This window comes from Candidatus Arsenophonus nilaparvatae (genome assembly GCF_045346035.1).
GTDB classification, from domain to species: domain Bacteria; phylum Pseudomonadota; class Gammaproteobacteria; order Enterobacterales; family Enterobacteriaceae; genus Arsenophonus; species Arsenophonus nilaparvatae.
The window spans coordinates 2,189,662-2,247,332 of record NZ_CP158507.1 but is presented as its reverse complement, the minus strand read 5'-3'; the positions used below and the strand labels follow the sequence as shown (position 1 = coordinate 2,247,332).

At 39.5% G+C, this 57,671-nt stretch carries 51 protein-coding genes, 2 tRNA genes and 4 pseudogenes (2 of these 57 only partly in view); 28 read left to right on the top strand and 29 right to left on the bottom strand.

The window, feature by feature from the left end:
• From rlmE to WH390_RS10515, 17 genes are all read left to right on the top strand, one after another.
• Positions 1-285, top strand: the end of a protein-coding gene (gene rlmE / locus WH390_RS10595; protein WP_032114385.1) for a 23S rRNA (uridine(2552)-2'-O)-methyltransferase RlmE. The gene continues 345 nt to the left of window position 1, outside the view; the window shows 285 of its 630 coding nt (coding positions 346-630); the start codon falls outside the window, past its left edge; the stop codon is at positions 283-285.
• Positions 286-344: 59 nt separating this feature from the next.
• A complete protein-coding gene (ftsH, locus tag WH390_RS10590; protein WP_032114386.1) occupies positions 345-2,288 on the top strand; it encodes an ATP-dependent zinc metalloprotease FtsH in 1,944 nt (647 codons plus the stop codon).
• 84 nt (positions 2,289-2,372) lie between these two features.
• Positions 2,373-3,221, top strand: coding sequence for a dihydropteroate synthase (gene folP / locus WH390_RS10585; protein ID WP_032114387.1), 849 nt, complete (start codon positions 2,373-2,375; stop codon positions 3,219-3,221).
• The gene (glmM, locus tag WH390_RS10580; RefSeq protein WP_032114573.1) at positions 3,214-4,551 is read left to right on the top strand and encodes a phosphoglucosamine mutase; all 1,338 of its coding nucleotides are present in this window, start codon (positions 3,214-3,216) and stop codon (positions 4,549-4,551) included. The genes folP and glmM overlap by 8 nt, the downstream gene beginning before the upstream one ends.
• Before the next feature lie 241 nt (positions 4,552-4,792).
• Entirely contained in the window at positions 4,793-5,131 is a 339-nt protein-coding gene (secG, locus tag WH390_RS10575; protein WP_032114388.1) for a preprotein translocase subunit SecG, read from the top strand.
• Positions 5,132-5,187: 56 nt separating this feature from the next.
• Positions 5,188-5,277, top strand: a tRNA-Leu gene (locus tag WH390_RS10570).
• Between the two features lie 59 nt (positions 5,278-5,336).
• Positions 5,337-5,413: transfer RNA gene (locus tag WH390_RS10565), tRNA-Met, on the top strand.
• A 191-nt stretch (positions 5,414-5,604) separates the two neighbouring features.
• A complete protein-coding gene (gene rimP, locus WH390_RS10560; protein WP_032114389.1) occupies positions 5,605-6,057 on the top strand; it encodes a ribosome maturation factor RimP in 453 nt (150 codons plus the stop codon).
• 23 nt (positions 6,058-6,080) lie between these two features.
• The gene (nusA, locus tag WH390_RS10555; RefSeq protein ID WP_032114390.1) at positions 6,081-7,595 is read left to right on the top strand and encodes a transcription termination factor NusA; all 1,515 of its coding nucleotides are present in this window, start codon (positions 6,081-6,083) and stop codon (positions 7,593-7,595) included.
• A gap of 21 nt (positions 7,596-7,616) precedes the next feature.
• Positions 7,617-10,307 (top strand): translation initiation factor IF-2, encoded by a 2,691-nt coding sequence (infB, locus tag WH390_RS10550; protein ID WP_032114391.1) that lies wholly within the window; start codon positions 7,617-7,619, stop codon positions 10,305-10,307.
• A 264-nt stretch (positions 10,308-10,571) separates the two neighbouring features.
• The gene (gene rbfA / locus WH390_RS10545; RefSeq protein WP_032114392.1) at positions 10,572-10,988 is read left to right on the top strand and encodes a 30S ribosome-binding factor RbfA; all 417 of its coding nucleotides are present in this window, start codon (positions 10,572-10,574) and stop codon (positions 10,986-10,988) included.
• Entirely contained in the window at positions 10,988-11,929 is a 942-nt protein-coding gene (gene truB / locus WH390_RS10540; protein WP_032114393.1) for a tRNA pseudouridine(55) synthase TruB, read from the top strand. Before rbfA ends, truB begins: the two co-directional genes overlap by 1 nt.
• 122 nt (positions 11,930-12,051) lie before the next feature.
• Positions 12,052-12,321 (top strand): 30S ribosomal protein S15, encoded by a 270-nt coding sequence (gene rpsO / locus WH390_RS10535; RefSeq protein ID WP_032114394.1) that lies wholly within the window; start codon positions 12,052-12,054, stop codon positions 12,319-12,321.
• 292 nt (positions 12,322-12,613) lie between these two features.
• Positions 12,614-14,740 carry a polyribonucleotide nucleotidyltransferase gene (pnp, locus tag WH390_RS10530; protein ID WP_032114395.1) on the top strand — a complete coding sequence of 709 codons (2,127 nt, stop codon included), beginning with the start codon at positions 12,614-12,616 and terminating at the stop codon, positions 14,738-14,740.
• A 123-nt stretch (positions 14,741-14,863) separates the two neighbouring features.
• Entirely contained in the window at positions 14,864-15,742 is an 879-nt protein-coding gene (gene nlpI / locus WH390_RS10525) for a lipoprotein NlpI (RefSeq protein ID WP_032114396.1), read from the top strand.
• A 104-nt stretch (positions 15,743-15,846) separates the two neighbouring features.
• Positions 15,847-15,924 carry a protein YrbN gene (gene yrbN, locus WH390_RS10520; RefSeq protein WP_129109148.1) on the top strand — a complete coding sequence of 26 codons (78 nt, stop codon included), beginning with the start codon at positions 15,847-15,849 and terminating at the stop codon, positions 15,922-15,924.
• Entirely contained in the window at positions 15,917-17,746 is a 1,830-nt protein-coding gene (locus WH390_RS10515; RefSeq protein WP_032114397.1) for a DEAD/DEAH family ATP-dependent RNA helicase, read from the top strand. Before yrbN ends, WH390_RS10515 begins: the two co-directional genes overlap by 8 nt.
• 85 nt (positions 17,747-17,831) lie before the next feature.
• Here WH390_RS10515 and btsR read toward each other — a convergent pair whose 3' ends face one another.
• Positions 17,832-18,548, bottom strand: coding sequence for a two-component system response regulator BtsR (gene btsR, locus WH390_RS10510; RefSeq protein WP_032114398.1), 717 nt, complete (start codon positions 18,546-18,548; stop codon positions 17,832-17,834).
• A 2-nt stretch (positions 18,549-18,550) separates the two neighbouring features.
• Positions 18,551-19,024, bottom strand: a pseudogene (locus tag WH390_RS10505) (sensor histidine kinase); the annotation flags it as partial.
• 67 nt (positions 19,025-19,091) lie between these two features.
• Here WH390_RS10505 and WH390_RS10500 point away from each other — a divergent pair.
• A pseudogene (locus tag WH390_RS10500) lies at positions 19,092-20,249 on the top strand (IS3 family transposase).
• 42 nt (positions 20,250-20,291) lie between these two features.
• On the opposite strand, the pseudogene WH390_RS10495 reads toward WH390_RS10500, so the two are convergent.
• A pseudogene (locus tag WH390_RS10495) lies at positions 20,292-21,518 on the bottom strand (LytS/YhcK type 5TM receptor domain-containing protein); the annotation flags it as partial.
• Between the two features lie 253 nt (positions 21,519-21,771).
• On the opposite strand from WH390_RS10495, the gene WH390_RS10490 reads away from it, so the two are divergent.
• The 3 genes from WH390_RS10490 to WH390_RS10480 are packed head-to-tail and all read left to right on the top strand — an operon-like array spanning position 21,772 to position 25,055.
• On the top strand, positions 21,772-22,743 hold the full coding sequence (locus WH390_RS10490; protein WP_032114402.1) for an HlyD family secretion protein: 972 nt from the start codon (positions 21,772-21,774) through the stop codon (positions 22,741-22,743).
• A gap of 9 nt (positions 22,744-22,752) precedes the next feature.
• Positions 22,753-23,895, top strand: a complete 1,143-nt coding sequence (locus WH390_RS10485; RefSeq protein WP_032114575.1) for an ABC transporter permease — start codon at positions 22,753-22,755, stop codon at positions 23,893-23,895.
• On the top strand, positions 23,895-25,055 hold the full coding sequence (locus tag WH390_RS10480; RefSeq protein WP_032114576.1) for an ABC transporter permease: 1,161 nt from the start codon (positions 23,895-23,897) through the stop codon (positions 25,053-25,055). Before WH390_RS10485 ends, WH390_RS10480 begins: the two co-directional genes overlap by 1 nt.
• A 3-nt stretch (positions 25,056-25,058) precedes the next feature.
• On the opposite strand, the gene WH390_RS10475 is transcribed toward WH390_RS10480, so the two are convergent.
• Both WH390_RS10475 and WH390_RS10470 read right to left on the bottom strand, forming a co-directional pair.
• The gene (locus WH390_RS10475) at positions 25,059-25,937 is read right to left on the bottom strand and encodes a U32 family peptidase (RefSeq protein WP_406850576.1); all 879 of its coding nucleotides are present in this window, start codon (positions 25,935-25,937) and stop codon (positions 25,059-25,061) included.
• Positions 25,938-25,950: 13 nt separating this feature from the next.
• On the bottom strand, positions 25,951-26,946 hold the full coding sequence (locus tag WH390_RS10470) for a peptidase U32 family protein (RefSeq protein ID WP_032114404.1): 996 nt from the start codon (positions 26,944-26,946) through the stop codon (positions 25,951-25,953).
• A gap of 251 nt (positions 26,947-27,197) precedes the next feature.
• Between WH390_RS10470 and WH390_RS10465 the strand changes: the two genes are divergently transcribed.
• Positions 27,198-27,716, top strand: a complete 519-nt coding sequence (locus WH390_RS10465) for an SCP2 domain-containing protein (protein ID WP_032114405.1) — start codon at positions 27,198-27,200, stop codon at positions 27,714-27,716.
• Positions 27,710-28,216, top strand: a complete 507-nt coding sequence (locus WH390_RS10460; RefSeq protein WP_032114406.1) for a GNAT family N-acetyltransferase — start codon at positions 27,710-27,712, stop codon at positions 28,214-28,216. The genes WH390_RS10465 and WH390_RS10460 overlap by 7 nt, the downstream gene beginning before the upstream one ends.
• On the opposite strand, the gene WH390_RS10455 is transcribed toward WH390_RS10460, so the two are convergent.
• Positions 28,175-28,498: a GIY-YIG nuclease family protein gene (locus tag WH390_RS10455; protein ID WP_032114407.1), complete on the bottom strand. Its 324-nt coding sequence runs from the start codon at positions 28,496-28,498 to the stop codon at positions 28,175-28,177. The two genes, WH390_RS10460 and WH390_RS10455, sit on opposite strands and share 42 nt — an antisense overlap.
• A gap of 273 nt (positions 28,499-28,771) precedes the next feature.
• Between WH390_RS10455 and WH390_RS10450 the strand changes: the two genes are divergently transcribed.
• Together WH390_RS10450 and WH390_RS10445 are read left to right on the top strand one after the other, a co-directional pair.
• Positions 28,772-29,062 (top strand): YdgH/BhsA/McbA-like domain containing protein, encoded by a 291-nt coding sequence (locus WH390_RS10450; RefSeq protein ID WP_032114408.1) that lies wholly within the window; start codon positions 28,772-28,774, stop codon positions 29,060-29,062.
• Between the two features lie 105 nt (positions 29,063-29,167).
• Positions 29,168-29,608 (top strand): YhbP family protein, encoded by a 441-nt coding sequence (locus WH390_RS10445; protein ID WP_032114409.1) that lies wholly within the window; start codon positions 29,168-29,170, stop codon positions 29,606-29,608.
• On the opposite strand, the gene nrdG is transcribed toward WH390_RS10445, so the two are convergent.
• From nrdG to pyrB, 5 genes are all read right to left on the bottom strand, one after another.
• Positions 29,605-30,069, bottom strand: coding sequence for an anaerobic ribonucleoside-triphosphate reductase-activating protein (gene nrdG / locus WH390_RS10440; protein ID WP_032114410.1), 465 nt, complete (start codon positions 30,067-30,069; stop codon positions 29,605-29,607). The genes WH390_RS10445 and nrdG overlap by 4 nt on opposite strands.
• A gap of 5 nt (positions 30,070-30,074) precedes the next feature.
• Positions 30,075-32,213 carry an anaerobic ribonucleoside-triphosphate reductase gene (gene nrdD, locus WH390_RS10435; protein WP_032114411.1) on the bottom strand — a complete coding sequence of 713 codons (2,139 nt, stop codon included), beginning with the start codon at positions 32,211-32,213 and terminating at the stop codon, positions 30,075-30,077.
• 346 nt (positions 32,214-32,559) lie between these two features.
• Positions 32,560-32,943, bottom strand: a complete 384-nt coding sequence (locus WH390_RS10430) for a RidA family protein (RefSeq protein WP_032114412.1) — start codon at positions 32,941-32,943, stop codon at positions 32,560-32,562.
• A 98-nt stretch (positions 32,944-33,041) separates the two neighbouring features.
• A complete protein-coding gene (gene pyrI, locus WH390_RS10425; protein WP_032114413.1) occupies positions 33,042-33,506 on the bottom strand; it encodes an aspartate carbamoyltransferase regulatory subunit in 465 nt (154 codons plus the stop codon).
• Between the two features lie 11 nt (positions 33,507-33,517).
• A complete protein-coding gene (gene pyrB / locus WH390_RS10420) occupies positions 33,518-34,453 on the bottom strand; it encodes an aspartate carbamoyltransferase (RefSeq protein ID WP_032114414.1) in 936 nt (311 codons plus the stop codon).
• 818 nt (positions 34,454-35,271) lie between these two features.
• On the opposite strand from pyrB, the gene rraB reads away from it, so the two are divergent.
• Complete coding sequence (rraB, locus tag WH390_RS10415) at positions 35,272-35,679, top strand: ribonuclease E inhibitor RraB (RefSeq protein WP_032114577.1); 408 nt, start codon at positions 35,272-35,274, stop codon at positions 35,677-35,679.
• Positions 35,680-35,815: 136 nt separating this feature from the next.
• Here the strand turns inward: rraB and WH390_RS10410 are convergent, their stop codons facing one another.
• From WH390_RS10410 to pepA, 3 genes are all read right to left on the bottom strand, one after another.
• Positions 35,816-38,713 carry a valine--tRNA ligase gene (locus WH390_RS10410; RefSeq protein WP_032114415.1) on the bottom strand — a complete coding sequence of 966 codons (2,898 nt, stop codon included), beginning with the start codon at positions 38,711-38,713 and terminating at the stop codon, positions 35,816-35,818.
• 16 nt (positions 38,714-38,729) lie between these two features.
• Positions 38,730-39,179, bottom strand: coding sequence for a DNA polymerase III subunit chi (locus WH390_RS10405; RefSeq protein WP_032114416.1), 450 nt, complete (start codon positions 39,177-39,179; stop codon positions 38,730-38,732).
• A gap of 63 nt (positions 39,180-39,242) precedes the next feature.
• Positions 39,243-40,751 carry a leucyl aminopeptidase gene (gene pepA, locus WH390_RS10400; protein WP_032114417.1) on the bottom strand — a complete coding sequence of 503 codons (1,509 nt, stop codon included), beginning with the start codon at positions 40,749-40,751 and terminating at the stop codon, positions 39,243-39,245.
• A gap of 290 nt (positions 40,752-41,041) precedes the next feature.
• Here pepA and lptF point away from each other — a divergent pair, with 290 nt between their 5' ends.
• Entirely contained in the window at positions 41,042-42,139 is a 1,098-nt protein-coding gene (gene lptF / locus WH390_RS10395; protein ID WP_032114418.1) for an LPS export ABC transporter permease LptF, read from the top strand.
• Entirely contained in the window at positions 42,139-43,215 is a 1,077-nt protein-coding gene (lptG, locus tag WH390_RS10390; protein WP_032114419.1) for an LPS export ABC transporter permease LptG, read from the top strand. Before lptF ends, lptG begins: the two co-directional genes overlap by 1 nt.
• A gap of 77 nt (positions 43,216-43,292) precedes the next feature.
• Here lptG and ampH read toward each other — a convergent pair whose 3' ends face one another.
• The 15 genes and pseudogenes from ampH to WH390_RS10315 all read right to left on the bottom strand — a co-directional run.
• Positions 43,293-44,585 carry a D-alanyl-D-alanine-carboxypeptidase/endopeptidase AmpH gene (ampH, locus tag WH390_RS10385; RefSeq protein WP_081932851.1) on the bottom strand — a complete coding sequence of 431 codons (1,293 nt, stop codon included), beginning with the start codon at positions 44,583-44,585 and terminating at the stop codon, positions 43,293-43,295.
• 295 nt (positions 44,586-44,880) lie between these two features.
• Positions 44,881-46,071, bottom strand: a complete 1,191-nt coding sequence (locus WH390_RS10380; RefSeq protein ID WP_406850575.1) for an IpaD/SipD/SspD family type III secretion system needle tip protein — start codon at positions 46,069-46,071, stop codon at positions 44,881-44,883.
• Positions 46,072-46,187: 116 nt separating this feature from the next.
• The gene (locus WH390_RS10375) at positions 46,188-47,012 is read right to left on the bottom strand and encodes a hypothetical protein (RefSeq protein ID WP_032114421.1); all 825 of its coding nucleotides are present in this window, start codon (positions 47,010-47,012) and stop codon (positions 46,188-46,190) included.
• A 13-nt stretch (positions 47,013-47,025) separates the two neighbouring features.
• On the bottom strand, positions 47,026-49,152 hold the full coding sequence (gene sctE / locus WH390_RS10370; RefSeq protein ID WP_032114422.1) for a type III secretion system translocon subunit SctE: 2,127 nt from the start codon (positions 49,150-49,152) through the stop codon (positions 47,026-47,028).
• A gap of 7 nt (positions 49,153-49,159) precedes the next feature.
• Complete coding sequence (gene sicA / locus WH390_RS10365) at positions 49,160-49,675, bottom strand: type III secretion system translocator chaperone SicA (RefSeq protein ID WP_275451264.1); 516 nt, start codon at positions 49,673-49,675, stop codon at positions 49,160-49,162.
• A gap of 84 nt (positions 49,676-49,759) precedes the next feature.
• Complete coding sequence (locus WH390_RS10360; RefSeq protein WP_032114423.1) at positions 49,760-50,836, bottom strand: EscU/YscU/HrcU family type III secretion system export apparatus switch protein; 1,077 nt, start codon at positions 50,834-50,836, stop codon at positions 49,760-49,762.
• Entirely contained in the window at positions 50,836-51,603 is a 768-nt protein-coding gene (gene sctT, locus WH390_RS10355) for a type III secretion system export apparatus subunit SctT (RefSeq protein ID WP_052044774.1), read from the bottom strand. The genes WH390_RS10360 and sctT overlap by 1 nt, the downstream gene beginning before the upstream one ends.
• Before the next feature lie 5 nt (positions 51,604-51,608).
• A complete protein-coding gene (gene sctS / locus WH390_RS10350; RefSeq protein WP_032114424.1) occupies positions 51,609-51,869 on the bottom strand; it encodes a type III secretion system export apparatus subunit SctS in 261 nt (86 codons plus the stop codon).
• Position 51,870: 1 nt separating this feature from the next.
• Complete coding sequence (locus WH390_RS10345) at positions 51,871-52,551, bottom strand: EscR/YscR/HrcR family type III secretion system export apparatus protein (RefSeq protein WP_032114425.1); 681 nt, start codon at positions 52,549-52,551, stop codon at positions 51,871-51,873.
• Positions 52,552-52,556: 5 nt separating this feature from the next.
• Positions 52,557-53,453 (bottom strand): FliM/FliN family flagellar motor switch protein, encoded by an 897-nt coding sequence (locus WH390_RS10340; protein ID WP_032114426.1) that lies wholly within the window; start codon positions 53,451-53,453, stop codon positions 52,557-52,559.
• Positions 53,450-54,469, bottom strand: coding sequence for a hypothetical protein (locus WH390_RS10335; protein ID WP_032114427.1), 1,020 nt, complete (start codon positions 54,467-54,469; stop codon positions 53,450-53,452). Before WH390_RS10335 ends, WH390_RS10340 begins: the two co-directional genes overlap by 4 nt.
• A complete protein-coding gene (locus WH390_RS10330; RefSeq protein ID WP_032114428.1) occupies positions 54,462-54,911 on the bottom strand; it encodes a hypothetical protein in 450 nt (149 codons plus the stop codon). The genes WH390_RS10335 and WH390_RS10330 overlap by 8 nt, the downstream gene beginning before the upstream one ends.
• Positions 54,895-56,193, bottom strand: a pseudogene (gene sctN, locus WH390_RS10325) (type III secretion system ATPase SctN). The gene WH390_RS10330 and the pseudogene sctN overlap by 17 nt, the downstream one beginning before the upstream one ends.
• Before the next feature lie 6 nt (positions 56,194-56,199).
• Positions 56,200-56,616 (bottom strand): hypothetical protein, encoded by a 417-nt coding sequence (locus tag WH390_RS10320; RefSeq protein WP_032114429.1) that lies wholly within the window; start codon positions 56,614-56,616, stop codon positions 56,200-56,202.
• 19 nt (positions 56,617-56,635) lie between these two features.
• Positions 56,636-57,671 carry the 3' portion of an EscV/YscV/HrcV family type III secretion system export apparatus protein gene (locus WH390_RS10315; protein ID WP_032114430.1) on the bottom strand. It continues 1,013 nt past the right edge of the window, so only the last 1,036 of its 2,049 coding nucleotides appear in the window; its start codon lies beyond the right edge, outside the window; it ends in the stop codon at positions 56,636-56,638.

Here is a 57,671-nt window from a genome sequence, read left to right as displayed (position 1 = left end):
AAAAAAGTCCAGGTTGTTATGTCTGATATGGCTCCCAATATGAGTGGGACACCTGCGGTCGATATTCCTCGATCCATGTATCTGGTTGAGCTAGCGTTGGATATGTGTCGCGATGTACTGGCTACTGGGGGAAGTTTTATTGTTAAAGTATTTCAGGGAGAAGGCTTTGATGAATATCTGAGGGAAATTCGCTCTCTATTTTTGAAAGTTAAAATTCGTAAACCAGATGCTTCACGGTCACGTTCACGTGAAGTGTACATTGTAGCGACAGGACGCAAAATATAGTACCCTGTACGTTATTTATTTAACATAGTTGTAATGAAGAGGTTCATCCCTTGAGTGACATGGCGAAAAACCTGATTCTCTGGGTAGTCATTGCGGTAGTCCTGATGTCTCTATTCCAGAGTTTTGGTCCTAGCGATTCGAATAGTCGCAGGGTGGATTATTCTACCTTTATGAATGAGTTAACTCAGGATCAGATACGTGAAGTACGGATTTCTGATCGTGAAATTAGTGTTAAGAAAACGGATAACAGTCGTTATACGACTTATATTCCAGTGAGAGAGGATCCAAGATTGTTGGATACCTTGCTTGAAAGGCATGTCACCGTCATTGGTGAACCACCTCAAGAGCAAAGTTTCTTAGCGACTATTTTCATTTCCTGGTTCCCAATGCTATTACTAATTGGGGTTTGGATCTTTTTTATGCGTCAGATGCAAGGAGGAGGTGGCAAAGGTGCTATGTCCTTTGGTAAGAGTAAGGCGCGCATGCTGACAGAAGATCAAATTAAAACCACTTTTGCTGATGTTGCCGGTTGTGATGAAGCGAAAGAAGAAGTTGGTGAGCTAGTTGAATATTTTCGTGAACCGGGTCGTTTTCAAAAATTAGGTGGTAAGATTCCTAAGGGAATTCTGATGGTAGGGCCACCGGGAACAGGTAAAACTTTATTGGCAAAAGCCATTGCAGGTGAAGCAAAAGTTCCCTTTTTTACTATCTCCGGTTCAGATTTCGTAGAAATGTTCGTTGGTGTTGGTGCTTCTCGAGTTCGTGATATGTTTGAACAAGCAAAGAAAGCCGCGCCTTGTATCATATTTATTGACGAAATCGATGCGGTTGGCCGCCAACGTGGCGCAGGTTTGGGAGGAGGGCACGATGAACGTGAACAAACTCTTAACCAAATGTTGGTAGAGATGGATGGATTTGAAGGTAATGAAGGTATTATTGTTATTGCCGCTACCAACCGTCCCGATGTGTTAGATCCGGCATTATTGCGTCCTGGACGTTTTGATCGGCAGGTTGTTGTGGGTTTACCTGATGTACGTGGTCGTGAGCAGATTTTGAAGGTTCATATGCGCCGTGTACCTTTAGATCCTAGTGTTGATGCTTCAGTATTGGCACGAGGCACACCTGGTTTTTCTGGTGCTGATTTAGCTAATTTAGTTAATGAAGCCGCCCTTTTTGCAGCACGCGGAAATAAGCGTGTTGTCACGATGGTGGAATTCGAAAAGGCAAAAGACAAGATCATGATGGGTGCTGAACGTCGCTCTATGGTGATGACAGAGGAACAAAAAGAATCTACGGCTTATCATGAGGCTGGTCATGCGATTATAGGAGGTATTGTTCCAGAATATGATCCTGTTCATAAAGTGACAATTATCCCACGAGGTCGTGCGTTAGGTGTCACATTCTTCTTGCCAGAAGGTGATCAAATTAGTGCGAGTCGGCAAAAGCTAGAAAGTCAAATTTCTACGCTTTATGGCGGCAGATTAGCTGAAGAAATTATTTACGGTTCAGAAAAGGTATCTACTGGCGCGTCAAACGACATTAAAGTAGCAACTAATCTTGCTCGTAATATGGTGACGCAATGGGGTTTTTCTGAGAAATTAGGGCCATTGCTCTATGCCGAAGAAGAAGGTGAGGTTTTCCTGGGCCGCTCGGTTGCTAAAGCTAATCATATGTCAGACGAAACTGCGCGAGCAATTGATGAAGAGATCAAGGCAATTATTGATCGTAATTATAAACGAGCTCGTCAGATTTTGAATGAACACATGGATATTTTGCATGCGATGAAGGATGCATTGATGAAATATGAAACCATTGATGCACCTCAAATTGATGATTTGATGAATCGCCGTCCAGTTAGAGCTCCAGCTGGCTGGGATGATAATGATAGTAATCCTACTACAACATCCTCATCACAAGGAGAGCCAGAGAAGAATATTTCTGCCGCTCAGGGTGAAGATAATGTGCAAGAAAATGATAATGGAAGTAACACAGAGAATCGTTAATGATCATTGGTTCTCTATGTGAAATGAATAAATGATTGAAACCCCAGGACAACCTGGGGTTTTGTTTGGTTGAGTAAGGTGATTATGAAAATTACTGCCCGAAAAATAGAGCTTGATCTTAATTGTCCTGTTGTTATGGGAATATTAAATGTTACTCCAGACTCTTTTTCTGATGGTGGTATATACAATCGTTATGACTATGCGCTCAAGCATGTAGCTAGTATGGTTAACCATGGTGCGGCAATTATCGATATTGGTGGTGAATCAACCCGTCCGGGTGCTAGCGAAGTCAGTCTACAGCAAGAACTTGATCGAGTTATCCCAATAATCGAAGCAGTAACTGACCGTTTTGATGTTTGGGTTTCTGTTGATACATCTAAAGCTGTTGTCATGACAGAGGCAGCTAGAGCAGGTGCGAATATTATTAATGATGTTCGGTCGTTACATGAACCGGGTGCATTAGAAGCTGCGGCTGAAACAGGATTACCGATCTGTATTATGCATATGTTAGGTCAACCTAAGACAATGCAACAAACACCCGATTATAAAAATGTGGTTGTAGAAGTAAAACAGTATTTATTCGATGAAATTGAACGCTGTGAAGCGGCTGGCATTGCGAAAAATCGTTTGATTATTGATCCAGGTTTCGGTTTTGGTAAAAACTTGGTGCATAATTATCAATTATTAGCGAAATTGAATGAATTTCATGCTCTCGGAGTGCCACTACTAGTGGGTATGTCACGTAAATCTATGATTGGTGAACTATTAGATGTACCACTAGAGGAACGGCTTATTGGCGGTATCGCATGCGCAGTTATCGCAGCTATGCAGGGAGCACAGATTATTCGTGCTCATGATGTAAAAGCAACTGTACAGGCTATGAAGATTGTTCAAGCAACCCTTTCAGTAAAGGAAACAGATGATTATGAGTAAGCGCAAATATTTTGGCACCGATGGTATTCGTGGCAAAGTAGGAGAAAACCCAATTACCCCTGATTTTGTTTTGAAATTGGGTTGGGCAGCAGGTAAGGTTTTAGCGCGGCATGGTTCTCGTAAAATAATCATAGGTAAAGATACACGCATTTCAGGTTATATGTTGGAGTCATCTTTAGAAGCGGGTCTTGCAGCAGCGGGGTTATCAGCTGCATTTACAGGTCCTATGCCTACACCAGCGATTGCTTATTTAACACGCACATACCGTGCTGAAGCGGGCATTGTTATTTCTGCTTCCCATAATCCCTATTATGATAATGGTATTAAATTCTTTTCGATTGATGGCACTAAATTACCTGATGATGTAGAAGAAGCAATAGAAGCTGAGATGGAAAAACCACTTACTTGTGTTGAGTCTGCCGAATTAGGACGAGCGAGTCGCATTGTTGATGCTGCTGGGCGTTATATAGAGTATTGCAAAGGGACGTTTCCCAGTGACCAAAGTTTAAGTGGATTAAAAATAGTTTTAGATTGTGCTAATGGCGCAACCTATCATATTGCCCCGAATGTTTTAACTGAGCTTGGTGCGGAAGTCATCGCAATCGGCTGTGAACCAAATGGACTGAATATTAATGAGGGCTGTGGCGCGACTGATGTTACGCTATTGCAAAAACGTGTGGTAACAGAAAAAGCGGATATTGGTCTTGCTTTTGATGGTGATGGTGATCGGGTAATAATGGTTGATCATCGTGGTAATAGAATAGATGGTGATCAAATTCTTTATATTATTGCGCGTGATGCACTTCGACAAGGTCAATTGCACGGTGGAGTTGTTGGCACTTTAATGAGTAATATGGGATTAGAATTAGCCCTGCAACAGTTGGATATACCTTTTATCAGGGCAAAAGTTGGCGATCGTTATGTTCTCGAGAAATTACAAGAGCAAGGATGGCGGCTTGGTGCTGAAAATTCAGGCCATATTATTTTGTTAGATAAAACGACAACAGGTGATGGAATTATTGCTGGTTTACAAGTTCTAAGTGCGATGCTCCGTAATAATATGAGCCTTTATGATCTCTGTTGTGAGATTAAATTGATGCCTCAAGTATTAATAAATGTGCGTTTTTCCGGTAGCCATAATCCATTGGCCACAGAAGAAGTTTTAAATGTGGTAAACCAAGTGGAAAAAGAACTAGCAGGTAGAGGACGGGTTTTATTGCGTAAATCAGGTACCGAGCCTTTAATTCGTATCATGGTGGAAGGTGAGAATGAAAAGCAGGTTACCGCAATGGCTAATCGCATTGCTGAAGTTGTCAAGCAAGTGAAATAGGTCATAATATTTTTATAAAAGATCATATGGTTGTATAAGTATTGTGTCGTTTTTCGTCAACTGGCTTTGGAGAACAACTTTTGTTGTTTTTTTCTACAAATAGTACGATGAGATAAAAATAATCTTGCTTGTCAGCTAAGGTTTGGTTAGTATTCAAAACCGCTTCTTAAGGTAACGACTTAAGGAGCAAGTTGCAGTAGATAGGTTTTTCCGAACTTTATTGTCAAATAGGTAGTTAGCTATGTACATAACCCTTTTGGTTATCTTTTTATTAGTCTCAATTGCGCTGATTGGTATGGTCATGCTGCAACAAGGGAAAGGTGCTGATATGGGAGCTTCATTCGGTGCAGGTGCTTCTGCAACATTATTTGGTTCATCAGGATCAGGTAATTTTATGACGCGGATGACGGCTATCTTTGCAACATTATTCTTTGTTATCAGTTTAATTTTAGGGAATTTAACTGCTAATAAAAGTGTGACTGGAAGCAAATGGGAAAACATTGGTGAACCTGTTAAAGTTGAGAAACCAGTGGGAGTTCCTACAGCGCCTATAGCCCCAACAAGTGATATCCCTCATTAATTAAGCAACAGTTTGTGTAGTGAGGCGGTTTTATTAAAAAATTGTCTTACTGGTGTGCCGAGGTGGTGAAATTGGTATACACGCTACCTTGAGGTGGTAGTGCCTATAAAACGGGCGTACGGGTTCAAGTCCCGTTCTCGGCACCATTTTAAAAGATAGCTTGCGTTTCGCATATTATCAGCGTAAAATTTGCGGAATTTCCGAACGCGGGATGGAGCAGCTTGGTAGCTCGTCGGGCTCATAACCCGAAGGTCGTCGGTTCAAATCCGGCTCCCGCAACCACTTCTTAGCATATGATCTATTTCAGGCGTCTTATTGGATTATTTTCGTTTGGAAGAGTGCTGAGTCAGGGGTTAAACCTACTGGCAGTGTTATAGGGTCCAGTTGCATAAAGCCCCGGTTTTCGGGGTTTTTTGTTATTTAAAACAGAATTACTGGGCTTTTAGCCCTTTTTTTATGTCTGGGGGTGGAGTTTGTCCACGTTAGAGCAAAAATTAATATCGATGATTTCAGTGCCGGTAGAAGCTCTAGGTTTTGAATTTGTTGGTCTGGAGTTTATTCGAGCACGGGTTTCGACATTACGCGTTTATATTGATAACGAAAATGGTATTACCGTTGATGATTGTGCCGAAGTTAGCCACCAGGTCAGTGCAGTACTGGATGTTGAAGATCCGATCTCAGAGCTCTATAACCTGGAGATATCTTCACCAGGACTTGAGCGTCCACTCTTTACTGTTGCACACTATCAGCATTTTATTGGTAAAGAAGTGAATTTAATATTAAGAATAGCAATGCAGAACCGTCGTAAATGGCGAGGTATAATTAAAGCTGTTGATGACGAAATGATTACGGTTACTGTGGATGGCAAGGACGAAGTGTTTGCACTAAAAAACATCCAGAAAGCTAACCTGGTACCCCACTTTTAATAAAGTTCAATGAGGCAACTAGGATGAATAAAGAAATTCTGGCTGTTGTGGAAGCGGTTTCTAATGAAAAATCGCTTCCTCGCGAAAAAATCTTTGAAGCGCTTGAAACCGCATTAGCAACAGCTACTAAGAAAAAATATGAACAAGAGATTGATGTTCGCGTTAATATTGATCGTAAAACGGGAGATTTTGATACATTTCGTCGTTGGTTGGTGGTTGAAGAAGTTACACAGCCGACACGGGAAATTACTTTAGATGCGGCAAAATTTGAAGACTCAGAGATTAATTTAGGCGATTATGTAGAGGATCAAATAGAGTCTGTTACCTTTGACCGCATTACCACTCAAACTGCAAAACAGGTTATTGTTCAGAAGGTACGTGAAGCTGAGAGAGCGATGGTTGTCGAGCAATTTCGTGAGCAGCAAGGTGAAATCATTACCGGGGTGGTAAAAAAAGTCAATCGTGAAAATATTACCTTGGATTTAGGTAATAATGCTGAAGCGGTAATTTTACGGGAAGATATGTTACCACGTGAAAACTTTCGACCAGGTGACCGTGTGCGTGGTGTATTGTATGATGTACGCCCAGAAGCGCGTGGAGCGCAGCTGTTTGTTAGCCGTTCTCGTCCTGAAATGTTAGTAGAATTATTTCGCATAGAAGTACCGGAAATCGGTGAAGAAATTATTGAAATTAAAGCCGCTGCTCGTGATCCAGGATCGCGGGCAAAAATTGCCGTAAAAACGAATGATAAACGCATCGATCCAGTAGGCGCTTGTGTTGGGATGCGTGGTGCAAGGGTGCAAGCAGTATCAAGCGAACTTGGAGGAGAGCGTATTGATATTGTTTTGTGGGATGATAATCCTGCACAATTTGTGATTAATGCGATGGCGCCAGCTGACGTTGCCTCTATTGTCGTTGATGAAGATAAATGTACGATGGATGTTGCCGTTGAAAGTAGTAATTTGGCTCAGGCAATTGGCCGCAATGGACAAAATGTTCGCTTAGCTTCCCAGTTACTGAAAAAGCATCGTGGAGATGACAGATGGGAATTGAATGTAATGACCGCGGAAGAACTTGAAGCTAAACATCAAGCAGAGGCACATGCATCTATTGATTCTTTTGTTAAGCACCTTGATATTGATGAAGAATTCGCTACTGCTCTCGTTGAAGAAGGTTTTTCTACATTAGAAGAATTAGCTTATGTACCAATCAACGAACTATTAGAAATTGAAGGTCTTGATGAGACAACGATTGAAGTTTTGCGTGAAAGAGCGAAAGCAGCGCTGACGACATTAGAATTGGCTCAAAAAGAGAGTATGGGTGATAATCAGCCAACTGAGGATCTGTTAAATCTACCAGGTATGAATCATGCTTTAGCAATGAACCTAGCTGCTCATGGTATTTGTACATTGGAAGATCTTGCCGAGCAGGGGATCGACGATCTGAGAGATATTGAAGAAGGGCTGAATGATGAACAGGCTGGTGAAATTATTATGGCTGCGCGCAATATTTGCTGGTTTGGCAACGATCCAAAATAATTTGTAGCAGGAAGGAACAGAATGGCAGATGAAACTGTAAAATCATTGGCAGCAGAGATTCAAACTTCAGTTGAACGCCTGGTACAGCAGTTTGCTGATGCCGGGATAAAGAAAACTGAAAATGATGCTGTTACTCAAAATGAAAAAGAAACTTTACTTGCATACTTAAATCGTGAAGATGGGACGACAGGTAACCAGACTGGCAAATTAACACTACAGCGAAAAACTCGCAGCACACTAAGTGTGCCGAGTACTGGCGGAAAAAGTAAATCAGTCAACATTGAGGTCCGTAAAAAGCGCACATATGTTGACCGCGATGCCTTGGAAAAAGCGAAAGCTGAAGAACAAGTGAAGCATGAAGCGGAAGAGCAAGCAAAGCGCGAAGCAGAAAAAAAAGCAAAACGTGAAGCTGAAGAGAAAAAAGCGAAACGTGAAGCAGCTGAAAAAGCAAAGCGCGAAGCAGCGGAAAAAGAGAAAGTGAAACAAAGTAAAAATAATCCAAAAACAGCTAAATCCAGTAAAGATTCGGCTGCTTATACTGAAAAACAGCGTCGCGAAGCTGAGGCAGCAGAGCTTAAACGTAAAGCTGAAGAAGAAATGCGACGTAAGGTCGAAGCGGAAGCTAAACGCGTTGCCGAAGAAGCTCGTCGTATGGCAGAGGAAAACTCCAATCGTTGGAGTAGTAATGACGAAACGGAAGATAATGCAGATTATCATACTACGACTTCTCGTCATGCTCGTGAAGCAGAAGATGAAAATGATGCCCAAGAAGAAGGCCGTCGCGCCCGAAATCGAGCTGGAAAGGCTACTCGGCAGAAAAAAAATAATAAACATTCTGAAAAAGCTGATCGCGAAGAAGAGCGAGCGGTTGGTCGTACGAATAAAACCAAAGGTAAACAGAAAAAAACCAGTTCATTACAGCAAAGCTTCACAAAACCGGTTGCGGTTATTAACCGTGATGTTGTGATTGGCGAAACCATCTCGGTTGCTGAGTTAGCGAATAAGATGGCAGTCAAAGGCTCACAAGTTGTCAAGACCATGATGAAAATGGGCGCTATGGTGACCATCAATCAGGTTGTTGATCAAGAAACAGCGCAACTTGTGGCAGAGGAAATGGGGCATAAAGTTATTTTACGGCGTGAAAATGAGCTGGAAGAAGCGATTTTAAATGATCGTGATACCGGTGAAGCAGTTGCAGAACCTCGGGCGCCAGTCGTAACCATCATGGGACATGTTGACCATGGTAAAACTTCATTACTTGACTATATTCGTTCAACTAAAGTTGCATCGGGAGAAGCTGGCGGCATTACGCAGCACATAGGTGCCTATCATGTTGAAACAGATAAAGGCATGATTACCTTCTTAGATACACCAGGACATGCTGCATTTACTTCAATGCGTGCTCGCGGTGCTAAAGCAACGGATATTGTTGTTTTGGTCGTTGCGGCGGATGATGGTGTGATGCCTCAGACGATAGAAGCTATTCAGCATGCCAAGGCCGCTAATGTGCCGGTTGTCGTTGCAGTTAATAAAATTGATAAACACGAAGCTGATCCTGATCGTGTCAAAAATGAGCTGTCGCAATATGGTGTTGTGGCTGAAGAGTGGGGTGGCGAAAATCAATTTATCAATGTATCTGCCAAAAAAGGGACAGGGATTGATGAATTATTAGAAGCTATCTTATTACAAGCTGAAGTATTAGAACTCAAAGCGGTTCGTACTGGAATGGCAAGTGGTGTTGTTATCGAGTCTTATTTGGACAAAGGTCGCGGTTCGGTTGCGACGATTTTAGTTCAGGAAGGCACCCTTAATAAAGGTGACATTGTACTATGTGGTTTTGAGTATGGCCGTATTCGTGCAATGCGTAATGAATTAGGTGAAGATATTCAGTCTGCAGGGCCATCGATTCCGGTTGAAATTCTGGGGTTATCAAATGTACCTTCAGCAGGCGATGAAGCAACGGTTGTCCGTGATGAAAAGAAAGCGCGTGAGGTTGCACTTTATCGTCAAGGTAAATTCCGAGAAGTAAAATTGGCACGCCAGCAGAAGTCAAAACTAGAAAACATGTTTGCTAATATGGAAGATGGTAAGATTTCTGAGTTAAATATTGTATTAAAAACCGATGTACAAGGTAGCTGTGAAGCCATTACTGATTCGTTGCAAAAATTATCAACTGATGAAGTGAAAGTGAAAATTATTGGTTCAGGTGTAGGTGGTATTACAGAAACCGATGTTACATTGGCTGCTGCTTCTAATGCAATTATCATTGGTTTCAATGTCCGCGCCGATGCTGCAGCAAGACGCATTGTTGAAAGTGAAAATTTGGATCTACGCTATTATTCGGTTATTTATAGTCTTATCGATGAGATCAAACAGGCGATGAGTGGTATGTTGGCGCCTGAATATAAACAGCAAATTATCGGATTAGCCGAAGTCCGTGATGTGTTTAAATCACCTAAGTTTGGGGCCATTGCTGGTTGTATGGTTGTTGAAGGCATAATCAAGCGTAATAACCCTATCCGTGTATTGCGGGATAATGTGGTTATTTATGAAGGTGAATTGGAATCATTACGTCGCTTTAAAGATGATGTCAACGAAGTACGCAATGGCATGGAGTGTGGTATTGGTGTGAAGAATTATAATGATGTACGTGTAGGTGATATGATAGAAGTATTTGAAATCATTGAAGTGAAACGTTCTATTGATAATTAATGCCTGCTTTATTGATGTTTATTAAAAGGCCATAACTGATGTTATGGCCTTTTAGTTAAAGAGTTATAGATAACCATTTAGATCGGGTATATTGGTTATCGATTGTTGAGATGGGATTAATTCTATTATGATAAATAATAGTTAATATTTATTTTATATAAAAATCAAATAGATATAAGTATTGAATTTTATTTTTCTAATATATATATCATAATAATTAATGGTCATTATATTTTAGTTTTACCCTTGTGAGGAGATATCATAATGGCAAGAGAGTTTGGTCGTGCTCAGCGTGTTGCCCAGGAAATACAAAAAGAGATCGCCATTATTCTTCATCGAGAAATTAAAGACCCACGTGTTAAAATGGCTACTGTCTCAGGGGTGGAAGTTTCTCGTGATTTGGCTTATGCCAAAGTGTTCGTGACTTTTTTAAACATATCAGCAAAAGAACATGAAACAGATATGGTTAAAAATGGTATTAAAGTATTGAATGGTGATATGGCGAAACATATTCGTTCTTTGTTGGGTAAAGCGATGCGTTTACGTATTGTTCCTGAATTAACTTTTTTTTATGATAGCTCTTTAGTGGAAGGTATGCGTATGTCTAATTTAGTTAGCAACGTGATCCGTGATGATGAAAAGCGCCGTCATACTACAAAAGATGATAAAGAGAGGAAGTAATGAAGCGCCGTCGTGGTCGTGAGATTCATGGAGTATTGTTATTAGATAAACCGGCAGAACTTTCATCTAATGACGCTTTGCAGAAAGTACGTCGTTTATTTAATGCAAAAAAAGCCGGTCATACAGGAGCACTCGATCCTTTAGCAACCGGCATGTTACCGATTTGTTTGGGTGAAGCAACCAAATTTTCACAATTTTTGCTTGATTCTGATAAACGCTATCGGGTTATTGCTCGTTTAGGACAGCGTACTGATACTTCAGATGCGCATGGTAAAATAATTTGTCAACGCCCTATCGAAATAACACAACTGCAACTTGATAAGGCATTAGATAAATTTCGTGGTAATTTAATCCAAATACCGTCTATGTATTCTGCGCTTAAATATCAGGGTAAGCCACTTTATGAATATGCCCGTCAGGGGATTACTATTGAACGTGAAGGCCGACCGATTACTGTTTATGATTTACAATTTGAGCGCTGGCAAGAGAATGAACTGGAATTAACAATTCATTGTTCTAAAGGAACTTATATACGAACTATTATTGATGATTTAGGTGAATTGTTGGGTTGTGGTGCTCATGTGATTTATCTAAGGCGCTTACAGGTAGCTAGTTATCCCAGTGAACGTATGGTAACAATAGAACAATTATATACGCTTAAGCAGCAAGTGGAATTAGGGACAACTTCTCTGGAGGCACAATTAGATCCTTTATTATTACCAATGGATACAGCAGTTAATCATTTTCCTGAAATCAATATTTCATCGATTGTTGCAAGCTATTTTAAACAAGGGCAAGCGGTTGTTGTTGCTAACCATCGGCTTTCCGAAGGTAATAAAGTTCGCGTAACAGAAGGTGATATGCATAAATTTATTGGTATTGCTGAGATCGATGAACAAAATAGGATAGCACCTCGTCGTTTAGTGGTGGAAAGTGTTTGATAGGATTTAGATGTAATCTTGCGTTATGATTAATTGAAGCGTAAAATAGGTGAGCATTTGTTCGGGAAGGCTGAATTAGAGATTGGCTTTCCTTATGTTTAATGGAAAATTTGGAGTTATTTATGTCTCTAAGTACTGAAGCGAAAGCGCAAATTATCTCAGACTATGGCCGTGATAAAAATGACACGGGTTCTAGTGAAGTTCAAGTTGCTCTATTGACTGCGGAGATCAATCATTTGCAAGGTCACTTTGCAGAGCACAAGAAAGATCACCACAGCCGTCGAGGGCTGTTGCGTATGGTTGCTCAGCGTCGTAAGCTATTGAACTATCTTAAGGGTAAAAATGTTGCTCGTTATACCACACTTATTGAGCGCTTAGGATTACGTCGCTGATTAGTTGGTTTCAAAAGAAAAGGGGCCAGTAGGCCCCTTTTCTTTTGAAAGCGGAAAAAATTTTTAGAATTGGTTTACACTTACAAAATGATTTTAGGAAATAGATTTTTGTCAATTTATTTCTAAATAATGTGAGCTTCTTTAGCTACAACCGGTTCGCGCGGCTAATGAGAATACTGATATTCACAAAATAAGTAAAAATATTCAGTATTGTCATTAGTCGCGAGGATGTAGCAAGAAAGGAAATATTGGTGTTGTTATATAAATAAACAGCTATTAAAAGGGTATTATTTTGCTTAATCCTATTGTTCGTAAATTTCAATATGGCCAGCATACCGTCACTATCGAAACGGGTATGATGGCGCGTCAGGCGACTGCTGCAGTTATGGTTAATATGGATGATACAGCCGTATTTGTCACTGTTGTTGGGCAGAAAAAAGTGAAAGAAGGGCAGGATTTCTTTCCACTGACAGTTAACTATCAGGAGCGATCTTATGCTGCCGGCCGAATCCCCGGTAGTTTTTTTCGTCGTGAGGGTCGTCCTGGTGAAGGTGAAACACTGATAGCCCGGCTGATTGATCGTCCACTTCGTCCCTTGTTTCCAGAGGGATTTGTCAATGAAATACAAATTATTGCTACGGTTGTATCCATTAATCCGCAAGTGAATCCAGATATTGTTGCTATGATCGGCGCCTCTGCTGCATTATCTATATCGGGTATTCCATTTAATGGTCCAATTGGTGCAGCTCGTGTTGGTTATATTGATGACCAGTATGTTTTAAATCCCACCGTTGATGAATTGAATAGCAGTCGCTTAGATTTAGTTGTCGCAGGTACGTCGAGTGCGGTACTAATGGTAGAGTCTGAAGCTGATTTATTGACAGAAGAGCAAATGCTTGGTGCGGTTGTTTTTGGTCACGAGCAACAGCAAATCGTGATTGATAATATTAATGCCTTGGCAGCCGAAACAGGTAAAGAAAAATGGGATTGGCAGCCTGAAGCGATTAATGAAGAATTACATAATCGCATTGCTCAATTAGCTGAAGAGCGGTTAGGTGATGCTTATCGTATTACTGAAAAACAAGAACGTTACACTAACGTTGATGCAATTAAAGAAGATGTCGCTAATGCGCTTTTGGCAGAAAATGAATCTTTAGATGTTGCTGAGATAAACGACATTCTTTCCGGTTTAGAGAAAAAAGTTGTCCGTACTCGGGTATTAAAAGGTGAACCGCGGATTGATGGGCGAGAAAAAGACATGGTACGTGCACTTGATGTCCGTACGGGTGTATTACCTCGTACCCATGGTTCAGCATTATTTACGCGCGGAGAAACGCAGGCGTTGGTCACGGCAACTCTTGGTACTGAACGTGATGCGCAAGTTATTGACGAGCTGATGGGTGAATATACCGATCGTTTTCTATTCCATTATAATTTCCCTCCTTATTCAGTAGGTGAGACAGGCATGGTCGGTTCACCAAAAAGGCGTGAAATTGGCCATGGTCGTTTGGCTAAGCGTGGAGTATTGGCGGTGATGCCGAATCAGTCAGAGTTTCCCTATACTGTACGTGTAGTGTCTGAAATCACTGAATCTAATGGCTCTTCTTCTATGGCTTCCGTCTGTGGGGCATCACTAGCATTAATGGATGCCGGTGTTCCAATTAAGGCAGCGGTAGCAGGTATTGCAATGGGATTAGTGAAAGAAAACGATGATTTTGTTGTGCTTTCCGATATTTTGGGTGATGAAGATCATTTAGGCGATATGGATTTTAAAGTCGCAGGTAGTCGTGAAGGTATTAGTGCTCTGCAAATGGATATCAAGATTGAGGGCATTACGCGTGAAATTATGCAAGTTGCGTTAAACCAGGCAAAAGGGGCTCGTTTACACATTTTAAGTGTTATGGAAGAGGCTATTAATGGCCCTCGTGAAGAGATTTCTGAGTTTGCGCCACGTATTCATACTATCCACATCAATCCTGATAAGATCAAAGATGTAATAGGTAAAGGTGGTTCTGTCATTAGAGCATTGACTGAAGAAACCGGTACTACGATTGAAATTGATGATGATGGTACCGTAAAAATTGCTGCAACCGATAGTTCTAAAGCAGAAGCGGCTATCCGTCGTATTGAAGATATTACCGCAGAAGTTGAAGTTGGTCGTATCTATCAGGGCAAAGTCACACGTATCGTTGACTTTGGTGCTTTTGTTGCCATTGGAGGTGGTAAAGAAGGACTGGTGCATATCTCTCAGATAGCAGAAAAACGCGTTGAAAAAGTTACTGATTACTTACAGTTAGGTCAGGAAGTGCCAGTCAAAGTATTGGAAATTGATCGGCAGGGTCGTATTCGCCTTAGTATTAAAGAGGCGGTTTCTGCTGAAAAGCCGGCTGAAACAGAAACACAGATTTCTGCAGAATAATTTGACGTAAGGCTCGGTGTCCTGTAAAAAGAGCACCTACTCAGTTTTTTTAATAGCTGAGTCTCCTGTAATTGTGGGGATTGACGGGATATATTGATTAGTTTCTGTCTTTGGGAGAAGGAAATGAATTCTTTTCTGCGCTGGCTTTATACTGCTGCTATTGTTTTTATTGTCGGTTGCAGCAGTGAAAACTGGCGTAAAAATGAAGTCTTTGCTGTCCCATTGCAACCCACATTGCAACAAGAAGTAATATTGGCTCGTATGGAACAGATCCTTGCGAGCCGGTCGTTGTCCGATGATGAATATGCACAGCTTTTATATGAACGCGGTGTGTTGTATGATAGTCTCGGATTGAGGGCGTTAGCGCGCAATGATTTTACCATGGCGCTAGCTATACGTCCTGATATTCCTGAAGTTTTTAATTTTCTGGGAATATATTTTACACAGGCAGGCAATTTTGATGCTGCCTATGAAGCGTTTGATTCTGTTTTAGAGCTTGATCCAACTTACAATTTCGCGCGCATGAATCGGGGTATTGCACTGTATTATGGTGGGAGATATCGATTGGCGCAGGGTGATCTGCTGGCGTATTATCGACAAGATCCAAATGATCCTTTCCGCAGCTTATGGCTTTATTTAGTGGAAAAAGAGATAAAACCAAAAATGGCGCAAGCCAATTTGTTATCTCGTTATAACCAAGCGGAAAAAGGGCAATGGGGCTGGAATATAGTTGAATTCTATTTAGGTAAAATCAGTGAAAAAACATTGATGGTTCGTCTGAAAGAGAATTCAACAGATAACACTTCGCTCGCTGAGCATCTTAGTGAAACTAACTTCTATTTAGGTAAATATTACCTAAGTCTGGGGGATAATGATAACGCTATAGCGTTATTCAAGCTTACGGTAGCTAGCAATGCACATAGCTTTGTTGAGCACCGCTATGCTCTGTTGGAACTGGCTTTGTTAGGTCAGGCACAAGACGACCTTTCAGAATCAGGCTAACAGTAGCGACGAACATATCATCACTGCTTTTTTAAGTCTTCATCGATTGTGATGAGGGCTTGTTGTTCGTTTAATAACATAATTTGAGCCAGTTCACATTTTAAATGAAAATGACCGAAATTTTTTTCGCAGAGTTATGTAAACTGGCCGCCATAATAAATGAGGCACTTTTGCATGACTAATGAGACTGAAATCTCTTTTGCTGATTTAGGTTTATCAACACCGATTCTTTCTGCACTAAATGACCTTGGTTATGAAAAACCATCGCCAATCCAGCAGCAATGTATCCCCTATTTATTAGATGGGTGTGACGTATTAGGTATGGCACAAACCGGTAGTGGTAAAACCGCCGCTTTTAGTTTACCGCTATTACATAATATAGATATCACATTGAAAGCCCCTCAAATCTTAGTGTTGGCACCAACGCGTGAGTTAGCCGTACAAGTTGCGGAAGCCATGGGTGAATTCTCTAAACACATGCGTTCAGTAAATGTAGTCGCACTTTATGGTGGGCAGCGTTACGATTCGCAACTACGCGCACTAAGGCAAGGCCCACAAATTGTAGTAGGAACTCCGGGTCGCTTATTAGATCACTTGAAACGAGGGACGCTAAATTTATCCCATTTACGTGGCTTGGTTCTTGATGAAGCGGACGAAATGTTACGTATGGGGTTCATTGAAGACGTTGAAAATATCATGAGTCAGATCCCAACCGAGCATCAAACGGCACTATTTTCTGCCACAATGCCGGAAGCGATCCGTCGCATTACCCGTCGTTTTATGAAATCACCAAAAGAGATCAGCATTCAATCCAGTGTGACGACGCGTCCAGACATTACCCAAAGTTATTGGTCTGTCTATGGCATGCGTAAAAATGAAGCATTAGTTCGTTTTTTGGAGGCTGAAGATTTTGATGCGGCAATTATTTTTGTACGCACTAAAAATGCCACATTAGAGGTTGCTGAAGCGCTTGAACGTAGTGGCTATAATAGCTCGGCTCTAAATGGCGATATGAATCAAGCTCTACGTGAGCAAACTTTAGAGCGTTTGAAAGATGGCCGTCTTGATATATTAATTGCCACCGATGTCGCAGCACGTGGTCTAGATGTTGAACGTATTAGTTTAGTTGTTAATTATGACATACCGATGGATGCAGAATCTTATGTGCATCGAATTGGTCGTACCGGTCGAGCAGGTCGAGCTGGGCGTGCTATTTTGTTTGTCGATAATCGTGAACGTCGACTACTACGCAATATTGAACGTACCATGAAGCAGCCAATTGCCGAAGTTGAGTTACCAAGTTCTGCGCTGTTAAGTGAACGTCGCCAAGCTAAATTTGCTGAAAATATTCAAAAGCAATTAGAAAGCGGGGATTTAGAAAAATATCGTGCATTACTGGCTAAATTAGTTGTTGATGATGATCTGGATATGGAAACCTTAGCTTCAGCACTATTAAAAATGGCGCAAGGTGATCGGCCGCTAATATTGCCACCTGATCCTGTTCGTCGTGCAAAACGTGAATTTAATTCACGTGATGAGCGTCGTCGCAGTAACGGCACTTCTGAACGTAGTCCGCATCGCGAGCGTCGTGATGTCGGTGATATGGAATTGTACCGTATTGAAGTTGGTCGTGATGATGGCGTTGAAGTTCGTCACATTGTCGGTGCAATTGCTAACGAAGCAGATATTAGTAGTCGTTATATTGGTAATATTAAATTGTTTGCTTCACACTCAACAATAGAGTTACCAAAAGGTATGCCAAATGAATTACTTAATCATTTGACACGTACACGTATTTTGAATAAGCCAATGCAAATGCAATTGTTAGGTGAAGCACAACCGTTTGAACGTCGTGGTAACGGTGGGCAGCGTAATGGTGGTGAATTACGTGAGCGAGGACGTCGCTTTGGTAATGAACGTCGTAGTGAGCGTGAACAGTTCCGTGGTCGTAACGAAGGGAATAATAACGCTGGATTACGCCGTCGTAGCAATCACAATATCTAATGTAATAGGATTATTGTCTATTTAGCGCCAAAAGCTGAATTCAATTGAATTCAGCTTTTTGTTTATTAAAAGGTTATCAACCGAATTAGCATAATCCTAACGCTTCTTTAAAGACTTTCAGGTAGCGACGGCTGATCGGAATATGCTGATCATTACTTAATACCAGTTTTGCCTGATTATTTTCAGTAAAAGTAATTTCTTTTAGTTGGGCCATATTGATCAAATATTGGCGGTGGCAACGAACCAATGTGGTACGCATTTCAATAGTGCGTAGTGTCAGCTCGGTAAATCCTTCTTGATTTTTGTTATTCATAACATATACACCATTCATACGAGATGTAATGTAGAGCACTTCGCCAAGGGGTATCAACCAAATACGATTGTGGCCTACACAGGGAATGTATTTAAGGGAGATATTACTCGACAATTGTTCAATATTCTGTTTTTGTCGATAGTGATGTAACCGCTGAAGGGTTTTTGATAAACGGTTTTTTTCTAACGGTTTTAGCAAATAGTCAAAAACGTGCTCCTCAAAAGCTTGAATAGCGTATTCGTCGAAAGCGGTAACAAATATAATATAAGGCCGATGTTGCGGACCGAGCATTTGTACCATTTCAAGTCCTGTAATGCGAGGCATTTGAATATCAAGGAAAACAACATCCGGTTTTTTATGATGAATAACCCTGAGCGCTTCAATGGCATTAGAGCATTCGCTAATAATATCAATATTGGCTTCCTGCTCTAATAGGTAACGTAAATTCTCGCGTGCAAGAGGTTCGTCATCAACAATTACAATCTTCATTGTTAAGTCGCCTGGTTTGTTACGTTAATATCGGGGATACACAGCCTGACACAAGTAAATTGTTCTGGTTGGCAGAAGATATTGATACCATATTGTTCACCGTAGTGGAGTTTCAGACGCTTATCTACCAGTTTTATGCCTAATCCATCATTTATTTCCGCAGGTTGATATAATCCTGCATTATCTTTAATTTCAATATAAATATGCCCATGTTGTTGAAAGGCACGAAGGCTAATTCGGCCAGTATTTAATAAATGTGCGGTTCCATGTTTGATCGCATTTTCAACTAGGGGTTGTAGTGAAAACGTCGGTAATTTAGTGACTTGCAATTTTGGCGGGATCTGGATTTTAATTTGTAGATGCTCACCAAAACGCGCTTTTTCAATTTGTAAGTAAGTGTTTACATGTTCAATTTCGTCATACAATGTTGTTATCGTTTCAGGGCGTTTTAAATTTTTACGTAAGAAGGTAGAGAGTGTAGTGGTCTAATAAAACTGTAGAGATTTATAGCTTATAATTAAGCAAAATCTTATAGGTATAAACATGCCACGAAAAGTAAAAGTGACCTTTAGCGCAAAGCAAAAACTGGAATATGCAAAACTCATGGTTGAAGGTGGATATAGCAATATCCAAGTTGAAAAAATATCCGGTGCGGGTAAATCTGCCGTATCGCGCTGGAAGCAACAATATCTTGCCGAGTTGAATGGGAATACGCCTGTAAAATCAAAAGCGTTAACGCCCGAGCAACAGCGCATACAAGAATTAGAAGCAAAACTTAAGCGTGCTCAGAGGGATAATGACATATTAAAAAAGCCGCGGCTTACTTCATCCTCGACAATCAAAACTCAAAATCGTGAAGCAAATGAAAATTATGTACCCCAATTTTACGGTCACTGAGTTATGCCATCTTTTTGAAGTAAGCAGTAGTAGTTTTTATTATGAAACGAAAATACCGACAGTTGAAAATGAAAGGCTGTGTGGCGAAATCAAACGTATTTTTTATACATCGGGCCAAACTTATGGCAAAAGACGTATCCAAGCTGAGTTAAAGGGTTTAGGTGCCAGATTGGCACTTATAAAATATCAAACATCATGAAATTAAATCAATTAGTTGCAATTAGACCAACGAAAAAGCATTACTATCCCTCATCGGGTAACGAACATCGATATGCCCCTAATTTGCTTAAACGACAATTTTCCCCTCAACAGCATAATCACTATTATGTCGGTGATATCACGTATATTAGATATCACTATGGGTGGAGCTATTTAGCTTGCGTGTTAGATTTAGCCACCAAAGAAGTTATTGGTTATGCCTTATCAACAAAACCGGATACGAAATTAGTGAAAGAAGCCTTAGATAACGCCATTGAACGGCAATTACCGGATACGACAAGTTTGATGTTCCATTCAGATCAAGGTTGCCAATATTCATCGGAGGAGTTTAGGGCGCACCTCTTTGAACGGAAAATAACTCAAAGCATGAGTCGGCGAGGTAATTGCCTCGATAATGCCGTGATGGAAAGATTTTTTAGGAGTTTAAAGACAGAAAAGCTTAACCATTTATCGTTTATGAATCATCAATCTGTTGTCTATGAAGTTGAAAATTACATTCAGTTTTATAATTATTATCGACGCCATTCAACGATTGGTTATTTAACGCCACATCAAAAATATCATGAACTAAAGAATGCCGCTTAGATCTTCTACAGAATTTGTTGACCATTACAGTTGACCATTACAGAGTGAGTTTATCAGTTCAGTAGCTTGTTTGCGGTCGTTACGTATCACAGCTTGTAGGGTATTGAGTGCATTAAATAAAAAATGAGGATTAACTTGTGCATGAAGCAATTTTATTTCTGACTTTAACAAAGATTGTTTATTTCGTTCATATTGGCCAGATAGAGTTTGGGCGGATATGAGGCTAGCAATAGCCTCTCCTAAAGTAAGATTAATTGAACTAAATAATCGATTTTTTTCCTCATAAAGCTTAATAGTACCAATAACTTGTTGATTTTCTGCTCGTAACGGGATCACTAAAACTGAACCAATTTTACAGTTGATACTCATTGAGCATTGATAGGGTTCTTCATTTCCGTCTGCGTATACCACCTGATTATTTTTAATCGCACGCATTGTTGGTTTAGAAGTAAGTTTAGCACCGGCAATATGATGATCAGAGCCAATGCCAACAAAAGCGAGAATTTTTTCTGTATCAGTGATTGCAACTGCACCAATTTGTAATTGTTGATAAATAATATTAGCAACATGCATACTATTATGAGTATTAAATCCTTGGCGCAATATTCCTTCGGTATGAGCCGCAATTTTTAACGCTTGGGTAGAAAGGGCCATGGTATATTTTTCAATAATAGCTCGCCTATCCAACAAAATACGAATAAATATCGCTGCACCTATACTATTGCTAATAATCATCGGCAGGGCAATATTTTTAACCAGGGCGATAGCGTTAGCAAAGGGTTTTGTTAGTAATAAAATGATTAACATTTGCAGAATTACAACAAAAAAAGTCACACTGGCAGCAGTATAGGGATTAAATAGCTTGTTGATTTGCATCTGTTTTATGTAATAACGATGTACCAGTCCGCCAATTAAACCCTCCATAATCGTTGACAGCATGCAACTAGTTGCTGTTGCACCACCGAGTGAATAACGGTGTATTCCGCCGGTAATACCAACCAATATTCCCACACTGGGACCACCGAGGAAACCGCTTAATACGGTACCGATGGCGCGAGTGCTAGCAATTGCATCACCAATATATAAACCCAAATAGCTACCGATAATTGAAAAAGCAGCAAAGATAACATAACACATCAGCTTATGAGGGGTAAAAATCGTGACTTTTAATAATGGAATAATGAGCGGGGTTTTACTAAGTATCCAGGCGATAATTAAATAAACACACATTTGTTGGAGTAATAACAGTAATAAATCAAAGGCATACATAGTTAATCCAGTAAAAAATACATTTCATGGTATCGCATAACTGAATGAGCAAGACTAAAATTGAATGGTTACTAGTCAAAATATGCGTAGGATAAAGATTAGATTGTACAATAGTAAAGGTATACCGTCTGTTTTGTGCGATTTAGAGCACGAATTTATTAACAACTTACATTTTAAAAGCGCATACTGAATTGTTTATTAATTGCAAACAGTATAGTTGTATATGAAATAGTTAAGGTATGTTATAGTTAATATGAAAAGAAGAATCTCATTTTTAGTGCTACTGATGCTGATCGTTGTTGCGATTGCTGTATTGCTTTATACACAGAATAAGCACCTTTTGTTACAAGGGGAAGTAGATGCACCTGAAGTCATCGTTACCTCTAAAGCTAGAGGACGTGTAATTGAGCGTCATATTGAACGCGGTGACATGGTACAAAAAGGACAATTGTTGATCACCTTGGAAAGCCCGGAATTGCAAGCGCAACTAGCGGCATTGAAGGCAGTACGTGATCAAGCTAAAGCGCAACTTGATTTATCTTTAAATGGTACTCGCGAAGAGACGATCCGTAATGTTCAAGCTGTATTAAAACAGGCCCAATCCCAATATACCAATGCAAATAACGAATATATCCGACTGAATAATTTATCGGGTAAAGGCTATGTTTCGGCTAATGAGTTAGATAAAGCACGGCGGGCGAAAGATGTCGCTTTCCATCAGGTAAATAGCGCTCAGGCGCAATTAGATGAAGCTAAAAATGGTGATCGCGTTGAATTGCGGAATAAATATGCTGCTGCATTACGGCAAACCGAGCAACAAATGATTGAGTTGCAGGTGCAAGTTGATGATTTACTTGTTAAAGCACCGGTTGATGGTGAAGTTGGCCCCATACCGGCCGAAGTTGGCGAATTATTTAATGCCAATAGCCCACTGCTGACACTTGTTCGTTTGCCACAGGCCTACTTTATTTATAATTTACGCGAAGATATTATGGCCTACGTTCGTAAAGGCGATAAGGTATCGATACGTGTTCCTGCTTTACAGGACAAAATTATTGTAGCGGAAATACGCTATATTGCACCAATGGGCGACTATGCAACTAAACGCGCAACACGTGCAACTGGAGACTTTGATTTAAGAACATTTGAAGTACGCCTTTATCCACTAGAGCCTATTGATGGATTGCGTCCTGGGATGAGCGCACTGTGGGCTTGGGATAAATAGATGTTTTTTATGACAATAAAAGCAATATGGGCTAACTTTAGTTTTGCTTTTAATCAAGAAATACAGATTGCTGTTCGTAGCCCGATCCTACATTGGTTAAGTTGGATATTTCCATTACTTCTATTTATATTAGTAAGCGCTAACTTTTCTGAAGGAACCTTGTTAAATCTTCCTGTTTCAGTGGTTGATCATGACCATAGCCTATTATCAAATAAGTTAATTCGTAATTTAAATGCAGCGCCACATGCTGATATTAAAGCGATTGATGGCACAATCAATACTTCGTTATTACGTTTAGGCAGTGCTAAAGATTATGCTTTGCTCTACATTCCCTCTCATTTTGAAAAGGATGTTCTTACGGGTCGGCAACCGACAGTCAGAATGTATTATAATGCCTTATTTTATGCCTCTGGCAGTTATGCCATCCAAGATTTTAGCGGGGTAATCGCTCAACTGAATGCACAATTCCGTCCAATATTAGCTTCATCAATGGGACGTAGTATACCTCCTTTGGCCAGAGTTACCCTCTCTTATGACAGTCTGTTTAACCCTAGTGGAAACTATATCTATTATCAGCAATTTGCTGCTACTATCCATATGTTACAGTTGTTTGTTATCACTTGTACTATCTATATTATGTCGCGTGGCACGGCATTATTAACCAACAAAACATTTACCAGTGCATTATTAGGCAAATTGGCGCCTTACACCCTGTTTTTTACCACATTATTATTAATTGAAATTGCTGCTCTCTCTTTTTTCTTTGACGCTAAAATTACCGGTAACCCATTTTACCTTTTGCTGGTGGGCTTTTTTTATGTCATTGCCGCCCAGAGTGTCGGTATGTTGTTATTCGTTTTTACCAAAAGTATTTTTACTGCCTATAGTTTGATCGGCATGTTGGTTAGCCTGGCATTAGCTTTTTCCGGTTTTGCCATGCCAATAATGGCAATGGCTTGGCCCGCGCAGATTGTGGCAAATATTCAACCACTTACTTATGCATTAAATGTGATGTTTGATATTTTTTTGCGAGAGGTTTCTTTGCTACGCGTCATGCAAGTCTGTTTAATATTACTAATTTACCCTGCTATTTGTGCCTTTTTGATACGTAATCGCCTGTTAACAAGGCTAAGAATGCAGGAGGCCTTTTGATAAAGCTATATTTGCGGACTTTTTATCGGGTATTACTTGGCATGTTGGCAAAGCCTATGTGGTTATTGTTGTTGATTTCGTTATCGATTATGAGTCTGGTTTATATTCGGCCAGTACTGTGGGATTTGCCGGTAGCAATTATTAATCAAGATCATAGTTCTGCTAGCCGCTTACTGATGAACCGGTTGGATACGATACCAAAAATAAAATTACGCAGTTATGATGATTTGGCCAGAGCAAGGGCTGATATGCGTGAACGGAAATTGTTTGCCATTATTCTTATTCCTATCGATTTTGAAAAGAGTTTACTCAATGGTAAAAATATTGCGGTACCCGTTTATGGTGATGGTACTAATCGACTTGCCAGCGGCCAAATACAGCAAGAAATTTCCTCTGCTTATATTCAGTTGTTAAATGAATATAATACTCAACGGCTAAGAAATGCAGGGTTTACTGATCAACAGGCCAGTACATTATTAACACCCATTAAAGGAATAACAGAACCTTTATTTAATCCGGGCCTGAGTTTTGCTGCGATTGTTTTTCCAGGTTTATTGGTCATGTTATTACAACACTCACTGTTAGTCGCTTGTGTGAAAGCCTATATTGACGTTCACAAAGCGGCAAACGGCAAAATTTCATCCGCTGTTTATCTGGGGGCATGGTCAGCGTTGCTACCCATTTGGTTATTCCTGTCGGCCATCTTTTTTGCACTTTGGCCTTGGGTATTGGGTTACCGACAAGAAGCACCACTTTATCAGCTTGTGATCGTCACCTTACCATTCTTATTGGCGGTTTTAGGATTAGGTAAGTTTGTTACCGAATTTTTACGTAGTGTCGAAATGATTTATCTAACACTGGCTTTTCTAACCACGCCGGTATTTTATATTTCAGGCGCTATTTGGCCATTACAAGCAATGCCGGATTGGGTAAGAATGATTGCTTATTCCTTACCTTCAACATGGGCAATAAAAGCGATAGCGGGTATTAACCAACTTGATTTAAGTTTATCTGACGTAGGTATTGATATCTTGATGATGCTAATGTTAGGCACAATTTATGCGTTACTGGGCATATTGATCAATATGTTACGTAGTGGCGAACTGCGCCAGTTCAGCCACCATTTGCGTTGTTTATTGAAAAGAAAAAAACGTTATTAATTTTTATGGTATAAGCGATAAACCGGCTGCGTGCCGCCAAAAGCCGTTACAGTTTGTATCATTAGTTAATGTTAGTGGATACTGACCTTGCTGATTAGCTCTAAATTGTTCCAAAATACTGAGTGAATCTAGATTTTCAGCGGAGATCCGCACGATATCGACTAATCCGGCCATTGACGTTTGTTCATTGCCTAGATTATAGCAGTAGCCACTTTGCGTCTGGGTACCATTTAGGGTAAAGAGTAATTGCTTTTCCTGCGAAAAGACTTTTCTACCCTGTGGATATTTTTCACAACAAGTATCACAGTTATCTTTATGGCGATTTTCTGAGCGGGCAGTAAAACAGCGGGCTGACAGAGCTAATGGTAGATGTCCATAACCAAATACTTCGACTTCAAAATTGTGGCGAAATCCTAGCTGTTCACATTGATAAAGCAGATCTTGTAACCAATCACGAGAAAGTTCAATCGGTAAGCACCAACGTATCATTCCTTGGCGATAAAGCAGGCGTAAGGTATAGGCATTGTAGCAATTGAGTCCATATCCTGCCATAAAGGGTATTTTTTGCTCAATAAGCTTATTAACGACACCGAAATCGTGCGCTTCAACTAAAAATTCACTATTATCGACCAATTTAGCTATTTGTCGAAGCTCGGCCGCGTTTTGCAATAAAGATAAACTAGAGATTACTACTTGTTTACCGTGTAAAGTTATTTCTTTTGCCAGTTCAAGCCAGTCTGCTGCTTGCATTTCTCGACGCTTACTACAAACCGTTTCACCAAGATAAATAATATCGGCGCTACTGTTCATCGCTTTTTGATAAAACTGAATTAATGTTTCTTTTGACCAATAATAAAGTACTGAACCTAAGGAATATTTCATTTTTCGTCTTATCCTATTGCCATTTACGATGATAAGCACCTAATGTGGTCTGTTTACCTTCAGAGAGATTTTCCAATACATTGCTCCAGTTTTGATTGGTAATGAATTTTTTAGGATCATTTTTGCAATAATCAATAGCTTGCCGCCAGATATGGGTAACGTCGCCAACATAAGTTGGGCTTCGCTGGCGGCCTTCGATTTTGACAGCGGCAATATCTGCCAGCATCAATTCTGGTAACAATTCCAACGTATTTAGGCTAGTAGGCTCTTCTAATACATGATATTTTTTTCCATTGAGACAGTATCTTCCTTTACAAAGAGTTGGGTAACTAGCATTTTCATTATTTGAATAGCAATCGATTAAAATGTTATTTAAGCGCGACTCCATACCTTGGTCGGTTTGTTGCCAGCGTACAAATCGGGCTGGAGAACAAGCCCCCACGGTATTGGGTGATTCTCCTGTCAGATAAGAAGAAAGATAACAGCGTCCTTCCGCCATGATGCAAAGGCTGCCGAAAGCAAAAACTTCCAATGCTACCGGGCTGGTTTTGGCTAACTGTTTAACTTGATGTAATAATAGAACACGAGGAAGCACTATTCGTTGGACAGCGAAATTACGGTGATAAAATTGAATCGCTGCAATATTTGTCACTGAAGCTTGAACGGAAACATGACGTTCAATATGGGGATATTTATTGGCCGCATATTCTAAGATAGCCAGATCAGCCAGGATCAGCGCATCAACACCGATTTGCGCAGCCATATCAACGGAGGATAGCCAGCGATTAAAACCATTGGGATGAGCAAAAGTATTGATAGCAACATGTAATTTGCAATTATGATCATGAACGTATTTGACGGCTTCAACCAATTTTTTTTCGCTAAAATTTAAACCAGCAAAATGACGTGCATTAGTGTCATCTTTAAAACCAATATAGACCGCATCAGCACCATTATCGACAGCTACTTTTAAGGCAGGTAGGTTACCTGCCGGACATAATAATTCCATTGATGATCCTAGCGTATAGTTAGATGTCTATCGATTGTAGTCAAGGTGTAATATGGTTGTTTTGACTTAAACCAGATTACTTTCTTTTGTGAATTGATTTTACTAGATGGAGCATAAAATTGAACGGACTTAATCGATTGTTGGTTAAATTTTGATGTGGATTCAAGGATATTAATTAATAATTTGGCAGAATTGATGATTATCATTAATGCTTAAAAATATATCATAAAAGAGTAAGAGGAATTTGCAACGTGTTAAAAAAAATTCGCCAGCAGATTATCCAACAAGGGCCTAAATTGATGCGTTTACCATTAAAAGCTACACCTTTTATATTAGAGCGTCAAATTCTGGAGCAATTACTAAGTTGGCAATTTCAGCAGGCATTAAACGATGGCGAACTGGATTTTTTGCAGAATAAATGGCTAAGAGTTGAGGTGCAAGATGTACAACTTGTTTGGTATATTAGCCTGCAGGCAGGTAAAATCATAGTTAGTAAGGATCAACAAGCAGATGTCAGTTTTTGTAGTGATGCGAATGATTTAATTTTAATTGCCGCGCGTAAAGAAGATCCTGACACCTTATTTTTCCAACGTCGATTGCATATCGAAGGTGATACAGAGCTTGGTTTGTATGTAAAAAACCTGTTAGATGCATTTGAGTTAGAGACCATGCCGGCAATTTTACGTTTTGGTTTATTGCAATTAGCCGATTTGATTAAACTAGTACAAAATGAAAATATTGATTATAAAGAGCGTGCATTATCATGCTAATTCGAGTTGAAATTCCTATTGATGCGCCAGGTATTGATCAATTATTACGTCAAACTTTTCCCACCAATGCTGAGGCTGATTTGGTGCAGAAATTGCGTCAGGACGGTTTATTGGTATTGGGAATGGTGGCGACTGATGATAAAGGAAAAATTATTGGCTATATCGGTTTTACGTTAGTAGATGTCAACGGTGATAAGGAGTGTCAATGGGTGGGGTTAGCGCCATTAGTTGTTGATAGCGCTTATCAGCGACAAGGTATTGGGGCAAAATTGGTTTGTGAGGGATTAGATAGTCTAAACGAATTTGGTTATAAAGCGGTAGTAGTGTTGGGTGATCCGGACTATTACCGTCGTTTTGGTTTTACTCAGGCTTTACCGCATAAATTAACATGTAAATGGCCTGGAATGGAGGCCTATTTTCAAGTTTATGCGTTAGATAATGGTAATTTAGCCGATTATTCAGGATTGGTTAATTTTTCGTCTTATTTTGATGATTGCTAATTTGGCAAGATAACCAACCAGATCTAAAGGTTGGTCTGCGACAAGTTGTTCTTTTTGTGCTTTGGTTAATTGTTTTATTTGATATTCTAAGGACAATGCCTCTGAATGACTTGTTAGTTGGCATTGGTAGACTAATAAAAGAGGGGGTTTACCTCTTAAAGCTTTAGCACCTTTGCCTAAGAGATGTTGTTGTAGGCGGCGCTCGATATCTGTGGTGATACCAGTATAAAGCGCATTTTGTCCATTTCTTATCAAGTAAATTGACCAATGCTTTTTCATCATATTGGTTTGATTAAATTAGGTTTTAGTTAATTTTATAGAAAAAATAAGTCAATTTTCTATACTGATTTTGTGGTGATTATGTGCCCTATAAGGTGTGTAAACGCTATTTTAACAAAATTAAAAGAATTATTTTTTATATGTTATTCATTTTTTTTGAAAGACAGCAACAAAAAAAACTAATCCAAAATTTTAACTAGTGCCTATACTATGATCTATATCACAGGAATAACCAATAATATTTCTGAATGATAATAATCAATTAAGGAGTTTATGATGAAAAAATTACCAGCTGCTTTAATTTTGGTTTTAGGTGCGTTGTCATTCGGCGCAATCGCTGATGAGGCAAAACAAGTCATGCAATTTCCTGCCCAGCAGCCAATGGATGTTGTCTCTGTTGTTGTGGGAGAAACGCCTACTAGTGCCGTTGAGCAGTTAGCTAAAGAAGCTACCAAAAAAGGGGCAACTAGCTATTATGTTACCTTTTTAGCCTATACACAAAATAAAGTACAAGCTAATGCCCGCATCTATGGTAACAGTCAAGCTACTTCTCCAGCCTATAGATAATTGGTAGTATAAATTATCGGATGATGATAGCGCTTTAATTTTTGATAAAAACACGCTGAAGAGTTATTCTCAGCGTGTTTTTACTTAAGGATATATATTACGACTATGTTAGCTGATCAATCATCATTAGCTATTATGCGACAATATCTTTCGCGTCAGCATGTTTTTTCACTATTTACCTCTTTTCAGTCAGATGTCTGGCCTGCCATTTGTTTTTATACCTTTAACTCCCAAACGATGTCGTTATATTTTTTGACTGAAACCAGTACTTGCCATGGGCAACTGATGCTTAAAAACCCGTTTGTGGCTGGCACTATTTGTTGTCAAAATAAAATAGTGGCCAACATAAAAGGAATACAATTTATCGGTAAAGTCGATTCTCTAACCGGCAAAGAAGAAAAGCAAGCCAGGCAAGATTATAATCGACGATTTCCAGTCGCTATGGCAGCCAGTATCCCTATTTGGCAATTATCTTTACAACAGATAAAAATGGTCAATAATAAGTTAGGTTTTGGCACTAAACTGGTCTGGCATCGTGATAGTTAATTCAGTCTATGGATCACTTGATTATGACTACCTCGCCATAATAGATTTGGGTCATAGCGCGCTTGAATAAATTTACCATCAACTAATACATCAAGATAGTTAACCACGGCTCGTTGATTATCAGTTAATTGGTTAAGGGTATAACCGGTCCACAACCAAATATCTTTATCTGGGCATTCGTGTTTAATGCGTTTAACCAGTTGTAAAATCGTCTCTACATTTTGTGGATGTAATGGGTCACCGCCAGAGAGGGAAAGTCCCTGACGAACGATCCTTTGGTCTTGCAAATTAGTGATGATTTGATTTTCTATTGCTTCGGTAAACGGTTTACCCGAATCAATTTTCCAGGTGCTTTTGTTGTAACAACCTTTGCATTGATGGAGACAGCCAGCGACAAATAACGTACAACGTGTTCCTGGGCCATTGACCACATCAACCGGGTAATATCGATGATAATTCATAATCATTATCCAAGTTGACCATTTTTCAAATGTTTAACGCGTCGTTTGACTTCTTCTTGTTTACCACTATTGAATGGTCTAGCATCGGGACTGCCAAGATAACCACAAACGCGGCGAATAACCGAAACGCGGGTTGGATCATGATTGTCGCAAGATGGGCAGACGAATCCTTTACTGGTACAGGCAAATTCACCTGCAAAACCACATTCATAACACTCGTCAATTGGGGTATTGGTGCCATAATAGGGGATATGGTGGTAACTGTAATCCCAGACATCTTCTAATGCTTTTAAGTTATGCTGTAAGTTTGGATATTCACCGTAGCAGATAAAGCCGCCATTGGCTAAAGCTGGGTAAGGGGCTTCAAAGTCAATTTTATCGTAGGGATTGACTTGTTTTTCGACATCCAGATGAAAACTATTGGTATAGTATCCTTTATCAGTAACCCCCTCAATTAAACCGAATTCAGCCACATCTAAGCGACAGAATCGGTCACATAAATTCTCACTGGGGGTACTATATAAGCTAAATCCATAGCCGGTTTCAGCTTTCCAGTGATCTGTCGCTGCACGTAGCTGCTTAATGATCTGATAGGATTTTTGTCGCAGAGTTTGATCATCAAAAACATGTTGTTGCGTACCATAAAGTGCATTGATTGTTTCATGCAGGCCGATATAACCTAAAGAGATCGATGCACGACCACGTTTAAATATTTCAGCAATATTGTCTTCTGCTTGTAAACGAACGCCACAAGCACCTTCCATATAAAGAATTGGGGCGACACGCGCTTTGACATTTTCCAGTCTGGCGATACGCGTCATCAGTGCTTTTTTGGTAATTGCCAATCTGTTATCCAATATTTGGTAAAATCGTTGTTCGTCACCTTTGGCCTCAATTGCTATCCGGGGCAAGTTAATACTGATCACACCGAGATTATTACGTCCTTCATGAATAGCTTGACCTTGCTCTTCATAAACGCCCAAGAAACTGCGGCAACCCATCGGTGTTTTGAAAGAGCCGGTGACGTTTACCACCTGCTCGTAGTTAAGAATATCTGGATACATCCGTTTACTGGCACATTCAAGTGCAAGCTGTTTAATGTCGTATTTGGGATCGCCATATTGGTGATTGACCCCCTTACGGATAGCAAAAACTAATTTTGGAAATACCGCGGTTTTACGATTTTTACCTAATCCAGCTAAACGATTTTGTAAGATAGATTTTTGGATTAACCGTGACTCTTTTGAGGTTCCTAAGCCAAACCCAAAGGTAACAAAAGGTGTTTGGCCATTTGCAGTGTGCAGTGTATTGACTTCATATTCTAGTGATTGAAAAGCGTCATAACACTCTTTTTCTGTTCTGCTCTCAGCATAGGCAAATTGGTCGGCAATTTGCCATTCTTTGGCAATTTTTAAGTGTTTTTTATAGCTCGCCTGAACAAATGGAGCCAGCACTTCATCGATACGATTAATGGTAGTACCACCATAAATATGGCTGGCCACTTGGGCTATAATTTGTGCTGTGACGGCGGTGGCGGTTGAAATTGATTTTGGTGGCTCAATTTCAGCATTGCCCATTTTAAAACCTTTGGTTAACATGCCTTGCAAATCGATCAGCATACAGTTAAACATTGGAAAAAATGGTGAGTAATCCAGATCATGATAGTGAATTTCGCCACGTTCATGCGCCATAACGACATCACGCGGTAAAATATGTTGTTTAGCATAATGTTTAGCAACAATACCTGCTAATAAATCGCGTTGAGTTGGAATAACCTTACTGTCCTTATTCGCATTCTCATTAAGTAACGAAACATTACTTTGCTCAATTAAGCCGCGAATTTCGTGAGTGAGACGGCTACGTTGTTCTCTGGCAATGTCCCGTTCATGGCGATATTCAATGTAATTTCTGGCCAGATCTTTATAAAGACCCGCCATCAGTTGATTTTCAACTGCATCTTGAATTTCATGAATATCAACGGTTTGGCGGTTGCCTAATTGTTGTTCGACGACTGAGGCGACAACTGCACAATATTGATCATCGCAAATCCCAGTGGCAGTGGCTGCACGCATGACGGCTTCTTTGATCCGATTTTTATCAAAAACGACCTGACAACCATCGCGTTTAATAACTACTGTTTTCACAATAGGCTCCTCCAATTATTATCCACAACTTAATCACAATTAATCAGGTAGCATTAAATTGGGGATAACTTGTCTATAAATTCTATATCTAGTGCTTTTAAGTATATTAAAGCACAATATATAGTATTTTGAGGTTATTTAGCAGGGCTTTTATTGATCTAAAACAAAGAAGTTTGATGTTGTTTGCTTTTTAGCTAAATGTTAATAACAGCAGAGAGGTTTAAGTTGCTAATTATTTAAAAATCTTTATAGAAAAAGTTTCTATAAAGATTTGGTTAAGTAAATGGTTAAATCATAAGCGTTAGCTAAGTTTGATTAGGCATAATATCAAAGTTAGGGGTTTTTATTAACGAATAGCTATCGCTTCAATTTCAATGCCAACATCTTTTGGTAAGCGAGCAACTTCGACGCAAGAACGAGCAGGATAAGGCGCATTATGTTGGTTAAAAAACGCTTCATAAGTGGCATTTACTCTCGCAAAATCATTCATATCTTTAACAAAAACGGTAGTTTTAACAATATTAGCCACACTGAGCCCCGCTTTTTCTACGATAGCCTGAATATTTTTTAGTGACTGTGTTGTTTGGGCAATTATGTCTTCAGCTATTTCACCGGTTTTCGGATCAATCGGAATTTGGCCGGATGTAATAAGCATGTTGCCAAGATCAACACCTTGCACATAAGGGCCGATAGCTGCTGGTGCATTTTCAGTTTTAATTTCGTATGACATAAGTTGTTATTTACCTTGTAGTCTAAAAGTTAATTATAAATTTACTACCACCACTATTCTAGTGGTCGACATGAATGAGAGGGTTATATAATACTGCATTACATATTATTAATTACCGCATGTCGATCAAAGGTTTTTTCACAATATTTGCATATCAGAATGACTTCATTATGTCGCTGCTTAATGGTAAAACTGCTACTGACCGGTTCATTATTGCTAATGCAGTTACTGTTAGGACAGATCAAAACTGCATCAATTTGCTCAGGTAAGGTAATTGATAGCTTTTTTTCCACTTTATAGTCTTTAATACAGTTAACCGTGGCATGGGGAGCATACATTGCCAGTTCGTTTGCTTGTTCAGGGGTGAGAAAGGTATTTTCAATTTTAATCAGATCTTTTTTACCTAAGTGATTAGAAGGTAGATTTAAACCTATGGTAATACGCTGATCAGTTTGCGTTAATTTAAACAACGAAAGTAATTTAAAACCCATTTGGGCAGGAATATGGTCGATAACGGTGCCACAGCTAATTGCTTCTACTTGTAATTCGTGGTTATTTGCCATAATTGAATGCCTCAGAAATTAATGGTTTTATTTAAGATCAGTGCTAGAAGTGCTTGTCGTGCATAAATACCATTACCGGCTTGCTGAAAATAGTAAGCATGTGATGTTTTATCAACATCTGTAGTAATTTCGTCCATGCGTGGTAGAGGATGTAAAACTTTCATGCCAGGTTTAGCGACAGCTAATTCATGGCTGTTTAAAATGAATTGGGCTTTAACATTGGCATATTCAGAAGGATCTAAACGTTCTTTTTGCACTCGAGTTATATAGAGAATGTCCAGTTTTGGCAAGACCGCCTCTATGTTGTCATGTAAGCTATAAGTTACCCCTTTTTCTTCTAGCAGATGAAGGATATGAGCTGGCATCGATAAAGCTTCAGGTGCAATAAAATAGAGATGATTATTATCAAACTTCGATAATGCTTGGGTTAATGAATGAACGGTTCGGCCATATTTTAGGTCACCAACCATCGCAATATGCAAATTATTTAAGCTGCCTTGGCTCTCTTGAATGGTAAATAGATCGAGTAATGTCTGGGTAGGATGTTGGTTGGCACCATCACCGGCATTGATCACCGGAATTTTTCCTGAAAATTGAGCCGCTAAACGTGATGCACCCTCTTGTGGATGACGGATAACAATGGCATCAACATATTGGCTAATAACCGATATCGTATCTGCCAAGGTTTCGCCTTTTTTACCTAACGAAGTATTATTACTGTCGGAAAAACCCACCACCGAAGCACCTAAGCGGTGAATGGCTGTTTCGAATGAAAGGCGTGTACGGGTGGAAGCTTCAAAGAAACAACTGGCAATCACTTTATGTTTTAGCAGATTCGGTTGGGGATGTTGTTTTAGTGATGTAGCAACTTCAAGTACAGTGAGTAGATCTTCACGCTTTAAATCATTAATCGAGATTATGTCTCGAAGATACAACGGATTAACCATCGTGTTGTTCCTCCTTTCTTTGTGCCATATCTAAGTATTGTTATGCCAAAAAAAAGCCCCTCATTGAGGGGCTTGAATAAATAGGGTTAATTGAGGAGGAAATGCAATAACTAAATAGCCCAATGGCAGCAATGCATATATTGATTCTTTTAAGCATTGGTTATGCATTTCTTCTCCCACAAAAATTTTGGCGCATTATACGCCGCTCTGTCAGTATAGCAAGTGATTACAGAAAGAAAATTGAAAAAATGGTTAAAAATATAATGCATTGAATTCAGAAAAAATTTTTGCGCGGTAATAAAATAATTGTTACTGAATCTACTGAGGAATATTTTGGCAACATTAAACCTACAATTCTTAGCTGCCAATAATCAAATGGGTGGTATATTTTTCGTTATCTGCTAATCGAAAATCAATTTTTTTGTTGATATTCACTTAAATAATCATACCCGAGTTGCTTTTTATTAAACAGAACTCGGTAACTTTACTTATTTTTTTATATTGAACTTATATTCAAATCATGATCATAAAAAATCCAAATCAATCTGAATATAAATTTCTTTGTTGTAATAGTAGCTCTCCTTCGTTGGCTATGGGAGAATGCAAAAGTTACTGTCATATTAATACAGAGGGAGCGCGACATGGTTAATAAAAAAGTACTAGGAGAGCAGCACGCAGATACCCGTTTGGATGTTGAAAATGTAGCGACGGATAGCAGTGATCCTAATGTGTTTTATGAAATAGAGCAGTACCTTTCAGCTGAAGAGTTGACGTCGTTTAAAAAAGCATTATCAGAACAGCAAATTTCCACAGAAAATTTGTTACTGGAGCAAAAAGCAGTTGCAGAGCAGCGAGCAGAAACGCATTCAATCATCGAAGAATTATTGGAAGATGGTAGTGATCCGAATGCTTTGTATGAAATAGAACATCACTTTTCGGCCAAAGACTTTAAGTTATTGGAAAAAGCGGCAATAGTGGCATTTAAATTGGGTTATGAAGTGCATGATGCTGAAGAGCTAGAAATTGAAGATGGTACAGTACTGATGTGTTGTGATGTCTATCGAGATAGCGCGCTTGATGCAGAATTAATTGATAAGCAAGTCGTACAATTGATGATGTTAACTGAAAAAATTGGCATTAACTATGATGGTTGGGGTACTTTCTTTGAAGATCCTAATTATGATGATGCGGAAGAAAAAGACGTCGAGCCGAAGGCATTACACTAGAATCAAATTGTTAGAATAGAAAGGACAGGGATTATAAATCAGCTGATGATGCATATTGAGTTGAGTAAGTAGGGTGGTTAGAGTAAATTTGTCAGTTAACAACACTGCTACATAAAGTAGCAGTGTTGTTTCTTATTTAAAGTGAGCTAATAGTTACTTTTTGATTAGTAAGTTTTTGTTTTGCTGCTAAATGTCCCGCCAGGCGCTCACGCTCTTTTTCAACAACAGCAGCAGGCGCTCGGCCGACAAAACTATCGTTAGCTAACTTGTTTTCAATCGCCGCTATCTCTTTGGTTAATTTATCCAGCTCTTTATCTAGCCGCGCTAGTTCGGTATCTTTATCGACTAAATCTGCCATTGGGATCAACACTTCTGCACCATCTATCAGTTTAGTTACAGCAAGTGGTGTTGGTTGCTGTTCATCCAAAATAGTAATAGAACTAAGGCGGGCCATTGCTTGAATAAAATTCAGATTTTCTGTAATACGCCGTTTGGTTGCATGATTAGCACCACGTAGTAGCAGATCTAATGGCTTACCGGGTGAGATATTCATTTCTGCCCGAATGTTACGTATGGCAATAATCAGTTCTTTGATCCATTCCAGATCATAACGCGCCTCTTCATCAACTTTGGCTGGTTCAAAGATTGGGAAAGGCTGTAACATAATAGTGTCTTGTTGGATGCCTTTAATTACTTTCACCCGTTGCCAAATCGTCTCGGTAATAAATGGAATAATAGGATGTGCCAGCCGTAATAGGCTTTCCAGTATTTCAATCAAGGTATAACGTGTGGCACGAATTTCTGTCTCATTTCCTTTATGGATAGCCGGCTTAGACAGTTCTAAGTACCAATCGCAGAACTGGTTCCAGGTAAACTCATACAAAATATTGGCAGCGATATCAAAGCGATAAGTATCCAATGCTTCACGATACAATTTTACCGTTTGGTTAAATTCTGCCATGATCCAGCGATCAGCCAGCGAAAAAGTCATTTCCCCACCATGCTGACCACAATCTAGACCTTCTGTATTCATCAGGACATAACGACTGGCATTCCAAAGTTTATTACAAAAATTGCGATAACCAGTAAGACGTTTCATATCCCAATTGATGTCTCGCCCGGTCGACGCTAATGCTGCAAGCGTAAAGCGTAAAGCGTCAGTACCATGCGCTTCGATGCCTTGCGGATATTCTTTACGGGTACGTTTAGCAATTTTTTCGGCTAATTGGGGTTGCATCATATTGCCAGTACGTTTTGTCAGTAAATCTTCCAGCGAGATACCATCGATCATATCCAATGGATCGATGACATTGCCTTTGGATTTTGACATTTTTTGCCCTTCTTCATCGCGGATCAGGCCTGTCATATAGACGGTTTTAAAAGGAATTTGCCCTTGGCCATTTTCATCTTTGATGAAATACATCGTCAGCATGATCATGCGGGCTATCCAGAAAAAGATAATATCAAAGCCACTAACCAACACATCCGTTGGATGGAAAGTTTTTAACGCCTCGCTATTTTCTGGCCAGCCTAATGTTGAAAAGGTCCACAGACCAGAAGAGAACCAGGTATCTAATACATCTTCATCTTGATGTAGGCTAATATCAGCGCTGAGGTTGTTCTCTCGACGAACTTCCTCTTCGTTATGTCCGACATAGACGTTACCGTTTTTATCATACCAGGCGGGTATTCTATGTCCCCACCATAATTGGCGTGAAATACACCAATCTTGAATATCCTGCATCCAGGAAAAATACATATTCTCATACTGTTTAGGAACAAACTGAATACGGCCATCTTTTACCGCCGCAATGGCTTGCTCTGCTAATGGTAGGGTACGAACATACCATTGATCTGTCAGCATGGGTTCAATAACAACACCGCCACGATCGCCATAAGGGATGGTAAGTTGATGCGGCTTTACGGCAACTAATAATCCTAATTTTTCTAATTCGCTGACCATCGCTTTACGGGCAGCAAAACGTTCTATTCCCTGATAGTTTGTAGGGATTGTTGTGGTATAAATAGTGCTAGGGTTGCCTGCGTTGTCGAATACTTCAGCTTGTTGGCGGATATGGCCATTGAAATCGAAAATATTGATCATTGGCAACTGATGACGTTTTCCCACTTCATAGTCGTTAAAATCGTGTGCTGGTGTGATCTTCACACAGCCGGTGCCTTTTTCCATATCGGCGTGTTCATCACCGACGATAGGAATACGGCGATTAACCAATGGCAGTATAATTTGTTTGCCGATTAAATCCTTATAGCGCGGATCAGCGGGATTAACTGCAACACCCGTATCACCAAGCATGGTTTCTGGTCGAGTCGTGGCAACAACCAGATAATCTTGGCCTTCGGCAGTTTTTACCCCATCAGCAAGGGGATAACGTAAATGCCACATAAAACCGTTAACTTCTCGATTTTCAACTTCTAAATCGGAAATAGCGGTATGTAGCTTAGGATCCCAGTTAACTAATCGTTTGCCGCGATAAATAAGATCATCTTGATAGAGCCGAATAAATGCTTCTTTTACTGCTTTCGAGAGGCCTTCATCCATGGTAAAGCGTTCACGTTGCCAATCAACAGAGTCACCCAGTCGTCGCATTTGCTGAGAAATATTACCGCCAGACTCGGCTTTCCATTGCCAAATTTTTTCAATAAACGCTTCTCTGCCATAGTCATGACGAGTTTTATTCTCTTCTACATCAATTTTGCGCTCAACAACCATTTGAGTGGCGATCCCCGCGTGATCTGTGCCACTTTGCCATAGGGTATTTTTTCCTTGCATGCGCTGGTAGCGAATTAAGGTATCCATGATCGTTTGCTGAAAAGCATGCCCCATATGCAGGTTACCCGTGACATTAGGCGGCGGGATCACGATACAAAAACTCTCTTTGCTGTTATCACCGTGTGGTGCAAAATAGCCGTTTTTTTCCCAGTGTGCATATAAAGGTTGTTCAATTGCAGCTGGCTGATAAGTTTTGTCGAGTGATGGCTCAGACTGAGTTTGATTTGCGGGTTTCTTTTCCATCTTGCTTCGTTATTTATTAAGTGGTTGGAGGTGGTGCCATGATCAAATTAAAACCCATACTGCGATAAGTTTTGTATCTTTCACGTGCCAACTGTTTCAAATTTTCATCAATGGGTACAAAGTCTATCACTTCATGGAAGGCTGTGGCAAAGTTTGCAAATGTTGATTGTAGATTTATCAATATATCTCTTGCTGAGCTACCACGTTTTGTTGGCCAACAAAGCTCAACCGGCGCGCCATAGCGAGGGCCCTCACCGGCTAAATTGTGTGGGACAAATTGATAAGGTTCTCTTTGCCAAAGTATTTCATCCAATTTTTCGGCTTGTATTTGATCCTCACAAGCAATTAAAACACGTTTACCCATCCGCCAGTTTTCTGCTGCTAGCTGACAGGCTAACCATTCATGACTTTCAAGTTCTGCTTGTGAAGATAGCTGCGCTATTAAATAGAAAGTTGCTTTTTTCATCGCATTACTATTATAGAAAAAGGGTATTGCTTACAACACCCTATTATAAATTCACTGGTGCGATTATTCGTCACAGTTTATATAAGCACGATTTAACAGAAATTGAGCAAGTAAAGCCACCGGGCGGCCTGTTGCTCCTTTTGCTTTTCCTGATTGCCAAGCTGTTCCTGCAATATCTAAATGTGCCCAGTGATATTTAGTAGCAAAATGTTCCAGGAAACAGCCAGCGGTAATTGCACCACCAGAACGGCCGCCTATATTGGCAAGATCTGCAAAATTTGATTCTAACTGCTCAGAGAACTCTTCAGCCAGAGGCAGTCGCCATGCTTTATCGCCTGCTTGCTTAGCGGCATTCAGTAATTCATGTGCTAAGGGATTATGGTTTGACATTAATCCACTATAGTGATTACCAAGTGCAATAATACAGGCTCCGGTTAAAGTTGCAACATCAATTACCACATCAGGATCAAAACGTTCTACATAAGTTAGTGTGTCACAAAGAACCAATCTTCCTTCTGCATCAGTATTAAGGACTTCTACTGTCTGCCCTGACATGGTGGTTAAAATATCACCAGGGCGATAAGCTTTACCGCTCGGCATGTTTTCACAGCCGGCCAACACTGCGGTGACGTTAATCGGCAGTTTTAGTTCAGCAACAAAGCGCATAACGCCATAAACAGTTGCGGCTCCACACATATCGTATTTCATTTCATCCATGCCATCGGATGGTTTAATAGAAATCCCACCAGAGTCAAAAGTTAATCCTTTACCGACCAACACAATCGGTTTAGCCGTTGGATCGTCACTTCCTTTATATTGCATGATCGACATTAGCGATTCGTTTTGTGAGCCTTGGCCTACGGCTAAATAGGCATTCATCGCCAGTTCTTTCATCTGTTCTTCGCCGATCACTTTGGTAGTAAGATTTTCATAATCATCCGCTAATTGACGTGCTTGTGAGGCTAAATAGGCTGCATTGCAAATATTGGGCGGCATGTTAGCCAGATCTTTGGTTGACTTTATACCCAGCGCGATAGCCAGGCCGTGTTGAATAGCGCGCTCGCCATTAGGTAAATCACGGCGTGTTGGAACATTGAAGACAATTTTACGTAATGGACGTCGTGGCTCGCTCTTATTGCTTTTAAGTTGGTTAAATACATATAATGTTTCTTTTGCAGTTTCTACTGCCTGGCGAACTTTCCAATAATTATTGCGGCTTTTTACATGCAATTCAGTTAGAAAGCAGACGGCTTCCATTGAGCCGGTTTCATTCAAGGTATTAATTGTTTTTTGGATAATCTGTTTATATTGACGCTCATCGAGTTCACGTTCTTTTCCGCATCCAACTAACAGAATGCGTTCAGATAATATATTAGGAACATGGTGAAGTAATAGCATTTGGCCAACTTTACCTTCCAGTTCTCCGCGGCGTAGTAAGGCACTGATATAGCCATCACTGATCGTATCCAGTTGTTCGGCTATAGGGGATAAGCGGCGAGGTTCAAATACCCCAACAATGATACAGGCGCTACGCTGTTTCTCTGGGCTACCGCTTTTTACACTAAACTCCATGCATTCTCCTGAATTTTAAAGACAAAGATTAATACTATCGCTAAAATTAACGAACAGTATAAATTTACCTTATGAAATAGCTGCTTTATGTTAAACTAGCCGAATGGTTTACGGATAGTAATAGGTAACGATTAAGCATATTCTGTTTGGTGATCGAATAGTTAATGCTGCATTTATCATCATGATACATTGTAACCATTAAGAAAACCAAAATATTGTACGTAACTGTTACTATACGACGAAGTTAGCTATTTTGCTGCAAAAAACAAATTTTCACAGGTGTAATTAGTGTGATTATAATTCGATACTTAGTTAAGGAAACGCTGAAAAGTCAAGTTGCAATACTTTTTATCCTGATTTTAATTTTTTTTAGTCAAAAAACAATCAATATATTAAGTTCAGCGGTTCAGGGAAATATTCCTTCCGATTTGGTTTTTCCTCTTCTGGGGCTTGGAATTCCTGAAATGGCACAATTGATTTTGCCATTAAGTCTGTTTCTTGGCCTGTTAATGACCTACAGCAAACTCTATATCGATAGTGAAATTACTGTCATGCATGCCTGTGGCTTAGGTAAACGGGTATTAGTGACAGCGGCTTTAATTTTGGCATTGTTTACCGCTCTGGTTGCGGCAATAAATGTAGCCTGGATGTTACCCTGGTCGGCAAAATATCAAGAGCAAGCATTAGCCGATGCGAAAGCCAATCCTGGTTTGGCCAGTATGGTTGAGGGACAATTTAAAACCACTAAGGATCAAAATATTGTTCTTTATATTAGTGATGTAAAAGGCAAAAATTTTACTGATGTTTTTATGGCGCAATTACGCCCGGTTAATAACCAACGTCCTTCCGTGGTGATTGCTGAAAGTGGACGTATCCGAGAGGATCAAAACGGTAATCAAATTGTGGTATTAGATAAGGGAACCCGCTATGAAGGTACAGCACTATTACGTGATTTTCGTATAACGGATTTTAAAGATTATCAGGCGGTAATCGATCATAAAGAAACCGCAGTTACAGGCGATAAAATCGAGCAAAAGGATATGTTGCAATTGTGGCGTGCTACAGATGCTGAATCAAAATCAGAATTTCACTGGCGCTTAACATTAGTCGTTTCGGTACTTATTATGGCCTTGATGGTTGTGCCACTAAGTGAAGTTAATCCCAGACAGGGACGAGTCTTAAGTATGTTACCTGCGATGTTGCTTTATTTAATTTTCTTTTTATTACAAAGTACCCTGCACTCTAATGCTGAGAAAGGTGAAATTGATCCCAGAATAACAATGTGGCTGGTTAATGGGGCTTTTTTGCTATTAGCTATCATATTAAATATTTGGGATACCGTTTCGATGCGTCGAATACGTGCTAAGTTCTTTAAAGGAGTCGCCTGATGTTTGGTGTATTAGATAAATATATTGGGCGTACTATTCTCTCCTCGATCCTAATGACCCTTTTTATGTTGGTTTCATTATCGGGCATTATTAAATTTGTTGAGCAATTAAGAAAAGTCGGTGATGGTGACTATACCACCTGGAGTGCCGGAATTTTTACTTTATTAACTGTTCCGAGAGATATTGAAGTATTTTTTCCGATGGCAGCACTGTTAGGCGCATTACTTGGATTGGGAACCCTGGCAACCCGTAGTGAATTGGTAGTGATGCAGGCGGCTGGTTTTTCTCGCTTACAGGTTGCGATGTCAGTGATGAAGACCGCGATCCCTTTAGTGATTTTGACGATGGTTATTGGTGAATGGGTTGCGCCTGCAGCGGAGCAGTGGGCACGTAACTATCGGGCTGAAAAAATTGTCGGTCGATCGCTAATGGTAACAGATCGTGGATTATGGGCTAAAGATGGTAATAATTTTATTCATATTCAGCGCGTTATCGATCAAAATGACATAAAAGAAATTTCCATCTACCAATTTGATGCGCAGAAAAAACTGCAAGCGGTCATTTTTGCCGCTTCAGGTCGCTATAATTCTGATACTCACCAGTGGCAATTGTCACAAGTAGATAAATCATTGATTAAAAATGAAAAAGAAATTACTGGCTCTCAGAGTTTATTGATGGATTGGAAAACCAACCTAAGCCCAGAAAAATTAGGGGTAGTTTCTCTGGAACCTGATTCGTTAGCAATCAGGGGCCTGTATAAATATGTTAAATATCTTAAGGAGAGTGGGCAAGAAGCATCAGTCTATCAACTAAGTATGTGGAAGAAAATTCTGTCACCACTTTCTGTCGCTGTTATGATGTTAATGGCACTATCATTTATTTTTGGCCCGCTGCGCAGTGTCGCAATGGGGGTAAGGGTATTGATCGGTATCTCAGGGGGGTTTATTTTCTATCTGCTAAATGAGGGCTTTGGTAACCTAAGTTTAGTCTATGGTGTTCCTCCTCTGATAGCAGCAATGTTACCTAGTGTATTATTTCTGGGATTTAGCATTTTATTATTAATGCGACGCCAATAATTAGTTTTGACAGCATGGTTAGGTATATTTTCAATGCGCTACTATGCGGATAAAAAATTTATTTCTTATTATTTGGCTTAACCATGATCAGGGCTTTCTAGCAGTTTTTTGACCAGATTTGCCGCAAAATCTTGTTTGGTTGGCTGGAAAGGATTGTTATTGTGATTTATGGTTAACGCGGCAGTTAAATCATTAACTCCTTCGGTTAACCGACTAAATTTACTGCCTTTTTTGCGTGAAATAACGGCAAATATACCAATACGTTGTTGTGGGATCATGGTCATATAGGTATTAAAACCACCACCGCCACCCGTTTTTTGATAGATACCGGGAATGCCATCGCGAGGATTCATATAAACCCATCCAAGGCCAATACCATCGGCATGGCCAGCGACGTCCATACCTTTAATGTCGGTAAGCATATCGCGAGCAAAATAGATCGCTTGTTCACGTTGAGCGGTTTGTTTACTTACTTGCGTATGGGTTGACAGAAATTGTTGCATCCATCTTTGCATATCAGCTGGCGTTGAATAAACCCCTCCACTACCGGCGGCAGCTAAGGTACTAATACATGGACTAGATTTATAGCCCACCATTAGACGAGAACATTGATTGGTAGTTGGTGTAAAGGTGGTATCATACATTTCGGCTGGTAAGGTAATTTTTTCGGCAAATAGTTGCTTATAAGATTTTCCTGCCGCTTTTGCCAGGGCATCGGCTAATAGATCATAAGCCAGATTAGAATAAGCAGCTTTGGTTCCTGGTAAGCATTTAATTTTTGCCTTTTTGAGCCATGTCCAACGGTTTGATTGGGTTGGCCAAACAAATACCGGCCGGCCGATTTTACCGCCAGGTTGCTCTCTTGGTAAACCACTGGTATGACTCGCCAGGTGATATAATCGAATAGGCTGTTTGCCATGATAAATAGGAATATGAGTACCGAAATAGCTGTAGTTTTGTAGGGGATCAGTAATACGTAATTTTTTATCTGCTTCTAATTTGATCATGACTTCACTGGTCATTAGTTTGGTTAATGAAGCAATGCGGATCAGTGAATTAGGGCCCGGCTTTTGTCGCGCTCCGGGCCCAGTTTCACCGTAATAGCGGGTCACTATCTGATCATTATCGATGACAACGATTGCCATCCCTTGTGGATTTGTTTCAGCAAAAATTTGGCTAGCAAAACGATCAACCAAATCAGTGGTTTTTTCTGTAGCGGGTTGATGACGATTAAGAATTTCTAGTGCTGTTGGTGAAATTGATGAAGTTTTGGCTGAAGGAAGCTTTGTTTCTGTTGTCGATGACGAGCAACCAGTGAGCGATAAAAATAGTGTCAAGGCTGAAAAGAATTTTAGGCAAAATAGTTGCATTCTTAATAAACCAGTATCAATAAATTTTTATAAACAATCGCCTGATAAATACTTAATTTTTCATTAACGCCTTCATCAGGCAGCAGGAAAAAATAGATTATGTTATCGATGCTAAACGTATTATATAATATAACTCTCTAATTATAGAAAAATTGTGAATATAAGCTACAAAACTATTTTCTAATGTTTTATTGACAGCACAAAAATCTAATTCTTATAGTGGTTAATATTGAATCGATAAAAGAGTAGCCATAACACACTACTCTTTATTATTTAATTGGAAGCTGGTAAGGGATTAACGTAAAAAACTTTTGGCACTATCCAACATAGCATTGATGGTACTGCTTAAAATTTTAACGAAGTTATCATAGTTATCATAGTTATCATAGTTAGCATTGGCGGCATTATAGCGTTGTGACATTTCATCTAGCATGGCTTGATAATCTTTTTTAGTGGTATCAATGGCGGTATTAATCAGATTGAAACGAGCTTGGGAGATCTCAAGATTATCTCTAGTTGGTTGTTGCAGATTTTTCACTACTTCTATAACACGTTCTAGTAGCTTGATATCAATTTTAATTTTAATTGTAATACCTTGGGTTAAACTATTAGCATTGATTTGATCCAAATTGGGTGCTTCAATCAAAGTGCCAGTAACTTTTTGTTCAAATGATTGGCGATAGCTTTGCATCAGTGCCAATACTTGTGCTTCGGTGTAACGCACATCACTGTCATCGCCAACTTTTTGATAATCTCCATCCGCATGTTGAATAAATTTAATTTCTTGTTGATAGATGATCCCGTCGGGCTCCTGCGATAATTTAGTTTTCAATTGTTGGAAATCATCCAATATTTTTTGCTGTTTAAGAGTGATAAAGTTATCTTTTGAGCTTTCGTTAACATAGTTACTGACTTCGGAAAGTAAGCCACTAATTTCCTGGAATTTTTCCATACTATTTTTAAACACATCGCGATAACTATGCAGATAACTTTTATTAGCATCTCTAATAGTTTGCTGAATATCATTAAACATCACAATTAATGAGTGATAACTATTTTCGTCTAATGTGTGTTGCGCTTGCGTGAGTTTTTGTTGGCTAGCGGCTAATAACACTTGATGTGACTGTTGATAACTTTTTGCAACAGGCGCAGGATTTTCATCAGATAATAGTCGGTTAAAGTTAATTAGGCCGTTATCTCTTAGTGCTTGACCTTGCTCTAATAATGTTTGGCCGTTTTTTATTAATGTCTGATCTTTATTTATTTTTCCATTTATTATATTTTGAATCCCATTGTCTATCTCTCTATTACCATTTTTTATATCGTTGAGTGATCCCTCTATGACATAAAAATAGAAATTTTGTTTGTTTTGCAATTTATCATCTGGCTTAAGGTAAATGAGATGATCTTTTATTATTTCAGGCGGTAAAATAGTCAAACTTGCCGGTAGAATAGGTTGAGTATCGGTTTTGATAAATGCAGACACGGTGTTTTTGTGCTCTATACTAGACGAAAACCCGGCAGAATATGACGTGGAATAATTTATTGCTGTGACCATAAAAATTCTCGTTTCAATCATCGATTATTAAGTAAACGCTAATATTAAGCTCTAATATTGCCTGAAATAGTGGATACAGTTTGTTGACTATATTCGATCATTTTATTAAGAATTTGTATCAGTTTGTTTTTTACCTCGTCATTGATATTTTCTTCCCGCTGATGGGTCTCTCCGGTGGCATTATTAATTTGCTGCTCAGTTTCTAAAATACGTTGGTTACCCTGTTCTTTGACTTGTCCAGAAGCTAGGGGTTGTTGCGCAATTTGACTGATTGGGTTTGATAAGCTGCTAATGGCATTTCCAGCTAACAGGGAGCTATTTTGTAGGGTGCCAACATTGTTGGTGGTGGTTTGCGACAACCCTTTATAACTGATCCCTGTGCCGGCGATTGTCATTCCCAGACTTAAAGAGCTACCCGCGATAGCACTTGTCAATAGTGAACCGGCTTCAGTGTACTTACTATTTTTGACTTTTTCGCTGGATTGTAGGGTGGTGATTTTTAGTTGGTCTCCGTTGTTACGGCTTTTGGCGTTAAGTTCTCTTGATGTAGCTGATATTTTTTTCATTAACGATAGCAATTCCAAATTAGTAGTTCCTAATAAATTCATTACGGTAGGCAATAATTTTGTTAAACTATCGATTAACGCTTGCTCATCTTTTTCCACTGTTGGTGGTGTAAGTAGCGGTAAATTGGTTTGATTGATTTGCTCTTTGGTTGTCTGTTCAATCTGTAGCTGTGCTGTTTTGTTAGCTAAATGCTGAGAGACTAATTTGTCAGAAACTTGATTAGATTCCGTCGCGTTTTTAGCATCCTTTACCGCTAATGACGGAATAAAATTTTTAGTTACTGAAGGGGTAATAGTTGTCATGGTTAAGTCCTTTTTATGCCATAGTGTTTAAATTATGGGTAATATATTTACCGGTATGCAGGCTTTGGCTGCCCATTTCGCCTATTTTACGTATTAACTCAGCGATCGTTTCCATCTCTTTGGCAAAGTTATCCATCACTTGGCTAAGCAGTTTATCCAGTTGAGCCATTATTTGATTAATGACGGTCAAATCACCTAATCGTTTAATAACATCGACTTCCAGATCAGTGGCGTGGAGATTTAAGGCAGCATTTGTGCTGGCATTGGTAACGGAAAGGCCAAGCAGACTTTTTTGCATCGCTGAGGCACTGATATGTTGGGCTAATTTATTTTTCATGGTATGAATTAATGCATTATTAATGGTTTTATCCAGCAAGTTATTGAATGCTTGTTTGATAGCGATAGCAATCATTTTGCTGGTGTTGTTGCTTACCATACGTGCTAAGTTAGTTAATAGGTTATTGATCATTTTGTCCAGCAAGTGATTTAGGGCACGTTTAAGCTTGTCAGCGATAATTTTACCGATCATTTTACCGGCTACACTGGCTAATTTCGCTGAGCCAATGGCGGCAGCAACCATTGTTACTGTAACGATAATGGTAGCAACAATGTCGGTTATTTCCTTGGTCTGTTTTTTCAGCTCGGCGATTTCACTTTCTGATGCTCCCCGTAATTTAGCTTCGCTAATTGCGATATTGCATAAAAAGTTGGAGATCTCTTGCGCTATTTTCATCATCAACTCACCGACTGGCGCTAATGCTTTATTCATAAAGGAGCCGCCTCCTGCTGCCTGGCTGATGGTATCAGCAGCGAGTAAGGCGATGCCGACTGCGGCTAGCGCCAGGCTGGCACCACCGGTAAAGACGGCGGCGACCACCCCAACCGCGGCAATTAGCCAGGAAAAAATTTGGCTGCCAATCGCCAACCATTTACGCGCTTCTTCTGCTTTACGGATTTTTTCATCAATATCCTGCGCTCGTTTTTCTGCCTGAATTTCAGTCATTTGTTGCATTTCTTGCAAAATTTCCCGTTGACTATTCATACTTTCTAGGGTGAGGGAACCGAGCAATTCACGCATTTTGGCCATTAGATAAGTGAGTTTGGCGCTGCTTGGCAAATGCTGTGATTCCAGCTCGATTAAGGTTTTAAAGCTAGCTAGTTTTAAACTGAATAGGCTTTTTTCTGCTTCATCAAGTTGGTTAACGATGTTAGTGTCGTTTTTGAGATCAGCCAGTCGAACACGCTGATGTTCGGTATCTCGCACCAGGCTTTTGTAAGCGCCTTGGGCGACTGAGATAGAATATAATTTCCGTTTATCCTCATCCATCGAGTAGCGAACAGCGTTATACCATTCGGTATGGATAACACCATTATCACGCCATTTTTTATCGGTTTGGCTGGTGCTATCGCTAAAGATAGGTTTCAGACGATTACGCTCAATGCCTTGGAGGAATTGTGTGATGGCGAGTTTTTTTTGCTTGAGTTCATCAACTGACAGTTTGATATTAGTTAAATCTAACTTAAGCCATGGAAACTCTTGCTCTAACAGGTTGCTCATCTCTTGCCGGTCAGTGAGTCTATTTTTTCCTGCAATAGCCTGCCTAAACTGTTCGCTGAGTCCTTGATTTTCAAACAGATTGGCCAGTGCATTAGTATCAGCCTCGGTTTGTTCATGTAACTTTTTGGCGACATGCAGCCAGCTGTCGATAAAATCATCTCGATACTGGCTGAGATTTTTTTCAATTTTCAGGTAGATTTGTTCCACTTTTTTAGCTTGTTGAATCTGATTATTCAATTGGGCTTGAATTTTCCACTGGGTTAGATTTTCGCGTAGATTTTTAATCTCATTTTTACCGATAAGTTGTTGATATTGTTTCATCAGTAACAGTAGTTGGGCATTATTATCTGCGTTAGATAAAAGATTATCTGCCGGTGGAGTAAGGATAGGTATATCTTTACCGGATTGATTTTGACTGGTGGTCTTTTTTTGTTCGTTTTCAATCACACTATTGACTTGTTGAGTAATTTTTTTTTGTAGCGTGGTTAACTGGTTGACTAGATTATTATCTACAATTATATCTTGCTTTTCGGCAGTAAACGGGTGTGTTTTGTTGGCTGTTAGTCGACTAATGTCCATCATCTTTAGGTCATCCTTGCTTATCGTCGTTTGCTAAAGAGCTTGCTAAGAATTCAATGTAGGCTTGTGCTCTATGCTTTAATTCTTGATCGTTGGCATGTTGATAGACTTTCTGAAAACAGTATTTAGCTTTCTCTTTTTCACCGATGATAAGATTACATTGACCACCGTAGAACATTGGGCGATAGTCATTATCACCATGTACATAAGCTAGAGCGTAAAGATCAAGCGCTGTTTCATACTGTTTCTGTAACTGCTTAACCGCTGCTAACCCCATAATGTAATCGCTATTATTGAAATCATATAAGCAGAGAAAACGAAAAAAAGTCTCAGCTTCTTCCAGTTTACCTTGTTGATAAAAATTATAAGCAAAGCGGTAAACACCATCCATCAGTTCATTAGGTATGCCTTCTAAATCTTTTAGGCTGGCACCTTGCTGAAGGGCTTCTGTCACCAGTTCAGTATACTCATTCAGTTGAGCATCCATGTTATTATCATTTGTGTTGGTCGTATTTTGCTGTTCCATAGCATCGTCTCGCTTTATTTATGACAGAGTAAATGAATTTAAGCGGTTTAACTTGCAAAAATCCGCCAAGTTAAAGCATAAATATTAAGGTTTTTGCTCACGGTTTTCTGTTTCTATAGTTGAATTTTCAAGTACGGCAGCCATTTCTACCTGCTTTAACCAGATAAAAATATCAATCACATCCAGTAAATCTTGTTTTACCACGGTTTCGTACAATCGATAGCGGTGATAAATTTGGCGTGCCAGTTTAATGTTACGCACAATTGGGATACCGATCTCTTTGGCATAGGCTTGTACCGCCAGTGCATATTGGTTCGCCATGCGAACTGCCACCAGCGGTAATATGCTATTGTCAGGATCAAAATAAATACCGACAGCAATATGGGTCGGATTGGCTAATATCATTGATGATTGTGCTATTGCTTGTTTGGTTTCAGCGTTGAGTAGTTCTTGATGAGCTCCGCGACGTGCCGATTTTATTTCTGGATTACCTTCATTTTCTTTGTATTCTCGTTTTACTTCATGCTTTTCCATTTTCATATCGTTGTGATGGAGAAAATATTCACACAGGGCATCTAACAACAAAATAGGTAGTGAAAATAGCAAAAAAAACAAAACAAATTTCAGCGTTAAGATACGCCAATCATAAATAATATGCCAAATCGTTTTTCGTTGGGTGAATAATAGTGTCGATTGATATGATTGAATGAAAAAATAACAACTACTGATAAAAATAGTTAAAAATAGTAATGCTTTGAGCAGGTTTTTGAGCGCTCGTTTATCTACTAGCCGCTTTATTCCTTGCACGATATCCAGTTTTTTAAAATCTAGTTTAATAGCTTCGGTTGCCAGGATAAATTTTGCTTGGATCAATGATGGGATAATGGCAGCTAATGCACTGATAAAAATCACCGGTAGGACAGTCGATAAAAATAATGATATTAATGCATTGAAAAAACTTTGTGGGTTAATATTGTATGGATTTAACAAAATATGTTGATAAAAATTAATAAATTGCTCAAACTCGAGATAAAACCCTAATACACAGATGCCAGCAAAATAGGCACAAGCGGAAACTAAATCTTTGCTTTTAAAGGATTGGCCTTTTTTAGCTGAATCACGTAATTTTTTGGCCGTTGGTTTTTCTGTTTTTTCTGCCATCAGTTACCCACTATGATTATTGATGAAATTGACGGCGGGAGCACCGAAATAAGTGTTTGTGGTAGCGTCGTATTGAACAGAATAAATAGCAGGCTAAAAGCCACGATGCTTTTAACAGTCAACGATAAAGAGAATGCGTTTAATTGCGGGCAAAATAATGAATAAACGCCCAAGCCGATTTCTAGTATAAATAGAGCGATTAATATCGGCGCTGATAGGGTTATTGCTAACATAATGAAACGGGTTAACCATTTGCCTAAAGCGAATAAATCAACATGATCAATTGGGCGGCCGATAGGTAATTGTTGGTAACTTTCGGTTATTGTAGCGATGAATTCGAGCATACCGCCTTGATTGAGAAACCATGCAACACAGAACATATTGATTAATGACGCAAGTGAAGAAGATTCAGAACCGGTCGCTGGATCAAGCATATCGCTAATACTGGCTCCCCTTTGATTATCAATGAATTCACCTATCGCTGAGGCTAGCCAAAAAGGTGTCGCCATCAAGATACCCATAGTTAAACCGATAAATAGTTCAACAACAGATAATGCAATGAATTGACTGGTTGATTGCCATGTTGGGATAACTATCAATGGTGATAAACAGAGGGTAAGTAATAAAATGATAATTCCTTTTAAGGATAAATTGGTCAGTATGCGATCACTCAAAAAAGGCAACATAAAAAATAGTGGCGCTAAACGGGCAAAAATTAATAAATAATTGAACAATGAATTTTGTAGTTGTAGATAGAGTTCTATCATTGCGGTCAGATCCCAGTGGTGAGACCTAAATTGAACATTTCAGTGGCATAAGCGATCACTTTTTCTGCCAACCAACCGGCTTGCATTAATAAGCAGATAAAAACAGCCACTAGTTTTAAACCAAAAGGTAATGTTTGCTCCTGGATCTGGGTGACGGTTTGTAATAGTCCAATCAGCAAGCCGATAGCAGTAGCAACCAGCACAGGTAATAATGACAGGATCAGAATCAAATAGAGGCCTTTACTCATTGCATAGCTCATGTCCATATTATTTGACCGCCATTAAATCTAAGTATTGCGAAATAAGCCCTTCTGATAATAAAGACCAGCCATCCATCGCGACAAATAAAATCAGCTTAATAGGTACCGATAGGGTAATCGGGCTCATCATCATCATGCCTAAAGCTAGTAGAATACTTGATACAACTAAGTCAATGACCACAAAGGGTAAGTAAAGATAAAAGCCGATGATAAATGCGCTTTTGATTTCACTCAGTGCATAGGCGGCTAATAGAGGGATAAAAGCACCACTTTCTATCGAATCATCGATTTGGCTTTCTGGTTGGGGAGTATGTTTTTGCGCAGTGACAAAAAAATTAACCAGTTCTGGATCGGCGTATTTACGTAAATAGTGGCGATAATCCTGTAAGCTTTCATCTAAAAACTGATCGAGTAACACTGGATCAGCAAAACCATGCGGGTTTTCTGTTTGAAAATTAACACTACAGAGATAAAAATTTTTAGCTAATGGTGCCATGATAAATAGTGACAAAATTAAAGCAATCGCATTTAACACCATATTGGATGGCACTTGCTGTACCCCTAAGGCATTCCTCACCATAACAAACACAATGGAAAACTTTAAATAACAAGTTCCTGCTGCTATCAAAAAGGGAAGTAGCGTGGCAATTGACAGCAGGATAATGATAGAAACAGGATTATCTGTCATGGTGGCTAACCTTCTCGTTCGGTAGATAACAGGGTGTGTAATTCAACCGCAAGTTGTTCGCCGACCTGGATCAATTCTCCTTTAGCAAATGGTTGACCGTTAATTTCCAAAGCGATTGCACAATGTGCATCACTATTAAGTATCAGTTGTGTGCCGCTTTGCCAGGATTTTATCGTATTCAAACTAAAGGTTTGGTGTTGTAAGATAAAATCCACTTTTAACGGTAACTGATTTAAATCAAAAATAGTCGCAGAGGATTCAGGGCTGGCATTTTGATCATCCTGATCAGAGACAATAGGCTGTTCTAACATAATATTTCCTTTAGGTTGCCAGGTGTAATGAAATAGCGGTAACGTTTCTACGCTAAGAGATGTTTTGGATTGTTGCAGTAATAAAATATCACCCGTTTGTAAAGTGCGAAAAAGTTGCTGTTTTAATCGACTATGGCCAATAGAAAATCTGACCTGTAAAGGTAAATTGGCATAGCCATTCTCTTTTAACGATGCAGTGCCATTGGCGTCAACAATCAATATCTGGCCTAGCGAACTTGTTATTCTAATCGCATCAATCGGTTCTTGCAGACAGGCAAATTGTGTGACTTGAATTTGAAATTCACCTAATTGTGGAATTGAAATAGTGGTTAGTTGTTCTTGTAGCAATTCAATTAGATAGCTGGCAGGAATAGAAAGCCAGGGCAGTGGTGCTAACATCGTTAAGTATTGACTGAGTGCGACCTCAATCGGTAAATAAACGGTTAACTGTAATTTCGGTTGTTGTAATACTAATACGAAGTGGTAGCTATCAGTAACAATTTGTTCGTTGGGGTAATGTGCTGTAAGTGCGACAAATAACGCGCTTTTATCTACATATCTGCTGGTTCTAAGTGATAATTTGCCTTTCATGATGATGGCTCACCTGATTCCTCACTATTATCGAGTACTTCATTGAGTGTGATATTCAGTGTGTCAGATAAAGATACTGACCGTGCAGATATTTTCTCGTTTAAATGGCGCTGAAGTATCGACATAACATAGTTATTTGATGCCATAAGTTGAAGATGGTGATCTGCAATTCGGTAAATATCAACGTGATGAGTACCTTGCCATTGAGTGAATGTATAACGTAATTCTGCTTCAGGTGATGGATGGCTAAATGGTACAGCGATTGTTGCCGTTTTGGCGGCTGGTTCTGCCGCTATGTCACTTTGGTAGCTGGCTGAGGCTTGGAAGGTTGGCCAGCCAGCCAAAGGAAGTGCACTATCGTTATTAGCTAAGTTATTACTATCTATAGGAGAGCGGTAATTTTCTTGTGCTGCTGGTTCTATGCTATTTAACTCATTTGCAATCGTCGGTGATAAATTGTGTTCTGTTACCGTTTTATGGCTAATGTTTTTCAAATTAGCACTGTTAGCGGTGAAAGTAGCTATTTCTGTGTCAGCAGTTTTGTCGTCATATTGTTGTTTGACTCCGATTGTTGATTTAATTTTTTTGCCGATTTGATGGTTTTCTTCAATATCGAGGACGATGTCATTTTTTTTCATCAATGGGCGATTAACTGGATAATTGTTTTTATCGGTATCGACTATTGTGGAATAGTGTTGATAGTGCGACTGAAGGAGATCAGTGGTTATTTCAGTCGTGGAGAACGGCGGATTAATGGGGATTATTATGTCGGTGGTAACCAACTCTTCCTGCTCTTTTGGTCGCTGTTTTTCATAAGTCATATTTTCGGCTGGTAGCGCTGTGGCAAGAATAGAGTGTAATAAGGTTAATTTTTCATCAATTACTATTGAGAAATCGGCATTATTAATCTGTTCATCGTGGCTATCCGATAAAGAGCAGGTGGTGGACGGATTATCTGGTAAATAAGAAAAACTACTAATAATCCGTTGGCTTTGATGAGTAACAATATTAACCATAAATTGCTAATTCCTGTAATTGTATCTCTTCTCGCGAAGCGGTTTTTAAACGGTGGCATTTTTTTGCCTGCTGATAGCAATGGCTTAATTTTTTCTCTTTTTTTATCAATTTGAACTGCTGTTGTTGAAGTAAGCTTTTTTGTTGTTCCAATTGGGCTATCTTCTGGTCGATTAGTGCTATTTCTGCCTGCACTTGATTGGTTTGTGCTTTAACTATCGCTTGCTTCCTTTTTCCATCAAATAAGGCGTTATAGGCTAATTGTCCAGCAGGCTCTAAGGTCTTCGCTTGTTCGATTAGTTGAGTAAATAAAAAATAAGCTTGTTGCTGTCGCTGCTGTTCATTGGCTATTTCTCCTTTAATTTGGACGATGGTTGCCGCTACTCTAGTTTGCTTTTGTTGAAGCAGTTTGATCGGAGTTTCAAATTTACGCCACGATGTCATAAAGCTCCTTAACGGATTGAGAAAACGAATAAGATTGTTGCCATGATTGTTGCAGAAACTGTTCGATGGCATTTTTCTTATTGATGATTTGGTCATGCTCACGATTTTCTCCAGCGTGATACTCGCCCAACTCCCGTAACAGTTTTAATGATTCTAACTGGGTAAGATAGTGACGAAAATTTCGTGCCGCTGTTTGCTGTTGTTGCTCAGTGATTTGTTGAAACAACCGACTGGTACTACGCAAAACGTCGATGGCCGGGTAATGCCCTTGTGCGGCTAATTGTTGAGAAAGGTAAATATGGCCATCCAGAATAGAGCGTATTTCATCGCCGATCGCATCGGGTTCTTCTTCATTTTCCAGTAAAATGGTATAAAAAGCGGTTAATGCACCTTTTTGGGTATTGCCGGGCCGTTCAAGCAATGAGGGTAGCTGCTCAAAAACCGAAGCTGGAAAACCTTTACGAGCAGGTAGTTCACCTGAAGCCAGGGCCACATCACGCAAGGCACGGCAATAACGGGTAATGGAATCGATAAAAAGAACGACATGTTTATTTTGGTCACGAAAATATTCTGCCACGGTGGTAGCCACTAAGGCGGTATTGCAGCGATCAACCGCCGGCTGATCGGAGGTTGAACTAATAAGAATAGTTTGGCTGCCACGTGCTGAACGCTTTAATTCATCAACAAATTCAGTAACTTATCGTCCTCTTTCACCAATCAACGCGATAATGAAGATATCCGCTTGTGCATAATTGATTAGCATATTCATTAACATGGTTTTGCCACAACCTGCGGCGGCAAAGATGCCTAATCTTTGCCCTATACCGCATGTTAATAGCCCGTCAATCGCTCGAATACCGGTGGCAAAATAGTTGGTGATAGGTTTTCTACTTAAAAAATCAGGGGCGCTGGCATTAACTGAGCGTCGACAGCTAGTAGTTGTAGATACAATTGGTGGCGCAAAACGTAGGATTGGTTGGCCCGCAACATCTAACATGGTTCCTAATAGCGTTTCATTTAATTGAATGGAGAGCGTATTGCCTGTTGGCTCAATGACTGTCGTTAAAGAAAGGCCATACGAAGAACCCATTAAGCTAAGTAATGCTTGTTGTTGATGAAAACCGATTACTTGAGCTTGTCCAATAGTTTTAAGACTGCCAGGATAGGGTTTTAATAAGCAAATCTCGCCGATAAAAACTTTTCTTAATGGTGCCTCAATAATATTTCCCTGAATGCGTACCGGATAGGCAGCTTGATAGAAAGGCGTAAAGTTACTATTCATTGCCAGTTAACCAATAAACAATGTGTTGATAGTGAGCATATGTTGGAAAAAATTGTCGATGGCTTCGGTAAATTGCGTCGCATTTTCTAGCACTGTGATTGAGAAGGTTGCACGCAACTCAAGCACATTTTTATCATTGAGAAAATAAGCGGGTTGTCCTGGATAAAAAAAGGGCGAATGGTTACTAATCATCGTTTCGAATAAGCGTTCACTTAATTGTGAAATAACATTTTGCTCTACATATCCAAGATTAGTCCATATCATCGGCAAATCACTTATCATAGCGATATGAATATCAGGTAATTCTTCTAATTCAAGCGTGATAGTAGAGTGATTATTGAGTTGATGCCCTTGGGGAAATAAATGCGGTTTTCCCATTATTTTTATTGCATCGGTGACAAGTGAAGCAAGATCCATTTGCATAATTCAGTCCTTGAATTTATTAAATTGTTTTTATGATATTGACCTCAGTTCCTTCTGTGATCTCGGAAAACGAGAGGACATTCAGTTCCGGATAATGTCTAGCTAAAATTTTTGTTATAAAACGACGTACATCAACTGAGCAGAGTAAAACTATTTTAGGAATAGTATAATTTTCTTTAATTGTGACTAATAACCTATCTTGTACAACATCTAATTGAGCTGGTTCGAGATTTAAAAAAGAGCCTGACGAAGTTTGTCGTATTCCTTGGCGAATAATCTCTTCTAGTTCTGCTGAAACGATTAGTACATGCAATTTTTGTTGAAAGATAAAACTAGCTGTAATGTAACGTGCTAAAAGTGCTCGAATTTGTTCAACTAACATAATCGGATCTTTTTCTTTCGGTCCCCATTGCACCAGCCCGCCTAAAATTATCTTAATATTACGAATCGATATCTGTTCTTGAAGTAGACGTTGTAATACTTCGGTAATTCGTTGGATCGATACATGGCGGTAGCACTCTTTCAATAATTCAGGATATTTCTTTTCTAATTGATCCAATAAATCTTTCGTTTCTTGAATACCAAAAAACTCACCGATATTACGGGTTATTACCTGACTGAAGTAACCGTAAAATTCGTTGATATCACTTTCGAACAGATAGCCTAGCGGCTCTAATCTATTTTTTTCTTTTTGTTGTACCCAGTAGCAAGTTTTGCCTTGTTTCAGGGTTATTTGGCTGTTAAGACCCAACTGAGCAAATTCACTGCTTTTATTGAGCACTCGATAACTTTCAAAAATAATATCAAATTCTGCGCTTCTAACTTCATTGACTAAGACAATGACTTTATAGGGTTCTAATTCGGTAGAATAATTGATAATAAAGTCAGGTAATAACAAGCCATATTGAATTAGGATCTGATTTTTTAACCACTGGGTTAATCGATTATTTTCAATATAATTTTCATGCTGCTCTGAGATTGAAATAATCAATGGTAGCGCTTCATGATAAGAGACATCTACATTAGATTGCGATTGAATATTATTTTCTCTGTTG

Excerpts from the sequence above, each read along its gene's own strand:
- WH390_RS10375 (WP_032114421.1), bottom strand. The coding sequence starts at position 47,012 with ATGACAACTATTACCCCTTCAGTAACTAAAAATTTTATTCCGTCATTA.
- nusA (WP_032114390.1), top strand. The coding sequence starts at position 6,081 with ATGAATAAAGAAATTCTGGCTGTTGTGGAAGCGGTTTCTAATGAAAAA.
- WH390_RS10345 (WP_032114425.1), bottom strand. The coding sequence starts at position 52,551 with ATGACAGATAATCCTGTTTCTATCATTATCCTGCTGTCAATTGCCACG.
- btsR (WP_032114398.1), bottom strand. The coding sequence starts at position 18,548 with ATGAAGATTGTAATTGTTGATGACGAACCTCTTGCACGCGAGAATTTA.
- sctE (WP_032114422.1), bottom strand. The coding sequence starts at position 49,152 with ATGATGGACATTAGTCGACTAACAGCCAACAAAACACACCCGTTTACT.
- yrbN (WP_129109148.1), top strand. The coding sequence starts at position 15,847 with ATGAAAATGACCGAAATTTTTTTCGCAGAGTTATGTAAACTGGCCGCC.
- WH390_RS10485 (WP_032114575.1), top strand. The coding sequence starts at position 22,753 with ATGACAATAAAAGCAATATGGGCTAACTTTAGTTTTGCTTTTAATCAA.
- sicA (WP_275451264.1), bottom strand. The coding sequence starts at position 49,675 with ATGGAACAGCAAAATACGACCAACACAAATGATAATAACATGGATGCT.
- WH390_RS10470 (WP_032114404.1), bottom strand. The coding sequence starts at position 26,946 with ATGGAATTATTATGTCCGGCAGGTAACCTACCTGCCTTAAAAGTAGCT.
- folP (WP_032114387.1), top strand. The coding sequence starts at position 2,373 with ATGAAAATTACTGCCCGAAAAATAGAGCTTGATCTTAATTGTCCTGTT.
- infB (WP_032114391.1), top strand. The coding sequence starts at position 7,617 with ATGGCAGATGAAACTGTAAAATCATTGGCAGCAGAGATTCAAACTTCA.
- rbfA (WP_032114392.1), top strand. The coding sequence starts at position 10,572 with ATGGCAAGAGAGTTTGGTCGTGCTCAGCGTGTTGCCCAGGAAATACAA.
- rpsO (WP_032114394.1), top strand. The coding sequence starts at position 12,052 with ATGTCTCTAAGTACTGAAGCGAAAGCGCAAATTATCTCAGACTATGGC.
- nlpI (WP_032114396.1), top strand. The coding sequence starts at position 14,864 with ATGAATTCTTTTCTGCGCTGGCTTTATACTGCTGCTATTGTTTTTATT.
- WH390_RS10475 (WP_406850576.1), bottom strand. The coding sequence starts at position 25,937 with ATGAAATATTCCTTAGGTTCAGTACTTTATTATTGGTCAAAAGAAACA.
- WH390_RS10445 (WP_032114409.1), top strand. The coding sequence starts at position 29,168 with ATGTTAGCTGATCAATCATCATTAGCTATTATGCGACAATATCTTTCG.
- pyrI (WP_032114413.1), bottom strand. The coding sequence starts at position 33,506 with ATGGCAAATAACCACGAATTACAAGTAGAAGCAATTAGCTGTGGCACC.
- WH390_RS10360 (WP_032114423.1), bottom strand. The coding sequence starts at position 50,836 with ATGGCAGAAAAAACAGAAAAACCAACGGCCAAAAAATTACGTGATTCA.
- WH390_RS10320 (WP_032114429.1), bottom strand. The coding sequence starts at position 56,616 with ATGCAAATGGATCTTGCTTCACTTGTCACCGATGCAATAAAAATAATG.
- WH390_RS10330 (WP_032114428.1), bottom strand. The coding sequence starts at position 54,911 with ATGACATCGTGGCGTAAATTTGAAACTCCGATCAAACTGCTTCAACAA.
- nrdG (WP_032114410.1), bottom strand. The coding sequence starts at position 30,069 with ATGAATTATCATCGATATTACCCGGTTGATGTGGTCAATGGCCCAGGA.
- WH390_RS10455 (WP_032114407.1), bottom strand. The coding sequence starts at position 28,498 with ATGATGAAAAAGCATTGGTCAATTTACTTGATAAGAAATGGACAAAAT.
- glmM (WP_032114573.1), top strand. The coding sequence starts at position 3,214 with ATGAGTAAGCGCAAATATTTTGGCACCGATGGTATTCGTGGCAAAGTA.
- pepA (WP_032114417.1), bottom strand. The coding sequence starts at position 40,751 with ATGGAGTTTAGTGTAAAAAGCGGTAGCCCAGAGAAACAGCGTAGCGCC.
- sctT (WP_052044774.1), bottom strand. The coding sequence starts at position 51,603 with ATGATAGAACTCTATCTACAACTACAAAATTCATTGTTCAATTATTTA.
- WH390_RS10405 (WP_032114416.1), bottom strand. The coding sequence starts at position 39,179 with ATGAAAAAAGCAACTTTCTATTTAATAGCGCAGCTATCTTCACAAGCA.
- WH390_RS10490 (WP_032114402.1), top strand. The coding sequence starts at position 21,772 with ATGAAAAGAAGAATCTCATTTTTAGTGCTACTGATGCTGATCGTTGTT.
- lptG (WP_032114419.1), top strand. The coding sequence starts at position 42,139 with ATGTTTGGTGTATTAGATAAATATATTGGGCGTACTATTCTCTCCTCG.
- WH390_RS10450 (WP_032114408.1), top strand. The coding sequence starts at position 28,772 with ATGAAAAAATTACCAGCTGCTTTAATTTTGGTTTTAGGTGCGTTGTCA.
- truB (WP_032114393.1), top strand. The coding sequence starts at position 10,988 with ATGAAGCGCCGTCGTGGTCGTGAGATTCATGGAGTATTGTTATTAGAT.
- pyrB (WP_032114414.1), bottom strand. The coding sequence starts at position 34,453 with ATGGTTAATCCGTTGTATCTTCGAGACATAATCTCGATTAATGATTTA.
- WH390_RS10335 (WP_032114427.1), bottom strand. The coding sequence starts at position 54,469 with ATGGTTAATATTGTTACTCATCAAAGCCAACGGATTATTAGTAGTTTT.
- WH390_RS10515 (WP_032114397.1), top strand. The coding sequence starts at position 15,917 with ATGACTAATGAGACTGAAATCTCTTTTGCTGATTTAGGTTTATCAACA.
- secG (WP_032114388.1), top strand. The coding sequence starts at position 4,793 with ATGTACATAACCCTTTTGGTTATCTTTTTATTAGTCTCAATTGCGCTG.
- ampH (WP_081932851.1), bottom strand. The coding sequence starts at position 44,585 with ATGCAACTATTTTGCCTAAAATTCTTTTCAGCCTTGACACTATTTTTA.
- WH390_RS10430 (WP_032114412.1), bottom strand. The coding sequence starts at position 32,943 with ATGTCATACGAAATTAAAACTGAAAATGCACCAGCAGCTATCGGCCCT.
- sctS (WP_032114424.1), bottom strand. The coding sequence starts at position 51,869 with ATGGACATGAGCTATGCAATGAGTAAAGGCCTCTATTTGATTCTGATC.
- WH390_RS10340 (WP_032114426.1), bottom strand. The coding sequence starts at position 53,453 with ATGAAAGGCAAATTATCACTTAGAACCAGCAGATATGTAGATAAAAGC.
- WH390_RS10460 (WP_032114406.1), top strand. The coding sequence starts at position 27,710 with ATGCTAATTCGAGTTGAAATTCCTATTGATGCGCCAGGTATTGATCAA.
- WH390_RS10410 (WP_032114415.1), bottom strand. The coding sequence starts at position 38,713 with ATGGAAAAGAAACCCGCAAATCAAACTCAGTCTGAGCCATCACTCGAC.
- ftsH (WP_032114386.1), top strand. The coding sequence starts at position 345 with ATGGCGAAAAACCTGATTCTCTGGGTAGTCATTGCGGTAGTCCTGATG.